This is a genomic window from Nocardia sp. NPDC058518 (genome assembly GCF_042719655.1).
Taxonomy (GTDB): domain Bacteria; phylum Actinomycetota; class Actinomycetes; order Mycobacteriales; family Mycobacteriaceae; genus Nocardia.
In genome coordinates, this window is sequence record NZ_JBHXNJ010000018.1 from 57,672 (window position 1) to 113,475 (window position 55,804).

The 55,804-nt window shown below is 68.3% G+C and carries 54 protein-coding genes and 1 riboswitch (2 of these 55 only partly in view); of the genes, 40 read left to right on the forward strand and 14 right to left on the reverse strand.

Features of this window, described 5'->3' with window-relative positions; all coding sequences use genetic code 11:
- The 5 genes in view from ACFWPX_RS26920 to car are tightly spaced (at most 27 nt apart) and all read left to right on the forward strand, a layout consistent with a single transcriptional unit that may run on beyond the window.
- Positions 1-339, forward strand: the end of a protein-coding gene (locus ACFWPX_RS26920) for an AMP-binding protein (protein WP_378930104.1). It extends 3,807 nt beyond the left edge of the window; the window shows 339 of its 4,146 coding nt (coding positions 3,808-4,146); the start codon falls outside the window, past its left edge; its stop codon occupies positions 337-339.
- A 27-nt stretch (positions 340-366) separates the two neighbouring features.
- Positions 367-1,665 (forward strand): aspartate aminotransferase family protein, encoded by a 1,299-nt coding sequence (locus ACFWPX_RS26925; protein WP_378930106.1) that lies wholly within the window; start codon positions 367-369, stop codon positions 1,663-1,665.
- A complete protein-coding gene (locus ACFWPX_RS26930) occupies positions 1,649-2,485 on the forward strand; it encodes a TauD/TfdA family dioxygenase (RefSeq protein WP_378930108.1) in 837 nt (278 codons plus the stop codon). Before ACFWPX_RS26925 ends, ACFWPX_RS26930 begins: the two co-directional genes overlap by 17 nt.
- Positions 2,482-3,237 carry an SDR family oxidoreductase gene (locus ACFWPX_RS26935; RefSeq protein ID WP_378930110.1) on the forward strand — a complete coding sequence of 252 codons (756 nt, stop codon included), beginning with the start codon at positions 2,482-2,484 and terminating at the stop codon, positions 3,235-3,237. Before ACFWPX_RS26930 ends, ACFWPX_RS26935 begins: the two co-directional genes overlap by 4 nt.
- Before the next feature lie 4 nt (positions 3,238-3,241).
- Entirely contained in the window at positions 3,242-6,685 is a 3,444-nt protein-coding gene (gene car, locus ACFWPX_RS26940) for a carboxylic acid reductase (RefSeq protein ID WP_378930112.1), read from the forward strand.
- A 1-nt stretch (position 6,686) separates the two neighbouring features.
- Here car and ACFWPX_RS26945 read toward each other — a convergent pair whose 3' ends face one another.
- Together ACFWPX_RS26945 and ACFWPX_RS26950 are read right to left on the reverse strand one after the other, a co-directional pair.
- The gene (locus ACFWPX_RS26945; RefSeq protein WP_378930114.1) at positions 6,687-7,358 is read right to left on the reverse strand and encodes a histidine phosphatase family protein; all 672 of its coding nucleotides are present in this window, start codon (positions 7,356-7,358) and stop codon (positions 6,687-6,689) included.
- 52 nt (positions 7,359-7,410) lie between these two features.
- A complete protein-coding gene (locus tag ACFWPX_RS26950; protein ID WP_378930116.1) occupies positions 7,411-8,289 on the reverse strand; it encodes a sulfurtransferase in 879 nt (292 codons plus the stop codon).
- 610 nt (positions 8,290-8,899) lie between these two features.
- Here ACFWPX_RS26950 and ACFWPX_RS26955 point away from each other — a divergent pair.
- The 17 genes from ACFWPX_RS26955 to ACFWPX_RS27035 all read left to right on the forward strand — a co-directional run bounded on the left by ACFWPX_RS26955 (position 8,900) and on the right by ACFWPX_RS27035 (position 27,218).
- Entirely contained in the window at positions 8,900-10,252 is a 1,353-nt protein-coding gene (locus ACFWPX_RS26955; protein WP_378930118.1) for a LuxR C-terminal-related transcriptional regulator, read from the forward strand.
- 279 nt (positions 10,253-10,531) lie between these two features.
- Positions 10,532-11,707 (forward strand): acyl-CoA dehydrogenase family protein, encoded by a 1,176-nt coding sequence (locus tag ACFWPX_RS26960; RefSeq protein WP_378930121.1) that lies wholly within the window; start codon positions 10,532-10,534, stop codon positions 11,705-11,707.
- A 29-nt stretch (positions 11,708-11,736) separates the two neighbouring features.
- Complete coding sequence (locus tag ACFWPX_RS26965; protein WP_378930123.1) at positions 11,737-13,491, forward strand: acetyl/propionyl/methylcrotonyl-CoA carboxylase subunit alpha; 1,755 nt, start codon at positions 11,737-11,739, stop codon at positions 13,489-13,491.
- A 20-nt stretch (positions 13,492-13,511) separates the two neighbouring features.
- Positions 13,512-14,966 (forward strand): FAD-dependent monooxygenase, encoded by a 1,455-nt coding sequence (locus ACFWPX_RS26970; RefSeq protein ID WP_378930125.1) that lies wholly within the window; start codon positions 13,512-13,514, stop codon positions 14,964-14,966.
- Between the two features lie 23 nt (positions 14,967-14,989).
- Positions 14,990-15,316, forward strand: a complete 327-nt coding sequence (locus tag ACFWPX_RS26975; RefSeq protein WP_378930127.1) for a TcmI family type II polyketide cyclase — start codon at positions 14,990-14,992, stop codon at positions 15,314-15,316.
- Positions 15,313-16,590, forward strand: a complete 1,278-nt coding sequence (locus ACFWPX_RS26980; RefSeq protein WP_378930129.1) for a beta-ketoacyl-[acyl-carrier-protein] synthase family protein — start codon at positions 15,313-15,315, stop codon at positions 16,588-16,590. The genes ACFWPX_RS26975 and ACFWPX_RS26980 overlap by 4 nt, the downstream gene beginning before the upstream one ends.
- A complete protein-coding gene (locus tag ACFWPX_RS26985; protein ID WP_378930131.1) occupies positions 16,587-17,810 on the forward strand; it encodes a ketosynthase chain-length factor in 1,224 nt (407 codons plus the stop codon). The genes ACFWPX_RS26980 and ACFWPX_RS26985 overlap by 4 nt, the downstream gene beginning before the upstream one ends.
- A 14-nt stretch (positions 17,811-17,824) precedes the next feature.
- The gene (locus tag ACFWPX_RS26990) at positions 17,825-18,088 is read left to right on the forward strand and encodes an acyl carrier protein (protein ID WP_101469008.1); all 264 of its coding nucleotides are present in this window, start codon (positions 17,825-17,827) and stop codon (positions 18,086-18,088) included.
- 33 nt (positions 18,089-18,121) lie between these two features.
- On the forward strand, positions 18,122-18,904 hold the full coding sequence (gene fabG, locus ACFWPX_RS26995; RefSeq protein WP_378930133.1) for a 3-oxoacyl-ACP reductase FabG: 783 nt from the start codon (positions 18,122-18,124) through the stop codon (positions 18,902-18,904).
- A gap of 28 nt (positions 18,905-18,932) precedes the next feature.
- Entirely contained in the window at positions 18,933-19,877 is a 945-nt protein-coding gene (locus ACFWPX_RS27000) for an aromatase/cyclase (protein WP_378930135.1), read from the forward strand.
- Positions 19,858-21,807, forward strand: a complete 1,950-nt coding sequence (locus ACFWPX_RS27005; protein WP_378930137.1) for an SDR family oxidoreductase — start codon at positions 19,858-19,860, stop codon at positions 21,805-21,807. Before ACFWPX_RS27000 ends, ACFWPX_RS27005 begins: the two co-directional genes overlap by 20 nt.
- Positions 21,808-21,842: 35 nt before the next feature.
- On the forward strand, positions 21,843-23,414 hold the full coding sequence (locus tag ACFWPX_RS27010; RefSeq protein WP_378930139.1) for an acyl-CoA carboxylase subunit beta: 1,572 nt from the start codon (positions 21,843-21,845) through the stop codon (positions 23,412-23,414).
- Positions 23,411-23,620, forward strand: coding sequence for an acyl-CoA carboxylase epsilon subunit (locus ACFWPX_RS27015; protein WP_378930141.1), 210 nt, complete (start codon positions 23,411-23,413; stop codon positions 23,618-23,620). The genes ACFWPX_RS27010 and ACFWPX_RS27015 overlap by 4 nt, the downstream gene beginning before the upstream one ends.
- 14 nt (positions 23,621-23,634) lie before the next feature.
- Entirely contained in the window at positions 23,635-24,666 is a 1,032-nt protein-coding gene (locus ACFWPX_RS27020) for an LLM class flavin-dependent oxidoreductase (protein WP_378930143.1), read from the forward strand.
- The gene (locus ACFWPX_RS27025) at positions 24,659-25,918 is read left to right on the forward strand and encodes an MFS transporter (RefSeq protein WP_378930145.1); all 1,260 of its coding nucleotides are present in this window, start codon (positions 24,659-24,661) and stop codon (positions 25,916-25,918) included. The genes ACFWPX_RS27020 and ACFWPX_RS27025 overlap by 8 nt, the downstream gene beginning before the upstream one ends.
- Entirely contained in the window at positions 25,915-26,868 is a 954-nt protein-coding gene (gene fabD / locus ACFWPX_RS27030) for an ACP S-malonyltransferase (RefSeq protein ID WP_378930147.1), read from the forward strand. Before ACFWPX_RS27025 ends, fabD begins: the two co-directional genes overlap by 4 nt.
- 35 nt (positions 26,869-26,903) lie before the next feature.
- Complete coding sequence (locus tag ACFWPX_RS27035; protein WP_378930149.1) at positions 26,904-27,218, forward strand: hypothetical protein; 315 nt, start codon at positions 26,904-26,906, stop codon at positions 27,216-27,218.
- A gap of 43 nt (positions 27,219-27,261) precedes the next feature.
- Here the strand turns inward: ACFWPX_RS27035 and ACFWPX_RS27040 are convergent, their stop codons facing one another.
- The 6 genes from ACFWPX_RS27040 to ACFWPX_RS27065 all read right to left on the reverse strand — a co-directional run bounded on the left by ACFWPX_RS27040 (position 27,262) and on the right by ACFWPX_RS27065 (position 32,270).
- Positions 27,262-28,200, reverse strand: coding sequence for a PDR/VanB family oxidoreductase (locus ACFWPX_RS27040; protein WP_378930151.1), 939 nt, complete (start codon positions 28,198-28,200; stop codon positions 27,262-27,264).
- Between the two features lie 12 nt (positions 28,201-28,212).
- Complete coding sequence (locus tag ACFWPX_RS27045; RefSeq protein WP_378930153.1) at positions 28,213-29,505, reverse strand: Rieske 2Fe-2S domain-containing protein; 1,293 nt, start codon at positions 29,503-29,505, stop codon at positions 28,213-28,215.
- A 40-nt stretch (positions 29,506-29,545) separates the two neighbouring features.
- Positions 29,546-30,433, reverse strand: coding sequence for a TIGR03621 family F420-dependent LLM class oxidoreductase (locus ACFWPX_RS27050; protein WP_378930155.1), 888 nt, complete (start codon positions 30,431-30,433; stop codon positions 29,546-29,548).
- A 16-nt stretch (positions 30,434-30,449) separates the two neighbouring features.
- On the reverse strand, positions 30,450-30,875 hold the full coding sequence (locus tag ACFWPX_RS27055) for a MarR family winged helix-turn-helix transcriptional regulator (RefSeq protein ID WP_378930157.1): 426 nt from the start codon (positions 30,873-30,875) through the stop codon (positions 30,450-30,452).
- Positions 30,876-30,903: 28 nt separating this feature from the next.
- Positions 30,904-31,395, reverse strand: coding sequence for a nuclear transport factor 2 family protein (locus tag ACFWPX_RS27060; RefSeq protein WP_378930159.1), 492 nt, complete (start codon positions 31,393-31,395; stop codon positions 30,904-30,906).
- 392 nt (positions 31,396-31,787) lie between these two features.
- The gene (locus ACFWPX_RS27065; protein ID WP_378930162.1) at positions 31,788-32,270 is read right to left on the reverse strand and encodes a nuclear transport factor 2 family protein; all 483 of its coding nucleotides are present in this window, start codon (positions 32,268-32,270) and stop codon (positions 31,788-31,790) included.
- Between the two features lie 243 nt (positions 32,271-32,513).
- On the opposite strand from ACFWPX_RS27065, the gene ACFWPX_RS27070 reads away from it, so the two are divergent.
- The 4 genes from ACFWPX_RS27070 to ACFWPX_RS27085 all read left to right on the forward strand — a co-directional run bounded on the left by ACFWPX_RS27070 (position 32,514) and on the right by ACFWPX_RS27085 (position 37,617).
- Positions 32,514-34,130, forward strand: coding sequence for an ABC transporter substrate-binding protein (locus ACFWPX_RS27070; RefSeq protein WP_378930164.1), 1,617 nt, complete (start codon positions 32,514-32,516; stop codon positions 34,128-34,130).
- Positions 34,131-34,136: 6 nt separating this feature from the next.
- Positions 34,137-35,090, forward strand: coding sequence for an ABC transporter permease (locus ACFWPX_RS27075; RefSeq protein WP_378930166.1), 954 nt, complete (start codon positions 34,137-34,139; stop codon positions 35,088-35,090).
- Between the two features lie 89 nt (positions 35,091-35,179).
- Positions 35,180-35,995, forward strand: a complete 816-nt coding sequence (locus ACFWPX_RS27080; RefSeq protein ID WP_378930323.1) for an ABC transporter permease — start codon at positions 35,180-35,182, stop codon at positions 35,993-35,995.
- Positions 35,992-37,617, forward strand: a complete 1,626-nt coding sequence (locus ACFWPX_RS27085; protein WP_378930168.1) for a dipeptide ABC transporter ATP-binding protein — start codon at positions 35,992-35,994, stop codon at positions 37,615-37,617. The genes ACFWPX_RS27080 and ACFWPX_RS27085 overlap by 4 nt, the downstream gene beginning before the upstream one ends.
- Here the strand turns inward: ACFWPX_RS27085 and ACFWPX_RS27090 are convergent.
- Together ACFWPX_RS27090 and ACFWPX_RS27095 are read right to left on the reverse strand one after the other, a co-directional pair.
- Positions 37,606-38,448, reverse strand: coding sequence for an LLM class flavin-dependent oxidoreductase (locus ACFWPX_RS27090; protein ID WP_378930170.1), 843 nt, complete (start codon positions 38,446-38,448; stop codon positions 37,606-37,608). The two genes, ACFWPX_RS27085 and ACFWPX_RS27090, sit on opposite strands and share 12 nt — an antisense overlap.
- The gene (locus ACFWPX_RS27095) at positions 38,445-39,104 is read right to left on the reverse strand and encodes a TetR/AcrR family transcriptional regulator (protein WP_378930172.1); all 660 of its coding nucleotides are present in this window, start codon (positions 39,102-39,104) and stop codon (positions 38,445-38,447) included. Before ACFWPX_RS27095 ends, ACFWPX_RS27090 begins: the two co-directional genes overlap by 4 nt.
- Before the next feature lie 137 nt (positions 39,105-39,241).
- Here ACFWPX_RS27095 and ACFWPX_RS27100 point away from each other — a divergent pair, with 137 nt between their 5' ends.
- Together ACFWPX_RS27100 and ACFWPX_RS27105 are read left to right on the forward strand one after the other, a co-directional pair.
- Positions 39,242-39,763, forward strand: a complete 522-nt coding sequence (locus ACFWPX_RS27100; protein WP_378930174.1) for a helix-turn-helix domain-containing protein — start codon at positions 39,242-39,244, stop codon at positions 39,761-39,763.
- Positions 39,763-41,205, forward strand: a complete 1,443-nt coding sequence (locus ACFWPX_RS27105) for an MFS transporter (RefSeq protein WP_378930176.1) — start codon at positions 39,763-39,765, stop codon at positions 41,203-41,205. The genes ACFWPX_RS27100 and ACFWPX_RS27105 overlap by 1 nt, the downstream gene beginning before the upstream one ends.
- A gap of 15 nt (positions 41,206-41,220) precedes the next feature.
- Here the strand turns inward: ACFWPX_RS27105 and ACFWPX_RS27110 are convergent, their stop codons facing one another.
- On the reverse strand, positions 41,221-42,195 hold the full coding sequence (locus ACFWPX_RS27110) for a LysR family transcriptional regulator (protein WP_378930178.1): 975 nt from the start codon (positions 42,193-42,195) through the stop codon (positions 41,221-41,223).
- A gap of 99 nt (positions 42,196-42,294) precedes the next feature.
- Between ACFWPX_RS27110 and ACFWPX_RS27115 the strand changes: the two genes are divergently transcribed.
- The 5 genes from ACFWPX_RS27115 to ACFWPX_RS27135 all read left to right on the forward strand — a co-directional run bounded on the left by ACFWPX_RS27115 (position 42,295) and on the right by ACFWPX_RS27135 (position 47,308).
- On the forward strand, positions 42,295-43,668 hold the full coding sequence (locus tag ACFWPX_RS27115; RefSeq protein ID WP_378930180.1) for an MFS transporter: 1,374 nt from the start codon (positions 42,295-42,297) through the stop codon (positions 43,666-43,668).
- Positions 43,665-44,411, forward strand: a complete 747-nt coding sequence (locus ACFWPX_RS27120; RefSeq protein WP_378930182.1) for a 3-hydroxybutyrate dehydrogenase — start codon at positions 43,665-43,667, stop codon at positions 44,409-44,411. The genes ACFWPX_RS27115 and ACFWPX_RS27120 overlap by 4 nt, the downstream gene beginning before the upstream one ends.
- Entirely contained in the window at positions 44,408-46,372 is a 1,965-nt protein-coding gene (locus ACFWPX_RS27125; RefSeq protein ID WP_378930184.1) for an acetoacetate--CoA ligase, read from the forward strand. The genes ACFWPX_RS27120 and ACFWPX_RS27125 overlap by 4 nt, the downstream gene beginning before the upstream one ends.
- Positions 46,373-46,472: 100 nt before the next feature.
- Complete coding sequence (locus ACFWPX_RS27130) at positions 46,473-46,637, forward strand: DUF5993 family protein (protein WP_378930186.1); 165 nt, start codon at positions 46,473-46,475, stop codon at positions 46,635-46,637.
- A gap of 5 nt (positions 46,638-46,642) precedes the next feature.
- On the forward strand, positions 46,643-47,308 hold the full coding sequence (locus ACFWPX_RS27135; protein WP_378930326.1) for a disulfide bond formation protein B: 666 nt from the start codon (positions 46,643-46,645) through the stop codon (positions 47,306-47,308).
- Positions 47,309-47,342: 34 nt separating this feature from the next.
- On the opposite strand, the gene ACFWPX_RS27140 is transcribed toward ACFWPX_RS27135, so the two are convergent.
- Positions 47,343-48,473: a GDSL-type esterase/lipase family protein gene (locus ACFWPX_RS27140; protein WP_378930188.1), complete on the reverse strand. Its 1,131-nt coding sequence runs from the start codon at positions 48,471-48,473 to the stop codon at positions 47,343-47,345.
- A gap of 106 nt (positions 48,474-48,579) precedes the next feature.
- Between ACFWPX_RS27140 and ACFWPX_RS27145 the strand changes: the two genes are divergently transcribed.
- On the forward strand, positions 48,580-49,059 hold the full coding sequence (locus ACFWPX_RS27145) for a MarR family winged helix-turn-helix transcriptional regulator (protein WP_378930190.1): 480 nt from the start codon (positions 48,580-48,582) through the stop codon (positions 49,057-49,059).
- 42 nt (positions 49,060-49,101) lie between these two features.
- Here ACFWPX_RS27145 and ACFWPX_RS27150 read toward each other — a convergent pair whose 3' ends face one another.
- Positions 49,102-49,869, reverse strand: coding sequence for a helix-turn-helix domain-containing protein (locus ACFWPX_RS27150; RefSeq protein WP_378930192.1), 768 nt, complete (start codon positions 49,867-49,869; stop codon positions 49,102-49,104).
- 278 nt (positions 49,870-50,147) lie between these two features.
- A complete protein-coding gene (locus ACFWPX_RS27155; RefSeq protein WP_378930194.1) occupies positions 50,148-50,378 on the reverse strand; it encodes a hypothetical protein in 231 nt (76 codons plus the stop codon).
- A 190-nt stretch (positions 50,379-50,568) separates the two neighbouring features.
- Positions 50,569-50,762, forward strand: a riboswitch (cobalamin riboswitch).
- Positions 50,763-50,790: 28 nt separating this feature from the next.
- Between ACFWPX_RS27155 and ACFWPX_RS27160 the strand changes: the two genes are divergently transcribed.
- The 6 genes in view from ACFWPX_RS27160 to ACFWPX_RS27185 are tightly spaced (at most 58 nt apart) and all read left to right on the forward strand, a layout consistent with a single transcriptional unit that may run on beyond the window.
- Entirely contained in the window at positions 50,791-51,828 is a 1,038-nt protein-coding gene (locus tag ACFWPX_RS27160; RefSeq protein WP_378930196.1) for an ABC transporter substrate-binding protein, read from the forward strand.
- Complete coding sequence (locus ACFWPX_RS27165) at positions 51,825-52,823, forward strand: FecCD family ABC transporter permease (protein ID WP_378930198.1); 999 nt, start codon at positions 51,825-51,827, stop codon at positions 52,821-52,823. Before ACFWPX_RS27160 ends, ACFWPX_RS27165 begins: the two co-directional genes overlap by 4 nt.
- Entirely contained in the window at positions 52,820-53,887 is a 1,068-nt protein-coding gene (locus tag ACFWPX_RS27170; RefSeq protein WP_378930200.1) for a FecCD family ABC transporter permease, read from the forward strand. Before ACFWPX_RS27165 ends, ACFWPX_RS27170 begins: the two co-directional genes overlap by 4 nt.
- Positions 53,884-54,672: an ABC transporter ATP-binding protein gene (locus ACFWPX_RS27175; protein WP_378930202.1), complete on the forward strand. Its 789-nt coding sequence runs from the start codon at positions 53,884-53,886 to the stop codon at positions 54,670-54,672. The genes ACFWPX_RS27170 and ACFWPX_RS27175 overlap by 4 nt, the downstream gene beginning before the upstream one ends.
- Entirely contained in the window at positions 54,669-55,304 is a 636-nt protein-coding gene (locus ACFWPX_RS27180) for a hypothetical protein (protein WP_378930204.1), read from the forward strand. The genes ACFWPX_RS27175 and ACFWPX_RS27180 overlap by 4 nt, the downstream gene beginning before the upstream one ends.
- A 58-nt stretch (positions 55,305-55,362) precedes the next feature.
- Positions 55,363-55,804, forward strand: the 5' portion of a protein-coding gene (locus tag ACFWPX_RS27185) for a hypothetical protein (protein ID WP_378930206.1). It continues 152 nt past the right edge of the window; 442 of the gene's 594 nt are visible here — the first part of the coding sequence; its start codon is at positions 55,363-55,365; the stop codon falls past the right edge of the window.

Consider the following 55,804-nt stretch of genomic DNA (forward strand, 5'->3'; position numbering starts at 1 on the left):
TATCACATCGAAACCCCACACCTGGTGGCCCACGACGAGCTCGTCGCCTGGAGTGCCGCGGCCGGCTATCCGGTCGCCCTCACCGACGACGCCACGTTCACGGCCGCGCTCACCCGGGTCGAACGGTCGCATTCGGCGGCGGTCCGCCAGGCCATGGCGTGGTCGCACCACGACGCCGACCGCAATGTCCGCATCGACAGTGCCCGGACCGTCGCCGCGCTGAACCGGCTCGGGATCCAGTTCGCCGCACCGACCCCGCGGTGGTGGTCGACCGCGCTCGCGTGGGGGACCGGGGCCGGATACTTCCCCGCCGTCGCGACCGCCGACCGAACCGCCTGACCCACAGCCACATCGATAGGAGGTCCTATGTCCGAGCTTTCACCGGTACTCGCCCAGGCCACCCCCGTCACCGCCTGCCGCGGCGAGGGAATGTACCTGTTCGACGCCGCAGGCGAGCAGTACCTCGATTTCACCGCGGGTGTCGGGGTGACCAGCACCGGTCACTGCCATCCACGCGTCGTGGAGGCCGCCCAACAGCAGGTCGCTCGCCTGATCCACGGCCAGTACACGACGGTTCTGCACGAGCCGCTGCTCGAACTGACCGATCAGCTCGGGTCGGTGCTGCCGCCCGGCCTCAACTCGCTGTTCTACAGCAACTCCGGCAGCGAGGCGATCGAGGCCGCGGTGCGGCTGGCCAGGCACGCCACCGGCAGACCCAACATCGTGGTCTTCGACGGGTCCTTCCACGGCCGCACGATGGGTGCCGCGGCGCTGACCACCGCCTCGACCCGATACCGGGCCGGTATCGGGCCGCTGATGCCCGGTGTCGCGGTGGCACCGTTCCCGGCGGCCTTCCGCCTCGGCCTGAGTGAGGAAGCGGCCGTCGACTACGCGTTGCGTGGTCTCGATCATGTCCTGGCCACCGTGACCGCTCCCGCCGAGACCGCCGCGTTGCTCGTCGAGCCCGTGCTGGGCGAGGGCGGCTATGTGCCCGCGCCGCCGGGATTCCTTGCGGGACTGCGTGAACGGGCCGACCGCCACGGCATGCTCCTGATCCTCGATGAGGTGCAGACCGGGTTCGGCCGGACCGGGAAGTTCTGGGCGCACCAGCACGAACCGGATGTACGCGCCGACATCCTGGTCACCGCCAAGGGTTTGGCGAGCGGGTTTCCGCTGTCGGCGATCGCCGCGTCCACCGAGTTGATGCGCCGGGCCTGGCCTTCCTCACAGGGCGGAACCTACGGCGGCAATGCTGTCGCCTGCGCGGCGGCGCTGGCGACTCTGGCGGTGATCCGTGACGAGCGGTTGGTCGAGAACGCCGCGGTCCAGGGCGAACGTCTGCTCGCCGCGCTGCGCGCCGACGCGCTGGCCGTTCCCGGTATCGCGGATGTGCGCGGGCTCGGTCTGATGGTCGGCATCGAATTCTGCACGCCCGAGGGCACACCGGACCCGGACACCGCCAAGCGTGCGCAGCAGGCCGCGGCAGCGCTCGGACTGTTGTTGCTGACCTGCGGGCCCTACGGAAATGTCGTCCGCATGATTCCGGCGCTGGTGGTGACGGCCGACCAGATCGACACCGCGGTCGCGCTGTGGTCGAAGGCAGTCGGCCTCGCGACCGGTGCCGCCGCAGAGAGGAACGGGACCAACCATGGCCGACTCGGTTGAGATCAGCTGGGACGCAGCCCGGCTCGCCCGCGACCCCGAGGCGTGGTCACTGCGCCTGTCCGGCGACGACCAGCGCACCCTCGCCGCCGCCGATGACGACGCGGGCAAGGTGCGCGCCACCGTGCACGCCTTCGTCGACGCGGCCATCGAACGAGTGGGGTTCGCCCATGTCGCCGATTTCGTCGACCCCACCGTGCCGGAAGACGACGTCGTGCGCACGCTGCTGTTCGTGCTCGACGGGATCGGTGTGGTCGTCCCACAGAACGGCGCGGGCGACCTCCGCCAGGTCCTGCGCGATCGCGACGGTGACGGCGCCACCGCGCTCGGATTCCATTGCGACACCTGTGATCTGCTGGTTCTGGTGTGTCTGCAACCGGCCACGGCGGGACAGGGATTCACCCGGCTCGCCGGCGCACGGCGGGTCAACGACATCCTGGAATCCGAAGACCGCGAGACCCTTGCACTGCTGCGCGGCGACTGGACCTACGACCGCACCGGCCGCGCCGGACCGCAGGTCGTGGTGTCGCCCATTCTGTTCACCCAGCCCGACGGCACCATCGGCTGCTACTACCAGACCCGAACCGTGCGGGCATCTCTGAATCCGGACGACCCCGCCGACGCTCCCCGGCTCGCCGCGCTCGATGTGCTCGACGAGGTACTGCATCGTCCCGGCGTCGGCTTCGACCTGATGATGGCCGCGGGCGATCTGCTGATCATCCGCAACAGCCGGGCACTGCACGGTCGATCGCCCTACATCGACCAGCCGGGACCGAAAGCGCGCCGCATCCTGCGGCTCTGGGTGGACAAGGAGACCCGATGACCGCCGACGATCGCATCGCCCTTGTCACCGGCGCGGGCAGTGGGCTGGGCAGGGCGGCTGCCCTCGCGCTGCTGGAACAGGGCTGGTCGGTGGCCCTGACAGGCCGCCGCGAGGCGCTGCTGAAGGAAACCGCCGACATCGCGAACGTCCCCGCGAACCGAGTGCTGGTGGCGCCCACCGACATCACCGATCCCGCCGCGGTCGCCGACCTGTTCGCCGGAGTAGAGCGGCATTTCGGCCGACTGGACCTGCTGTTCAACAACGCCGGGGCGGCGGTCCCGCGCTGTCCCATCGAGGACATCCGCGTCGAGGACTGGAGCCGAGCCCTCGACACCCTCGTCACCGGCGCGTTCCTGTGCGCGCAGCAGGCCTTTCGCCTCATGCGCGCCCAATCGCCCGGCGGCGGCCGGATCATCAATATGGGCGCGCCGTCCGCGCACGCGCCCAGACCCAACGCCATCGCCTACACCACCGCCAAACACGCGCTGCTCGGCTTGACCAGGGCGCTGTCGCTGGACGGACGGGCACACGGAATCGCCTGCGGGCAGATTGATGTCGGCAATGTGACACCGCCCGACGGCAGTGGGCAACCGGCGGCGCGGCAGGCCGACGGCACGCTGTCGGTCGAACAGACCATCCCGGTCGAGCGGTTCACCGAGGCGCTGGTGCTGATGGCCTCGATGCCGCTGGATACGAATATCCAGTTTCTCGGCGTCTTCCCGACGACGATGCCGTTCGTGGGGAGGGGCTGAGACCATGGGCAGTGCGGGTGTTCCGCTGCAACGTCGAATCGAGATCCTGTGCGAGGGCGACGCGCAGGCCAGGGCCGCAATCCGCGACGCGGGCCTCTCGGCGGCGGTTCGGGAACCCGCACTGCCGCTGGCACATCTCGTCGACATGGTGATGACCGGCTACGGCGGTCGACCGGCCTTCGGGCGGCGGGTCACCGAACTCGCCGTCGACAGTGAAACCGGATGCCGGACAACGCGATTGACGTCACGATTCGACACCATCAGCTATCGGGAGCTGTGGCATCGTGTCGGCGCTGTCGCGGCGTCTTGGCATGGTGGCGACTTCGGGCTGCGCCCCGGCGATTTCGTCGCGATCGTCGGGGTCACCGGTGGTGACTACGCCACGCTCGACCTGGCGTGCGTGCATCTGGGTGTGGTGGCAGTTCCGTTGCAGGCGAACGCGTCCGTGCACGAACTGACCGCGATTCTGGCCGAGACCTCGCCGCGGATCCTCGCGGTCGGCGTGGAGTTTCTTGAGCGCATTGTGAAAAGTGTTCCAGCAGAGTGCATTCCGTGCGAGCTGATCGTCTTCGACGTGAACCCCGGCGACGACGAGCACGCCCGGATCCTCGACGACGCCCGGCGTCGGCTGCCCACCGTCGCCGTGAACACCCTCGACGCGATCGTCACCGCGGGGCACGCTGAGCCGCCGGCCCCGCTGTTCGCCGGTGACGGTGATTCGATGAGCCTGCTCATCTACACCTCGGGCAGCACCGGAACCCCCAAGGGCGCGATCTACCCGCAGCGGCTTGTCACCCGGATGTGGCTCAACGCCAGCCCGGTGCCCGCCCTCACCCTCGCCTACATGCCGATGAGCCATGTGGCGGCACGTCTTTCGCTCTACGGCACGCTCGGCCGTGGCGGCACCACCTACTTCACCGGACGCCCCGACCGGTCGACTCTGCTCGACGACCTCGCGCTGGTGCGACCCACCGAAATCGCCTTCGCACCGAGAGTCTGCGAGCTGCTGCTGCACCAGTTCCGCGACGACGTGGACCGTCGCTGCGCAGCGGGCGCGGCCCTGGACGCCGCGCGGAAGGCGGCCCTCGACACCATGCGCCGCGAGGTACTCGGCGGGCGCGCCGTGTACGCCATCTTCGGCAGCGCGCCTTTGGCCGCCGAGGCGAAACAGTTCGCCCAGGAGCTGCTCGGCTTCGAACTGCACGACGGGTACGGCGCCACCGAAGCACTCGACATCCTCCTCGACCACCGCATCCAGCGTCCACCGGTGACCGGCTACAAACTCCTCGACGTGCCAGAGCTCGGCTACTTCACCACTGATCAGCCGCATCCGCGCGGCGAACTGCTGGTACGCACGTCCACCGCCATCCCCGGCTACTACCGTCAGCCGGAGCTGTCCGCGGCGATCTTCGACGCCGAGGGTTACTACCGCACCGGCGATGTCATGACCGAGATCGCGCCCGACCACCTCGTGTATCTCGACCGGCGCAACAACGTGCTCAAGCTGTCCAACGGCGAGTTCGTGACAGTGGCCCGGCTGGAAGCCGTCTACGGGACGAGCCCGCTGATCCGGCAGATCTTCGTCTACGGCTCCAGCGAACGCGCCTACCTGCTCGCGGTGATCGTGCCGACCGACGAAGCACTCGCCGCCGGATCCGTCGACTCGGCGCTCGCGGCGTCCCTGCGCGCCGTCGCGTCGGCGACCGGGCTCGCGGCCTACGAGGTCCCGCGTGACTTCCTGGTCGAACCGCGGCCCTTCACCGCCGACAACGGTCTGCTGTCGGGTTTGGGCAAGCTCCTGCGCCCGAAGGTGCGGGCGCGCTACGAGGCGCGGTTGGAGCGGATCTATCGTGACCACGCCGACGAACAGGCGGCCGAGCTGCGTGAGCTGCGCGAGCACGCAGCCGAGCTTCCGGTGCTCGATGTCGTTGTGCGGGCCGCACGGGCGGTCGTCGGCAGTATCGAGGAGGATCTGCCCGCCGGGGCGAGCTTCACTGATCTGGGCGGTGATTCGCTGGCAGTCGTGTCGTACTCGAGCCTGCTGAGCGAACTGCTCGATGTGGAGTTGCCCGCCGGTTTGCTCATCGGACCGGGGGCGGAGTTCGGCAGGATTGCCGAATATATTCGGCACCAACGGCATTCGGCGCCGATGCCCAGCTTCGACTCTGTGCACGGGGCAGGCAGTGTCGAGGTACAGGCCGAAGACCTGACGCTGGAAGCATTTCTCGATCCAGCGACGGTGTCGGGAGTCGGCGCCCTCCCTCCGGCCGCCGGGATTGCCCGCACGGTCCTGTTGACCGGCGCGACAGGCTATATCGGGCGCTTCCTGTGCCTGGAATGGCTGCGCCGGGTGGCCGATACCGGCGGCACGGTGATCTGTCTGGTGCGCGGTGCGAACCCGGCGGCGGCACGGCAGCGGCTCGAGGAGGTCTTCGACACCGATCCCGCCCTGCGTGAAGAGTTCCGGGCGCTGGCGGCGCGACACCTCGAGATCGTCACCGGCGATGTCGCCGAACCCGTTCTCGGCGTGGGCCATTCGACCTGGGACAGGCTCGCCTCGAGGGTCGATCATGTCGTGCATGCCGCCGCGCACGTGAATCATGTTCTCCCGTACCGGCATCTGTTCGGCGTGAATGTCGTGGGGACCGCCGAGATCATCCGGCTGGCCCTGACCACCCGCGTCAAGCCGGTCGACTTCCTGTCGACGATCGCGGTCGCCGAGGCCTCGGTACTCGATGAGGACGCCGATATCAGGGTCGCCAGCCCCCGTCGCCGTATCGATGACAGCTACGCCAACGGCTACGAGGCGGGAAAATGGGCTGGGGAGGTGCTGTTGCGCACGGCACATGACCGCTGTGGGCTCCCGGTGACGGTGTTCCGCTCGAACATGGCCCTGGCACACCGCCACTACAGCGGGCAGCTCAATGTCGCGGATACCTTCACCCGACTGCTGGTGAGCCTGGGCGCCACCGGGGTCGCGCCGCCGTCGTTCACGCACGGCGGACCCGCGCGCGACCACTACGACGGGCTTCCGGTGGACTTCACCGCGACCGCCATCACGGCACTCGGCGGTGATCCGCGACCCGACCACCGGATCTTCCATGTCACCAACCCCCACGACGACGGCGTCTCGCTCGACCGGCTGGTGGACTGGCTGATCGAGGAAGGCCTACCCGTACAGCGGATCGGCAGCTATGCGGAGTGGCTCAACCGGTTCGAAGCGGCACTGACCCGCCTGCCCGAACCGCGACGCCGCCGGTCGCTGCTGCCGCTGCTGAGTGCATACCGGCAACCCGCCGAACCCCGAGGTATTCTGCCCGCCAAACGATTTCAGGACGCCCTGCGCGCTGTCGAACTGCCCATCCCGCATCTCGATCGTGCGCTGATCGGCAAGTACGTCGCCGACTTCCGGGCGCTGAACCTGCTGCGGGAGGGCGACGGGGCCTGAGCTACGTCACGATGTCAGCGAACGGCGGGATGTGGTGTCCCCACCGCGTGCATGACCAGCCGAGGAACCGCGCTGCTCGACCGTAGCGTGGCGTCAGTTCGATCGTCTGGGTGAAGTCGAGGCGAGTCCTCGCGGCGAACGCGGTGGGCACACCACCGATCGCACCGGCCGCCAGGCGCATCGCCATACCGTGACTGACCAGCACCACATCGGTCCGGGCGTCCGGCGTCAGGTACCGCACGCGCAGGTCCTCGAGCACCGGCAGGAATCGATCGAGCACGTCGCTGCCCGCTTCACCGCCGGGAACCGCGACGTCGAGCTCCCCGCGATGCCACCGTTGATAGGTCTGGTGGAATGCCCGGTGCGCGGCATCGGATTCGAGCCACTCGAAGTCCCCGGCCTGCACCTCGTGCACACCCGCCAGCACGGTTACCGGACCGCCGACTACCCGCTCGATCTGCTCGGCGGTCTGACGCGCTCGCAATGCGGCCGAGCAGAACAGCCGCGGTGACCCGGCTACCGAGGCACCGAACCGCGCGGCCTGTGCTGTACCGCGCTCGGTGAGATGTGGTCCCGGAACCCGTGTTTCGAGCCGCTTCCCGACATTGCCGTGCGACTCGCCGTGGCGCACCAGAACCAGCTTCCCCGGCAATCCCTGCCCACCGTTGTCCATGCCTCTATGTTCCGGCATGCACGGCCGGCGCGGATCGACTCGAGCTGATGGGTCAACCGGGCTGCTCGCCCACCACCAGCGGTAGCGCAGGGTCGGCGGTCCACGCGGTCAGAGATCCGTCGTAGACGGACACATCATCGCGCCCGGCGAGGGCCAACGCATGCGCTAGTGCCGTTGCCGCGACGCCGCCGCCGCAGTAAGTGACGGGTGTGATCGCTGGATCGAGCAGACCTGCGGCAGTGAACAGTGCTCGCAGTTCCTCGACGGGGCGTAGCGCGCCGGTCTGCGGGTCGCGGATCTGGTCGATGGGCAGGTTGATGCTTCCGGGGATGTGGCCGGGTCGAGCGAAGACAGCTGTCTCGCCGCGGTACGTGGCGGCGTCGAGGACGCCGACGATGAGCGACTTGTTGTCGGCGATCGCGGCCTTCACCTCGTCGGTGGACCGGATGAGGTCGGGCCGACGGTGGGCGGTGAAGGTCGCCGGTGTGGGCGTCACCGGCGAATTCGAAACCTCGGCGCCCGCCGCTCGCCATGCGGGCAGGCCGCCGTCGAGGACCGCGACGTCATCGAAACCTTCCAGGCGCAAGTGCCACCAGAAGCGGGTAGCCCAGATTCCGTCGTGCTGGTCGTAGACGACGACGCGCACCCCGTCGCCGATGCCGATCGCGCCCGCGGCTGCGGCGAAGCGCTCCGATTCCGGTGCGGTACAGGGCTGATCGGACGCGGGATCGGCGAAGTCGGCGAGCAAGTCCGCGAACACCGCGCCAGGGACATGCGCTGCCGCGTACGCGGTACGCCCCGACTCGAGCGTGAACGTTCCGTCTTCGAGCACTGTGAAATCGGTGCTCGCGTCCACGACGAGTAGATCGGGCTCGCCGTGCTGGTCGCGAAGCCAGGAGACGGACACTGTGTGGGGGATAGCCTGCCCCATGTGGACCTCCGATCATGCTGGTGGACAACGAATTCCAAATCTAGCTAGCACCGTCGGGTCATCGCCAGACCACCGATCGGCGTGATCGAAATCAGTCCCTTCGAGGCCATCGACTTGAACTCAGGGATACAGTTAGCTTGCCTTCCGAGATGACATCGATGAACTGTCGCGTTACCGTTGATCCCGAGACCGGTTGATCCCGAGACTGTTCGACGAGACGAGGAGGCTACTCGCCCGGCTCCAGTCGCGCCGGGCCGCAGACGAGCCCCGGACCCGAGGTCGGTGCCCAGGCCCCCGCCGGCGTCCTTCCCGTTGCGCGCACGGTTACCATCGCATTCCGGGCGCCGGCAATGGTCAATTCTGTTCCGGTAATGGACTGTGCGAGCGTGTAATTCAGTTGTGATCTGCAAGATATAAGATCATGGGATTCATATGTTGAACATCACTCTGAATTGCGCTGTGTCGCTGGTACTTTGACAACCGGAGGGGAATTTCGCGGCCCTCGACGGCGTGGTCGTGGAAGCTTGGCTTGCTGCACCAGGGAGACTTCATGACCAATCGTCCTGTGTTCGGTTCGGAAGGCGCGTCGCCACCGAGCGTAATGAATGTTATGTCGGAACGTCAGAAAGTGGTGTCGATCAAAACCTCCCGAATCTCGGGATGCGTCGATCTGGCGAGATGTGGTCGTGCGGAATCGGCTTGGTGTGAACGTCGGGACGCGCGGCTGACCGACAGAATCGACTATCTGTCCGGCGTCGGTCGCGCCGAGGCACGCCTGCGTTTCGGCGATGCCGACACGCTGTGCGGCGGCGTGCAGAATATGCTTTTCGTGCACTGCGGAATCCTGGACCGCGAGATCATCGTCCGGCGATCGGAACTCGTGCTCGACACCGAATCCGACGAGCCCGACCCAGGGTGTCTGTGGCTGGCTCTGCTGGCCCTGGTCTACGCGGACCGATGTGCGGAGGCCGCCGCGTACTGCACCCGGCTGCTGTCCGCCGAGCGTGGCGAGATCCCGTTTCGGCTCTTCGAAGCGCTGACGCTCATCCGCGCCAGGATCGACGCGCAGTCCGGCCGCCCCGCGGCGGCGATCGCGGCGATGGAACCGCTGCTGCGTCGCGGTGTGTCACCCGCACTGCGCGGTATCGCGCTGGCCTGGCTCGTCGAGGCGCTGGTTCAGGTCGGCGACCTCGGCAGCGCGCGGTGTCTGTTCGAGGACCGGATGAGCGCGGTGGAAGCGATGCCCGACCACGCCCACGTGCTTGCCGCCCGCGGCGCGCTGCACCGTGCCGAAGGGGACCTCGAGCGCAGCCTGGCGGACTACCTGGCCTGCGGAAAGGTGCTGACCGCACTGAATGTCGCCAACCCGGCGATCATTCCGTGGCGCTCGCGCGCCGCGCTGGTGGCGGCCGTGCTCGGCCGCTGCGACCTCGCGGCGGCACTGGCCGACGACGAGCTCGCGGCTGCCCGGCGCTGGGGCTCACCGGGGGCGGTGGGGCGGGCCTTGCACGCGGTCGGCATGGCGCGGCGCAACAGTCGGTCGGTGGCCACGCTCGAACGTGCCGTGGAGCTGCTCGAACTCGCAGAAGCGCGCTACGAGCTGATGGGCGCACTGTGTGATCTGGGGCATCTGCACGCGGTCGAGGGCGACGCGGAGCGGTCGCGGTGGGCGGTCGCGGCGGCCACCGAGCTAGCGGCCGCCGCAGGCAGCAGACCGGTACTGCAGCGTGCGGGCTCGGTGCTCGGCACGCTGGACAACCAGCATCGGGAGACCGGCTTGACCAGGCAGGAGCGCAAGATCGCCGGTCTCGCGGTGCGCGGGCTCAGCAACAAGGAAATTGCCGAGGAGCTGTTCCTGACGGTGCGTACGGTCGAGTTCCACCTGTCCAATGTGTACCGGAAACTCGGAATCGCGGGCCGGCGTCAACTGGCCGGGGTGATGAATGCGCAGGAGTGCGCGTGAAGTAGTTTCCGTTTGTCGAATTACCCGGACGGCAGTCGTGCTCCGCGCGGCTGCCGTCCTTTTGTGCATCGGTCCCGAACCCGTTGTCCCCGTGCTGATCCTGTGGTTTCCCCGGGGAGAACCTACGGGTCGACCGTAGAGTCGTTCCGCAGCTCTTGAATCATCACCGAATCCTGTGCGAGATTTTCGGTGATCGGTGAGCAGCGTTGTCGCCGAATAATTCTCGAACTTCTCCGATACCGCTTCGGTATTCACGATATTCGGCGAGAGGAATAGACCATGTCTGCCAACCCGTCCCGTGAGGAACTCGTCGAGCGTGCCACGAAGCTGGCGCCGTTGTTGCGTTCACGGGCTCGGTGGATCGACGAGAACCGTCGCCTGCCCGACGATGTCATCGAAGCGATCGAGGAATCCGGACTGCTGAACATGCAGGTCCCCGCGCAGTACGGCGGATACGAATCCAGCACCCGCGATTTCGTGGACGTGCTCGCCGAGGTCGCCCGCGGCAACACCTCGGTGGCCTTCTGCCTGTCGATCTACGCCTCGCTGACCTGGATGTCGGCGCTGTGGCCCGATGCGGCGCTCGACGAGGTCTTCGCGACACCGAACGTGCGGATCTCGGGCACGACCGCGCCCACCGGTACCGCGACGAAGGTCGATGGCGGCTGGGTACTGAACGGCACCTGGCGCTTCAACTCCGGTGTGCTGCACGCGCACTGGAAGGTCACCGTGGCGCTGCCGACCGAGCCTGGTGCCGCGCCGGTGCCGATCTTCGCGCTGGTGCCGACGGCTGATCTGCGGATCGTCGATGACTGGTACACCTCGGGGCTGGAGGGCTCCGGCAGCGTCTCGACGGTGGCTGAGAACGTTTTCGTGCCCGAGCACCGCGTGATCACCGGTGAGGACTTCTACCTGAACCGGGCCAAGTCGGCGGTGAACGTGCTCAAGCCGAAGTACTCGGCGCCGGTGCTGGTACCGGTCACCGCGATCCAGACCGGTCAGCTGGTCGGCGCGGCGCGGGCGGCGCTGGCGGCGTTCGTCGAACGGCTGCCCGGCCGGCCGATCACCTACACCGACTACCCCAGTCAGCTCGACGCCCCGGTCACCCATCTGCAGGTCGGTGAGGCGGCCTTGCTGATCGAGGACGCCGAGGCGCGGGCGCGCACGTTCGCCGACGTGATCGATGCGAAGGCCGCGGCGAACGAGGCGTGGACCGAACAGGAACGGGTCTGGTCGCGGGTGCAGATCGGCTGGGTGGCACACCAGGCCAAGCAGGCGGTGGAGATCCTGGCGCAGGCCAGTGGTGGCTCCTCGATCCAGCGCGACGTGCCGATCGCGCGGTTGCAGCGCGATGTCCACGCGACCTCGCTGCACGCGATGATCACGCCCAGCGTGAACATCGAGCTCTACGGCCGTTCGCTGGTCGGCCTGCCGCCCAACACCGTCTACCTGTGACCGTGACGAAGCGACAGGGAGCCGGAACCATGCGCAAGGTACTCATCGCCAATCGGGGCGAGATCGCGGTCCGCGTCGTGCGCGCGTGCCGCGACGAAGGATTGGCCGCGGTCGCGGTCTACGCCGAACCCGACCGGGACGCACCCCACGTGCGGCTGGCCGACGAAGCGTACGCGCTCGGCGGTGACACGCCGGCGACCAGCTATCTCGATGCCGCGAAACTGCTTCGCGCCGCGGCCGCCGCCGGGGCCGACGCGGTGCACCCCGGCTACGGATTCCTTTCCGAGGACGCTGATTTCGCCCAGGCCGTGCTCGACGCCGGGCTCACCTGGATCGGCCCGCCGCCCGCGGCGATCCGTGCGCTCGGCGACAAGGTGTCGGCCCGCCGCATCGCCGACGCGGTCGGCGCGCCGCTCGTACCGGGCACACCGGACCCGATCGGTGGCGCGGCGGAAGCGGTGGCTTTCGCCGACCGGCACGGTCTGCCGATCGCGATCAAAGCCGCCCACGGCGGCGGGGGACGCGGGCTGCGGGTGGTGCGCGACCGCGCGGATATCGCAGAATTGTTCGACGCCGCGGTGCGCGAAGCCACCGCCGCCTTCGGGCGCGGGGAGTGCTTCGTGGAGCGCTACCTCGAGCAGCCGCGTCACGTCGAAACCCAGTGTCTCGCCGATGCGTTCGGGCACGTGGTGGTCGTGTCGACGCGCGACTGCTCGCTGCAGCGCCGCCATCAGAAGCTCGTGGAGGAGGCGCCTGCGCCTTTCCTCACCGATGCGCAACGCGACGAGCTGTACCGGGCGTCGAAGGCGATCCTGTCCCGTGCGGGCTATGTGGGCGCGGGCACCTGCGAGTTCCTGATCGGACGTGACGGCACGCTGTCATTCCTCGAGGTGAACACCCGGCTGCAGGTCGAACATCCCGTGAGCGAGGAAGTGACCGGAATCGACCTGGTGCGGGAGATGTTCCGGATCGCCCGCGGTGAACCCCTCGGCTACGACGACCCGCCGGTGCGCGGGCACGCGCTGGAGTTCCGGATCAACGCCGAGGACCCGGGCCGCGGATTCCTGCCCGCGCCGGGCACGGTGACGAAATTCGCCGCGCCCTCGGGGCCGGGGGTGCGGGTCGACACCGGCGTGGAGCAAGGATCGGTGATCGGCCCGGCCTGGGACTCGTTGCTGGCCAAGGTGATCGTCACCGGCGCCGACCGCGATCAAGCGCTCGCGCGCTCGCGCCGGGTCCTCGCCGAACTCGCCGTGGACGGGGTCGCGACGACACTGCCGTTCCACCAGGCGGCGCTCGATGACCCCGCCTTCACCGGCGCGCCGTTCACCGTGCACACCCGCTGGATCGAGACCGACTTCGACAACCGCATCGCCGCGCAGGACATCGCGGGGGAGGCGACATCGGAACCCGAACGGGAGACGGTGGTCGTGGAGATCAGCGGACGACGGGTCGTGGTGTCGCTACCGGCGCCGGACCGGGTCGGCGCCGGTCTCGCGGCACCGCGCCGGAGTGCTCGCACACGGCGCGATGGACGCGGCGGCGTCACCTCCGACGCACTCGTCGCGCCGATGCAGGGCACCGTCGTGAAAATCGCTGTGGCAGAAGGTCAATGGGTCGATTCCGGTGATCTCGTCGCTGTGATCGAGGCCATGAAGATGGAGCAGCCGCTCACCGCGCACCGCGCGGGCATCGTGCGCGAACTGACCGCCACCGTCGGCACGACGGTGAGCTCCGGCACCACCGTGTGCCGACTCGACGACTCCGGAAGTCATGCGGCATGAACGGAATTCAGGAGGTAACCATGGACACTGCCGTCATCGTGGCAGGCGCGGGACCGACCGGGCTGACACTGGCCGGGGAACTGCGGCTGGCGGGCGTCGACGTGATCGTCGTCGACCGGCTGCCCGCCCGCACCGGGGAATCGCGCGGTATCGGGTTGACCGTGCGCACCACCGAAGTGCTCGACCAGCGCGGACTGCTCGGCCGCTTCGGCGCGCTCGAGACCGGCTCGGCGGGCCACTTCGGTGGGATCCCGCTCGACCTCACCGTTCTCGGCGCACCACTGGAAGCGCCGCGCACCGTGCCGCAGTCGACGACGGAAGCGGTGCTGGAGGGCTGGGCGCGGGAACTGGGCGCCGACATCCGGCGCGGACACGAGGTCGTCGGGCTCGACAGCGACGACGACGGCGTCACCGTGCACTTCGCCGAGCACGCGCCGTTGCGCGCCGGCTACCTCGTCGGCGCCGACGGCGGCCGCAGTGTGGTGCGCAAGGCCGCCGGGTTCGACTTTCCCGGAACGCCGGCTACCACCGAGCTGCTGCTCGCCGATGTGCGCGGGGTGGAGATCGCCCCGCGCATGATCGGGCAGCAGGTGCCCGGCGGCATGGTGATGAGTGCCCGGCTGCCCGACGGCGCCTACCGGATCATCGTCGGCGAACGTGGCGCCGCGCCCCGGCGGCGCAGTGGCCCACCGGAATTCGCGGAGATCGCCGATGTCTGGAAGCGGCTGACCGATGTCGACATCTCGCACGCGGAACCGGTCTGGGTGAGCGCCTTCGGTGACGCCGCGCGCCTGGTCACCGAGTATCGGCGGGGACGGGTGTTGCTCGCGGGCGACGCGGCCCACGTCCATCTGCCCGCGGGTGGGCAGGGCATGAACACCGGCATCCAGGACGCGGTGAACCTCGGCTGGAAGCTCGCCGCGGTGGTCCGCGGCACAGCACCGACCACTCTGCTCGACACCTACCACGGGGAACGGCACGCGGTCGGGCAGCGGCTGCTCGCCAACACCAAGGCCCAGAGCCTGTTCATCCTCGGCGGCGAGGAGGTCGGGCCACTGCGTGAGGTGCTGCGCGAACTCGTCGCCTATCCGGAGGTGGAACGCCACCTCGCCGCCCGGGTGACCGGCCTCGACATCCGCTACGACGTGGGCGGCGGGTCCCATCCGCTGCGGGGTGCGCGGCTGCCGCGCCGCACGCTCGCGCGCGGCGCGCACACCACCGACACCGCAGCACTGCTGCGGCCCGGCCGGGGTGTGCTGCTCGACCTCACCGACAATCCGGCGCTGCGCCGCCGAGCCGAGCCGTGGACCGACCGCATCGACGTGGTCACCGCGACCCCCACCGAACCCATCCACGCCGGCACGCGCACCACCGCGCTGCTGGTACGCCCCGACGGTCATGTGGCCTGGGTCGCCCCGGGTACCCACAACGACCTGCCGACCGCCCTGGACCGCTGGTTCGGGCCTGCCCGATGAACATCCGAGAGAAGGGGAAGTCAATGTTCAGCACACTGATCGTGGCCCGCATGGACCTCGCGTCCGCGGGCGATGTCGCCGGACTGTTCCGGGAATTCGACACCACCGAGCTGCCGCATCGGATGGGCACGCGCCGCCGCCAGCTCTTCCACTACCGCGGCCTGTACTTCCACCTGCAGGACTTCGACGCCGACAACGGCGGCGAACGGATCGAGGACGCCAAGACCGACGACCGCTTCGTGCGGATCAGCCAGGACCTGAAGCCGTTCATCGAGGCGTACGACCCGAAGACCTGGCGCTCACCGGCGGACGCGATGGCGCACCGCTTCTACGACTGGAACGCGCGATGAGCGCGCCGGAACGCCGCGTGGTGATCACCGGTGTCGGCGTCTGCGCCCCCGGCGGGGTGGGTACCAAGAGCTTCTGGGACCTGATCTCCAACGGCCGCACCGCGACCGGACGGATCACGCTGTTCGATCCGGCGCCGTTCCGGTCGCAGGTGGCCGCCGAGATCGACTTCGACCCCGAATTGCACGGACTGACCCCGCAGGAGATCCGGCGGATGGACCGGGCGGCGCAGCTGGCGGTGGTCAGTGCCCGGGAGGCGGTTGCCGACAGCGGGCTCGAGTTCGACGACATCGATCCGTTCCGGACCGGTGTCACCATCGGCAGCGCGGTCGGCGCCACGATGGGCCTCGACGAGGAATACCGCACCGTCAGTGACGGCGGGCGGCTGGAACTGGTCGATCACACCTACGCGGTGCCGCACCTCTACAACTACTTCGTCCCGAGTTCGTTCGCGACCGAAGTTGCCTGGGCCGTCGGCGCGCAGGGACCGTCGACCGTTGTCTCCACCGGGTGCACTTCCGGGCTGGACGCGGTCGGCTATGCCGCGGAGGTGCTGCGCGAAGGCGGCGCGGACGTGATGATCGCGGGTGCCACGGACGCGCCGATCAGCCCGATCACCGTGGCCTGCTTCGACGCGATCAAGGCGACGACCCCGCGCAACGACGACCCCGAACACGCCTCGCGCCCGTTCGACGCCAGCCGTAACGGGTTCGTCCTCGGCGAGGGGGCGGCGGTGTTCGTGCTCGAGGAACTGGAGAGCGCGCGCAAGCGTGGTGCGAAGATCTACGCCGAACTGGCCGGACACGCCACCCGGTCCAATGCCTTCCATATGACGGGTCTGCGCCCGGACGGCAAGGAGATGGCCGAGGCGATCCGCACCGCCCTCGGTCAGGCCCGGATCGACGGCACCGAGATCGACTACATCAACGCGCACGGCTCCGGCACCAAGCAGAACGACCGGCACGAAACCGCCGCGGTCAAGCGCAGTCTCGGCGAGCACGCCTATCGCACGCCGATGAGCTCGATCAAGTCGATGGTGGGGCACTCGCTCGGCGCGATCGGGTCGATCGAGATCGCCGCCTCGGTGCTGGCATTGGTGAACGACGTGGTGCCGCCGACGGCGAACCTGCACAATCCCGATCCCGAATGCGATCTGGACTATGTGCCGCTGACCGCGCGCGATCACAAGGTCGACGTGGTGCTGTCGGTGGGCAGCGGGTTCGGCGGGTTCCAGAGCGCGGTCGTGCTCGCCGATCCGTTCCGGAGCCGACGATGACCGCCGCGGTGGTGACCGGGCTCGGCGTCGCCTCGCCGACCGGTCTGGGGTTGGAAGAGTATTGGCGCACCACGCTGGCCGGGCGCACCGGGATCCGCCGGGTCACCCGGTTCGACCCCGAGTCCTATCCCGCGCAATTGGCCGGGGAGATCACCGGATTCGAGGCCGAGGAGCACCTGCCGGGCAGGCTGCTGCCGCAGACCGACCGGATGACGCGACTGGCCCTGGTGAGCGCGGACTGGGCCTTCGCCGACGCCGGTGTGCGACCCGGCGAACTGCCCGACTACGCCGCGGGCGTGATCACCGCCAGCAGTTCGGGCGGCTTCGAGTTCGGGCAGAACGAACTGCGCGCACTGTGGAGCAAGGGCGGCGAGTACGTGAGCGCCTACCAGTCCTTCGCCTGGTTCTACGCGGTCAACAGCGGACAGATCTCCATCCGCAACGGACTGCGCGGGCCGAGCAGCGTGGTGGTCAGCGACCAGGCCGGTGGGCTGGACGCGGTTGCCCAGGCGCGCAGGCAGATCCGGCGCGGTACCGCACTGGTGGTGACCGGCGCGGTCGACGCGTCGATCTGCCCGTGGGGCTGGGTGGCACAGCTGGCCGGCGGTGGGCTGAGCACCGTCACCGATCCGGACCGGGCCTACCTGCCGTTCGACGCGCAGGCGAGTGGCTACGTGCCCGGCGAGGGTGGCGCGCTGCTGGTACTCGAGGACGCCGAGCATGCCAGGCGACGCGATGCGCCCCAGATCTACGGTGAGATCGCCGGACACGCGGCGACCGTCGACCCGCGTCCCGACGGTCCGGGCGAGCCCGGACTGCGCAGGGCGATCGAACTCGCCCTGGTCGACGCGGGGGTCACACCCGCCGAGATCGACGTCGTCTTCGCCGATGCCGCGGGCATCGCCGAACTCGACCGGATCGAGGCCGATGCCCTCGTCGCGGTGTTCGGTGCGCGTGGCGTACCGGTGACGGCACCGAAAACCATGACGGGACGGCTCTATTCGGGCGCGGCGCCGCTCGACCTGGCTGCCGCCTTCCTGTCCTTCCGCGACGGCGTGATCCCGCCGACCATCGGCACCGATCTCGCCGCCGGGTACCAGCTCGACCTGGTCACCGAGGCCAGGCCCGCGCCCGTGCGGACCGCGCTCGTGCTCGCCCGCGGTGCGGGCGGGTTCAACTCCGCCATGGTCGTGCGCGGCCCCGAACATCTTCGCCCCTGAGGAAAGGAAAGCCCGTGTCGACACCGTTCACTCTCGACGATCTGCGCCGCATCCTGCGAGAAGGCAGCGGCGACAGCCCCGGCCTCGACGGCGAATTCGCCGACATCGAGTTCGAAGACCTCGGCTACGAGTCGCTGGCGTTGCTCGAGACCACCGGCCGGATCAAGCGCGAATTCGGCGTGACCCTCGACGACGACGCCGTTGTCGCCGTGACCACGCCACGCGCCCTGGTCGACCTGGTCAACGAGCAACTGCTCGAAGCGCCACAGCCCAGCTGAGCGCGAAACCGATTGCCCGACAGGAGTACAGACATGACCAACGACGACAAGGTGGCTCTGGTCACCGGCGCCACCAGCGGCATCGGCCTGGCCTCGGCCCGTCAGCTGGCCGGGCAAGGACACCGGGTGTTCCTGTGCGCACGGAACAAGGAAGCCGTCGCCGACACCGTCGCGCAATTGCGCGGCGAGGGCTTCGATGTGGACGGAACCACCGCCGATGTCCGTGCGGCCGAAGATATCTCGGCTTTCGTGCGAGCCGCGGTCGACCGGTACGGCCCGGTGGACGTGCTGGTCAACAATGCCGGGCGCTCCGGGGGCGGCGTCACCGCCGACCTCACCGAGGAACTGTGGTCCGACGTGATCGCGACCAACCTCAACAGCGTGTTCCTGGCGAGCCGCGAGGTGCTCACCACCGGCGGCATGCGAGAAAAGCAGCGCGGCCGCATCATCAACATCGCCTCGACGGCGGGCAAGCAGGGCGTGGTGCTCGGGGCACCGTACTCGGCGTCCAAGCACGGCGTCGTCGGGTTCACCAAGGCCCTCGGCAACGAACTGGCCCCGACCGGCATCACCGTCAATGCGGTGTGCCCGGGCTACGTGGAAACCCCGATGGCGCAACGGGTTCGGTCCGGCTACGCCGCGGCCTACGACACCACCGAGGACGCCATCCTCACCAAGTTCCAGGCCAAGATCCCGCTCGGCCGCTACTCCACCCCCGAAGAGGTGGCCGGCCTGGTCGGCTACCTGGCGTCCGATCTGGCCGCCTCCATCACCGCGCAGGCGCTCAACGTCTGCGGCGGACTCGGCAACTTCTGATCCGGCCGACGAGCACCAGGAGACTTCCATGACGACGCAGACCACCCGTGAGGTCGAACACACGATCACCGTGGCGGCCCCGCCGACCGAGGTGTACCGCCTTTTGGCCGAGGTGGAGAACTGGCCCCGACTGTTCCCGCCCTCGGTGTATGTGACCCGGCTCGAACACGAGGGCAACGAGGAACGCATCCAGATCTGGGCCACCGCCAACGGCGAACCCAAGACCTGGATCTCGCGCCGCGTGCTCGATCCCGAGCACCTGCGGATCACCTTCTGGCAGGAGGTGTCCGCGCCCCCGGTGGCGCAGATGAGCGGCACCTGGATCATCGAGCCGCGCGACGAGGGGACCGAGCTGCGGCTGCTGCACTCCTACCGGGCCATCGACGACGATCCCGACGGGCTGGCGTGGATCGAGAAGGCGGTCGACGACAACAGCCGCGCCGAACTGCCCGGTCTCAAGGCCGCGGTGGAATCGGCGGTGCGCACCGCCGACCTGACCCTGTCGTTCGTCGACTCGGTCGAGATCGCCGGTGCGGCAACCGATGTCTACGACTTCGTCTATGAGGCGAACCTGTGGACCGAGCGTCTGCCACACGTGGCCTCGGTGCAGCTCACCGAGAACACCCCCGGTGTGCAGGTGCTGCGGATGGACACCCTGACCAAGGACGGATCCAGCCACACCACCGAATCGGTCCGGGTCTGCTTCCCGCAGCACCGGATCGCCTACAAGCAGACCACCCTGCCCGCCCTGATGGCCCTGCACACCGGCTACTGGGAGTTCCGGACCAACGCCGACGGCACGACCACCGCGTCCTCGCAGCACACGGTGATCATCGAGGCTGCCCGGATCACCGAGATCCTCGGACCCGGCGCCGGAGTACCCGAGGCGCGGACCTTCCTGCGCGAGGCGCTCGGGGGCAACAGCCGGGCCACGCTGAACCACGCCAAGAACTATGCCGAAGCCCGTCGATGACACCGACGTCCTGATCGTCGGCGCGGGGCCGGTCGGGTTGCTGCTCGCGGGCGACCTGGCCGGCGCGGGCGTCCGCGTGACGGTGGTGGAACAGCGGCGCACCCCCACCACCGAATCGCGGGCCTCCACCCTGCACGCCCGCACCATGGACGTGCTCGTCGAGCGGGGCGTACTGGACCGGCTCGGTCCGCTGCCCGACGGCGGACCGGGACACTTCGGCGGGCTGCGCCTGGATCTGACCGAAGCCGATCCGGCCCACCGGTTCTCGGGCCAGTGGAAGTGCCCGCAGGTCAGGCTGGAAGCGGTGCTGCAGGATCGGGCGCGCGAGGCGGGCGCGGTGCTGCGGCGTGGGCATCGGGTCACCGCCCTGACCGCCCGGGTGGGCGAGGTGCTGATCGAGACCGTCACCCCCGACGGCGAACGACACTCGCACCAGGGCGCCTACCTGGTCGGGTGCGACGGGGAACGCAGCACCGTGCGTGAACTGGCCGGGTTCGAGCTGGCGGGCGCCGGTGCCACGCGGGAGATGTTGCGAGCCGACGTGGCCGGGATCGATATCCCGGCCCGCCGTTTCGAACGACACCCGCACGGGCTGGCGGTGTCCTCGCGCTGGCCCGACGGCAGTACCAGGGTGATGGTGCACGTCTACGGCGCCGCACCCCGTGCCGCGGGTGGGGAACCGGAGTTCGCCGAGATCGCCGACGCCTGGGAACAGGTGACCGGCGAGTCGATCGAACACGGAACACCGCTGTGGCGCAATGCGTTCGACGACACCAGCAGGCAGGTCACCCGGTACCGGCGCGGTCGGGTCCTGCTCGCTGGTGACGCGGCCCATCGGCAGATGCCGGTGGGTGGCCAAGCCCTCAACCTCGGCTTGCAGGACGCCGCCGATCTGTCCGGCCGGTTGATCGCAGGGATTGCCGGTGGCGAGGCCGCACTGGACGGCTACCACCGTGCCCGGCACGCCGTCGGTGCCCGCACCCTGACCAACATCCGCGCCCAAACCCTCCTGCTGCTCGGCGGACCGGAGGTCGAACCCGCCCGGCAGCTGTTCGCCGAACTCCTGCACCTCGGCGACGTCCGATCCCATCTCGCCCGCATGATCAGCGGCCTGCCCGGTCCCGGCGACCCGGCGCCCGCACCACCCGATTCGAAGGAGACACCGATGAGCCTGACGAACAAGACCGCCCTGGTCACCGGATCCAGCCGCGGCATCGGCCGTGCGACCGCCCGGCAGCTCGCTGCCAAGGGCGCGCTCGTGGCCGTGCACTACGCGGACAACGAGGCCGCCGCCCGCGAGACCGTCGAGGTCATCGAGAACGACGGCGGCCGTGCGTTTCCCGTCCGTGCCGAGCTCGGCGCGACAGGCGGCGTGCACGAATTGTTCCTCGGTCTCGAACAGGGGCTCAAGGAACGGACGGGGGAGACCACGCTCGACATCCTGGTCAACAACGCCGGTGTCACCACACCGGCCGGCGTGGCCCCCGAGGACGTGACACCCGAGGATTTCGACCGCCTCTTCGCGGTCAATGTCCGGGCGCCGTTCTTCATCGTGCAGCGCGCGCTCGGCCTGCTGCCAGAGGGCGGGCGCATCGTCAACATCTCCTCCGGGCTCACCCGATTCGCCAGCCCCGACCAGGTGGCGTACTCGATGACCAAGGGTGCGGTGGAACAGATCACGCTGCATTTCGCCCGGCACCTGGCACCGCGCGGAATCACGGTCAACAGCGTCGCACCCGGCATCACCAACAACGGCAGCGCCGTGTTCGACATCCCGGAGGCGGTCGAGCAGATGGCGCAGTTCTCGGCTTTCAAACGCGTCGGCGAGGCGGTCGACGTCGCCGATGTCGTCACCTTCCTCGCCACGGACGAAGCCCGCTGGATCACCGGCGCGTTCATCGACGCCACCGGCGGGACGCTACTCGGCTGACAGCACGGCCGCGGCCGACGACACCAGGAGATCCGATGACGACAGTGCATGAACCCACCGGGTACACCGAACGGCTCGACGAACTCGACGCGCTCAAACGCGCCGCACGCCTCGGCCCCGACCCGGCGGCCACCGAACGCCAGCACGCCAAGGGCAAACTCACCGCCCGCGAACGCATCGACCTGCTCCTCGACCCCGGTTCGTTCGTCGAGGTGGAGCCGCTGCGCAGACACCGGGCCACCGGCTTCGGGCTGGAAGCGCGCAGACCCCACACCGACGGCGTGATCACCGGGTGGGGGACCGTCGACGCGCGCACGGTCTTCGTCTACGCCAGCGACTTCCGCATCTTCGGCGGTGCTCTCGGCGAGGCGCACGCCCAGAAGATCCACAAGGTCATGGACATGGCCGTCACCGCGGGTGCGCCGCTGGTCTCGCTCAACGACGGTGCGGGCGCCCGCATCCAGGAGGGGGTGACGGCACTGGCGGGCTACGGCGGGATCTTCCGCCGCAACACCAGGGCCTCGGGGGTCATCCCGCAGATCAGCGTCATGCTCGGACCCTGCGCGGGCGGCGCGGCGTACTCGCCGGCGCTCACCGACTTCGTCTTCGTGGTGCGCGATATCGCGCAGATGTTCATCACCGGTCCCGATGTGGTGCGCACCGTGACCGGCGAGCAGGTGACCCACGACGAACTCGGTGGCGCCGACATCCACGCCTCGGTCTCGGGGGTGGCGCATTTCGTCTACGACGACGAGCAGTCCTGCCTGTCCGATGTCCGCGCGCTGCTGTCGATGCTGCCCGCCAACAACCGGGAGCTGCCGCCGGTGGCCTTCACCGCCGACCCCGCCGATCGGCAGACCACGGCGCTGACCGACCTGGTCCCGCTGGACGGCAACCGCCCCTATGACATTCGCGAGGTACTGGCCGAAATCGTCGACGACGGCGACTATTTCGAAGTGCAGGCCACCTGGGCGACGAACCTGGTGTGCGCGCTGGCCCGGCTCGACGGCCACGTGGTCGGGGTGGCGGCCAGCCAGCCGATGAGCCTGGCCGGGGTACTCGACATCGACGCCAGCGAGAAGGGTGCGCGGTTCGTCCAGTTCTGCGACGCCTTCAACATTCCGCTGCTGACCCTGGTGGACGTGCCGGGATTCCTGCCCGGCGTCGGCCAGGAGCACGCGGGCATCATCCGCCGCGGCGCGAAACTGCTCTACGCCTACTGCAATGCGACGGTGCCGCGAATCTCGTTGGTACTGCGCAAGTCCTACGGCGGCGCCTACATCGTGATGGACTCGCTGTCGATCGGCACCGACCTCGCGCTGGCCTGGCCGACCAACGAGATCGCCGTCATGGGCGCGGAAGCCGCCGCCGACGTGGTGTTCCGGCGCGAGATCGCGGCATCCGAGGATCCCGTGGCCACCAGGGACCGCAAGATCGCCGAGTACCGCGACGAACTCGTCCATCCCTACTACGCGGCCGAGCGCGGACTGATCGACGACGTGATCGACCCGCGCGACACCCGTGGCGTGCTGATCCGCGCCTTCGCCATGCTGGCGGGCAAGGACACCGATCTGCCCCGCCGCAAGCACGGGAACCCGCCGCAATGAGCGCCGCGGACCCGGCGCCCTTCCTGCGCGTCGAGAAGGGCAGCGCCGACCCGGATGAGCTCGGCGCGCTGCTCCTGCTGCTGCTCGCCCGGCGCCGGGCAGGCGCCGCGCCGCCGACCCGGATCAGGCCCGTCGCTCGCTGGCGGCGTCTGGAACGCCGACCTGCCTTCACCGACCCCCGCGCGTGGACCGGATCCACCCGCTGACGAACGGAGCCACCATGGACGTCGGACTGCTCTTCGACCTGCGCAACCCCGCACAGTGGCAGCGCCCGTGGGCCGACCATTACGCCCGCACTCTCGAGTTCTGTGAGGAGGCCGACCGGCGCGGCGCCGGTGGGGTCTGGTTCACCGAACACCACCTGTTCGAGGACGGCTACCTGCCGCAGCCGCTCACCTTCGCCGCCGCGGCGGCGGCCAGGACCAAGCGGGTACGCATCGGCACCGCCGTAGTGCTGCCCGCCCTGCGCAAGCCGGCTCAGCTCGCCGAAGAGGCCGCACTGGTCGATCTGATCAGCGGCGGCCGTCTCGAACTCGGTCTCGGCGCCGGCTACCGCCTGCCCGAATACCAGCTCTTCGACACCGATTTCGGCCGCCGGTTCGCCCGCACCGGCGACAATATCGCCGAGATCCAGCGGCTGTGGGCCACCGGCGGGATCACGCCAGGGCCGATCCAGGACCCCGTGCCGCTGTGGGGCGGGTTCTACGGTCCGCGCGGCGCCCGCCTCGCCGGGCGCCTCGGCATCGGATTCCTGCACATCTCGCACCAGCTGTTCCCGCTGTACCGCGAGGGGCTCATCGAGGGCGGACACGATCCCGAGTCCGCGCGGGTCTCCGATCTGCTGCCCATCCTGCTGGCCGACGATCCCGAGGCCGCGTGGGAGCGAGTGGCCCCGCATCTCGCCCACCAGATGAACTCCTACCGGCAACTGTCGGTGGAGGGCACCGACGCGCCGGTACCGCCCGCCCTCGAACTCGATCAACTGCGGCACCGACCCGAGGACGGATCCTTCGGGCTGCTCGAGATCCTCACGCCCGAACAGGCCGCCGCGCGAATCCACGAACGGGTGGCCGGGCTGCCGGTACAGCACCTGATCTTCTGGGCCAGCATCGCCGGCATGCCCGACGACCTGGTCACCCGCCATATCGAGCTGGTGAGCGAACAGCTGCCGCCGTTGCTGGACAAGCAGTTCCAGCTGGCCGGCGGGGCGACCACCGGCGGCCCGATTTCGGCGCGCAACGGCCATGGCTGACACCCGACCAGCGGCGCCGACCTGGGATCGGCGCCGCTGGGTGCTGCTGCTGGTGCTGTCGGGCAACATGATCCTCGACGCCATCGAGGGTTCGATCCTGGTGCCCGCGCTGGGTGTGCTCACCACCGAACTGAACCGGTCGATAGCGGAAACCCAGTGGCTGCTCAGTGGTTTCGCGGCGGGGTTCGCCGCGCTGCTCCTCGCCGGGCCCGCGCTGGCCGCCCGGTTCGGGCGCAGGCGTGTCTATCTCGTCGCCATGGCCCTGTTCGCTGTTGCCTCAGTTATCGGGGGGCTCACCGACGACCTGGCCCTCCTCGTCGCGACCCGCGTGGTGAAGGGCGCAGCCGCCGCGCTGACCGCACCCGCCGGGCTGGCGGTGATCGCCGCGCAGTTCCCGGCCGGTGCCCAGCAGCGCCGCGCGATCTCGGTGTACGCGGTCTTCGGCGCGGCCGGATTCACAACCGGGCTACTACTGTCGGGTTGGCTCACCGCGCTGAACTGGCACCTGCTGTTCGTGTTCCCCGCACCGATCGCGCTCGGCCTGCTCGTCGCCGCATGGCGGGTGATCCCCGACCCGCCGGTATCCACACCACCGCGGCTGTCGAAACCGTTGTTGCGCAATGGTTCCCTGGTGCGGTCCGCGCTCGGGGCAGGGGCGCTCAACGGCGGCTACCTCGCGCTGCTGGTGGTGATCGCGGTGCAACTGCACCAGGCGCTCGGTTGGGCGCCGTGGCAGATCGCCGTCGGTCTGCTGCCCGCGAGTCTGCCGCTGGCACTGTCGGTTCCGCTCGCGGGACGGTTCGTGGAGCGGTACGGCACCGCGCGGCTGATCCTCGCCGGTGCGGTGGCGACATCGACCGGGCATCTGCTGATGTTCGCCCGACCCGAGATTCGCGACTACGGGACCGACGTGCTGCCGGTGCTGCTCCTGATCGAAGCCGGGTTCGTCCTGTCGTTCGCAGCGCTGAACATGCAGTCGACCGCCACCGTGCCCGCCGAACTCCGCCCGATCGCGCTGCCGCTGTATCAAACCGGCGTCCAGTTCGGTGCGGCATTCGTGCTACCGATCACCGTCGGGGCGGCGGTCGCGTTCGATGCCTACCGTCCCGCGGCGGCGGTGATCGCGGTCGCTGGTCTGCTCGCGGTGCTCGCGGCGAGCAGCGAACTCCGCGCCACCCGCCGTTCCACCGCAAACCACAGCGAAAGCCGTTCCCTGACAACCACAGTCGAACCCGATAGGTCCCCGTCATGACCGCAGACGTTTTCCTCCGAGCACAACCCGACGAACTGATCACGCGTAAGCGGACCCTGGCGCTGTTCCCCGGCCAGGGCTCCCAGCGGCCCGGCATGGCCGCCTGGATCACCGAATACCCGGCCGCCGCGAAGGTTTTCCGTCGCGCCGACGACATCCTCGGCATCCCGCTGACCCAGCTGTGCATCGACGGCACCGCCGACCAGTTGCGGGCCACCGATGTCGCCCAGCCCGCGATCGTCGCCACCAGCCTCGCCCTCAGCGCGGTCCGCGCACAGCAGGGTTTGCCGCCCGCGGCGGTCGCCGGCCACAGCCTCGGCGAATTCACCGCCCTTGCCGTCGCCGGGGTCCTCGACGAGGACACGGTCCTGCGTCTGGTGCGCCGCCGCGGCGAACTCATGGCCGAGGTCTCGCGCCGCTACGACGGCGCGATGAGCGCCGTCATCGGCCTGCCCGCCGAGCAGGTCGACGAACTGTGCGCCCGCGTCACCTCGGGCGTCGTCGGCGTGGCCAACTACAACCAGCCGACCCAGACCGTGGTCTCCGGCGCCGCCACCGCCGTAGCCGACCTCGAGGACCTCGCCCGGTCCGCCGGCGCGGCAAAGGTGGTGCGTCTCAAAGTCGCCGGAGCCTTCCATTCACCTCTGATGGCCGACATCGCCGCCGAATTCGGCGCCGAACTCGACTTCTACCCCCTCCACCCACCCCACACCCCGGTCCTGAGCGCCGTCACCGCCGACTACGTCACCGAACCCACCGAAATCCGCGCCCTCCTGCGCGACCAACTCCTGGCCCCGGTCCGCTGGGTCGAGACCGTCCAGCGCGCCGCCGCGGACGGCTACGACGAACTGGTCGAACTGGGACCGGGCCAGGTACTGACCGGATTCTCCCGCCGCATCGCCCCCGACCTCAGCTCGACGGCGATATCAAAACCCGAACACCACGGCTAGGGGAGACTGCCGGGCCCATGGCAGGATCTCTCCCTATGGCTCGCTCGACAACGATCACGATCAATGGCAATCACGTTCAGATCAGTGACGAACAGATCTTCCTCGCCACCCGTGACCAGACGCCGGGGACGCCGCAGACCTACGTGGCCCTTGTCAACGACGTCCTCTGGCCGCCGACTCAACTCATCCGATCGGCCACGGGAGTGCCGGCAAGCTCCGGTGAGACCACCAACTACAACTCGCACGCCGCGCTGAAAGCATTGAACGAGTTGGGCTTTGCCACGTTCGAGCGGGTGGAGTACGACGCGCGGGGAGCGGTAGTGGTGCGCGAAAGCCGCAAGCGCAGCTAGGCCTGCCTTCGCGGCATCCCACACATCGCTGCTCACTCTGCTCTCAGAGGTCTACCTCGAGGACAGGGGAGTGGGAGCGTGACGAGCAGGTGGTGAACATGCCGTCGGCGCGTTCGCCGTCGGTGAGGACATCGTCGCGATGGTCGGGGTCGCCTGCGAGCACTCGGACGACGCATTCGCCGCAGATGCCCTGCTGGCACGAGAAGGGCGCGTCGACACCGTTGTCCAAGAGGACGTCGAGGACGCTCTGGTCCTCGGCGACCCGGTATTCGGTGCCGGTGGAGGCCACTCGGACGACGAATCCGGCCGGTGCCGGTCCGGTCGGTGCGGTGAGATCGGTTCCGAATCGTTCGGTGTGCAGGGCTCGGCGCGGCCAAGCGAGCGCCTCGGCCTTGCCCAGCACGTAATCCATGAACCCGTCCGGCCCGCAGACGTAGACCGCCGTCTCCGGTTGCGGATCGCCCAGATCGCGGGCCACATCGAGCCCGGTGTGCTCGTCGTCGAAATGGAAGCTGACCCGGGGGTGCGCCGTCAGCTCGTCCAGAAAGGCGGCGCGAGAACGGCTCCGGGCGCTGTAGTGCAGTACGTAGTCGGCGCCCGCCCGGTCGAGCTCGGTCAGCATGGCGAGCAAGGGCGTGATCCCGATCCCACCCGCGACCAGCACATGACGGCGTGCCGCAGCCAGCGGAAAGTGGTTGCGCGGGGCGGAGATCCGCACCCGGTCGCCCACCGCGAGTGCGTGCATCGCCCGGGATCCGCCGCGCGAGTTCGCTACGTTCAGCACGGCCAGCCGATACCGGCCCGGCCCAGGTGTTCCGCACAGCGAGTACTGGCGGACAACCCCGGAGCCGAGCTGGACGTCGATATGGGATCCGGCGGTGTACGAAGGGAATTCGGAGCGGTCGACCGGGGCGAGGTCGAGCACCACGATGTCGGAAGCCACCACGGTGCGGGTGCGGACTTCGGCGTCGGTCCAGGTCACGATGTATCCCGGTCAGACACCGGCCGCCGGTGCCGCCGCCGCGGTCTGGTCCGCCGTGGCCCCGGCGAGGGTGAACAGACCGGCCTGGGTGTGCCGCACCGGTTCCTCGACCAGGCTCACACCCTGCGGATCGCGGCCCGCTTCCACGTCGTCGATCATGGTTCGCAGCAATCGGCGCAGTAGCACCACACCGCGATCCGTCGTCGCCAGGGTTTCCTCGGAGTGCAGCGCGACCGGACCCTGCGAGGTCATCACCTCGCCGTCACCGGGGAAGCGCTGACGTTCCTGGTCGGTCAGCTCCCAGGAGTTCTTGCCGTCCTGGGTGATGCCGAACAGGAAGCGTTGCACGCGTGCGGGATCGCTTGCGCGGATGGAGAAGAACGCGCGATGGCGGGTGTCGTCGATCGGGACAGCCCAGATCACCATGTCGGCCTTGGTGTCCGGGGTCAGCTCGACCCAGTCCGGCAGGACCGTGGCGTTGGGCAGATGCAATTCGGCGCCCCAGATCCGTTCGGTCCGTACGCCGTCGCGCTCCTTGTCCAGGAACCGGACGCTGTACTTCGCCCCGAAATCGGTGCGGTCGTAGCTGACCCGGCCCGGCAGGGTGTACGGATCGAAGAAGTCCTCGGGGAAGCCGGTGGTGCCGGTGCCGAGGAACTGGTAGCCGCTGTGCTGGGAGTGCAGCCAGTTGATGTGCACCGGGTCGATGGTGTTCTCGTAGATCAGCAGCCAGTGGAAATCCTGCTCGGCGCCGGTCACCGACAGCCCGGGAAACGGCCATTCAGCGAAGTACTGCTCGCCCTCGGCGAGATCTTCGAGGACGTCGTAGCGCGGCAGCACCGGCTTGCGGTCGGGCGGGCCCATGTAGACGAACACCAGCCCGTAGCGCTCCTCGACGGGATACCACGGCTGCCGTGCGGCATCGCGGCGCCGACCGCGATCGGGCTCGCACGCCTGCTCGAGGCATCGCCCCTGCACATCGAACTTCCAGCCGTGATAGCCGCAGCGCAGCCCATCGTCCTCGATCCGGCCGAAGAACAGACTGGCACCGCGATGCGCGCACCGTTCGAAAACCACACCCGCGCGGCCGCTTCCGTCTCGGAAGACGACCAGATCCTCGCCGAGGATGCGGGTCCGGTGCGGTGCCTCGGCGGTGAGGGTGGCCGAGGTGGCGATCGGGTGCCAGTACCGCCGCAGCGCTTCGCCCATCGGGGTGCCTGGCCCGACTTCGGTCAGACGCGCGTCGTACGACGGCGCCTTGCGGCCGTATCCGGTGCCGGTGTCCACAGTGGATTGTTCGGTCATGACGGTCTCCTCCGCATGCGAAAGACGGTGTGCTGCCCGGCTACCGGAGCGCCTGGATGATCGGGGCGAAGGCCTCCATCTCGGGTTCGAGCACGGTGTAGTAGGTCAGACCGAGGGTCTTGCGCCGTTCGCGCAGGGTGTCGGCGTTCTCCTCTGGTGTGCCGAACAGCAGCGACGGCAGCTCGGCGAGTTCGTCAGGTGTGAGGTCGAGCCGGTTCTGCCAGACATCGGTCACGCCGTCGGTCGCGCCCTTCGGCAGCACCTTGTGGATGGGAATGTTGAACTCCACCTGGTCGATCCGGTCGCCGAGCAGCCCCCGCACGTAGTCGATCCGGTCGGTGACCTCGGTGATTCCACCCAGCTTCAACCCGTCGCCGTCGCGGACCTCGGTGGTACCGGTGAAGGCGATGATGTCGGCGTGGGCGGCCGCCAGTCGCAGGACCCGTGCGCCGCGACCGGCGATCAGGATCGGCGGACCGCCGGGCTGTTCGAACCGGGCGTACTGGTCGAGCTCGGACTTCGGCTTACGGAACTCGGCGACCGTGCGCTCGAGCTGGGAAACCCGCTCGCCCGCAGCGGGAAACGGGATTCCGGCCGCGTCGAACTGCGCCCGGTCGTAGCCGGCCCCGAGCCCGAGCTCCACCCGGCCACCGGAGTATCGGTCGACGGTGGCGAGGTCACGGGCCAGCACCGTCGGGTGGTAGAAGGCGGTGTTGAAAACGAGCGTGCCGATCCGGATCCGCTCGGTCGCCTCGGCGGCAAGCAACAGGGTCGGGATCGGCGCCGGCATGCCGAGGTGGTCCGACACCGAGATGACGTCGTAGCCCAGTTCCTCGGCCGCGCGCACCTTGGCGATCCACTCCGCCCGCGTAGACGGGGTGAAGACACAGAGGCCGAAGCGGAACGGCCGGTCGTGCAGGGAAGTCATGACGCTCCTAGCGAACTCACTCGGTGCCGATGTTGTCGGCGATCTTGGCCAGGACCGCGTTCGCGGCGAGGAATTCCTCCTCGGTGATGCCACTCAGCGATTCCTCGGCGTGGGCGTTCACCAGCGCCTCGGCGCGCTCGTGCGCCCCCTCGCCCGCGGCGGTGAGCCGCAGCGCCGCATCGGCGACCTCGACCCAGCCGCGCCCGGTGAAGTCGTCGACGATCGGCTGATAGGTCCGCGCGCCGTCTGCGACCAGGAACGGCGCGAACGCCGCATCGATTTCCGCGACGCTGCCCAAACCGATCTGCAGAGCGTGCAGGACCTGCCAGTCCCGGCGGGTGAGCTTCTGCTCGTGCAGCAGCGCACCGGTGGCGATGTCGAACTGCTGGTGCAGGTGCAGCAGCCAGTACCCGATGCGCTTGGTCGTGTTCTTCTGGAGCATGACGAGCCTCTCTGTTGTCGAACGCCGGCTACTGCTGCCAACCGCGCGAGTACGGGATGACCCAGTACAGGTCGAGGGCGATCCGCGCGAACCGCCACCGGCCGCCCTCGCGGACGTACTCGTCGGTGAACTTGCCTGCCACGAACGAGCTTTCGGTGTCGAAGACGACCTTCTCCTCGAAGAACGACACTCCGGTGGCCCGATCGCCGAGGACTTCCACGTCGTGCCCGTGCAGGAACTGCTTGACCAGCACCTGCCCCGCCGGGCTGTTGTCCTCGATGAGCTGTGGCAGCCCGGCGAAGTACGCCTGAATCGCAGCCCGCCCATCGGCCTGGCCGAGATGGCGGTAGTCGAGATAGGCATCAGCACTGAATAGTTCGCCGACCTGATCCCACCTGCCCTCGTTGATGTAGCGCGGTAGGTCGTGGCGCAAGGTGTTCAGCGCACGGACGGCCTCGAGCGTCTCGAGTCGTTCGGTGAGCTGCTCGACCTGCTCGACCAGGTCAAGGACTTCTGACATCGCTGTGGCACCTCTCGTTCCGTACACGTACCGGAGTGGATTCCGGGAAACCGCGGCCACCGTGTTTCTCCGGCCGGGCTGAAATCACCTTTGCACGCGATATTCAGAGGTCACAAGATCGCGTCGGAAACCCTGCGGTTCGACCGTAGGTTTCGGCAGTCGTGCCCGCAGAGTTTCGATATCACGCAGGCGGCCGGATAAGCGTTGCGGGAACATAGGTGACAGTTCGATCGTGAAGTCGGTAGTTCACTCGGTGAATTGTTTCCGAAGTAGTCGGAACATATTGTCACCGATGTCTCCGAACAATTCGTCGACCAATTGTGGCGAACTCCCGCGCACGCAAGATCGGGCCGGACTCGGCGACGAGTCCGGCCCGATCGCCGTAGAGGTGTTCAGCCCGGTCCGTGACCCGCGGCGACCCGACCTGCGACATGGCGCACATCGCGATGCGAGATGAGCCACTCGCCCTCGTACTGCTCGAACTCGTCCTGGACCAGCCCGATGACGACCCAGTCGGCCGGTCGGCCCACGTCGGTGGCGGCGGTGCTGGAGAACCAGTGCCACACGGTCGCATAGGCTGTGAGCAGGGGTTTGTCGCCGTTCCACTCGATGGTGGCCTGCCCGATGACGTGGGCCACCAGGGAGCGTTGCGACTTGGGCACCCGGCTCATGTGCTCGGTGAACTCGTCACGACCGTGGAACAGCACCGGCGGGCCCGGCATGATCCGGTACTCGATCAGCGCGTCGGGGGTGAAGCACTCGCTGAACCGCTCGCTCTCCTGGGTGTCGGCGATCCGGAAGAATTTGTAGAACGTTCGGAAGATCGCCCGCTCCGCTTCTATCGTGGCGAGCAGATTGTCATGTACAGCGGTCACGTCGGTCCTTTCTCTGCCGGGCGACAACACATCGCGCGGCGCGTCGTTCGATTATCGACACGGTGCGAAGCTAGCACGGTGCCCGACACCGTCCGATGGTGTACCGCGCCATTCGGTGCGACGATGTATTCCGAGCGAGGTGATCCGAATTGTTGACCGGGTATTTCGAGGTGTGAAATGTTTCGTCGTGTCGCCCGCCGTGAGTCCCACGTGAATCCGGGCAGTAGACAGAGGAATTCTGGCGTGAGCAGTGTTGTTCGTTCGAAGTCGATTCGCCGTGCCGTGGTATCGGCGGCGGTGGTAACCCTGTTCACCGGTGCCTGCGGGGCCGGTGGCGAGCACGGCGGCGATGCCGGACCGCCAAGATCCGGTGGCACGCTGAGGTTCTCGGTCGCCTCCGACGCGGGCTGTGTCGATCCCCAGCAGGTCGGCAGCAGCGACACCCTGTATTCGCTGCGCGAGACGGTCGATTCGCTGACCGACCAGGACCCCGTCACCGGCAAGCCGGTGCCGTGGCTGGCGCAGAGCTGGGAGGTGAGCCCCGACGCCAGGACGTTCACCTTCCGGCTGCGGCCCGACGCAACCTTCAGCGACGGAACCCCGCTGAACGCGCAGGTGGTGAAGGCGAACTTCGACGCGATCCCCAAGCTGGGCGCACTCGCCATCCTCTCCAAGGGCTATGTCACCGGGTATGTCGGCACCGAGGTCGTCGACGAGCACACCGCCAAGATCACCTTCGAACAGCCCAACGCGCAGTTCCTGCAGGCGACCTCGACCGCCGCACTCGGCCTGATCTCGACGGCCGACACCGCGAAGACGCCCCAGCAGCGCTGCAGCGACGGTGTGCTCGGCACCGGCCCCTTCGTGCTGTCGAAATACGTTCCCAACCAGTCGATCACGATCACCAAACGGATCGGCTACGGGTGGGGCTCGCCGTTGTGGACCAAGCCGGGCGAGGCCTACCTCGACTCCATCGAATTCACCGTCATCCCCGAATCCGGGGTGCGTGCGGGCAGTGTGCAGTCCGGTCAGCTCGACGTGGCCACCGGCCTCGGCCGTGCCGACGAAGCCGGGTTGAAGGCATCGGGCATCTCCCTGCTCACACGATCGCACCCGGGCGCGGTGTTCAACCTCGGCCTGAACAATTCCCGTCCGATCCTGCGGGATCTCCAGGTGCGCAAGGCGATTCAGGCCGCGGTCGACCGGCGTCAGGTCGTGGAGGCGGTCTTCGCCAGCGGAACCGTGCCCGCCACGGGCATCCTCTCGCACACGACCCCCGGCTACACCGATCTGTCGACGGATCTCGCCCTGGATGTCGCCCGGTCCAAATCGCTGCTGGACGCGGCGGGCTGGCAGGTGGGCGGTGACGGCATCCGGCAGAAGGACGGCACGCGGCTGAGCCTGACCGTGGTGTGGTTCAACAACTCCCAGAACACCAGGGCGGCGCTGGAACTGGTCCAGCAGCAGCTCAAGGTGGTCGGCGTGGAGTTGCGGCTCCAGGAGCTCCAGGTCACCCAGTTCCCGCAGCTGATCGGTTCCGGTGACTTCGATGGACTGTGGGGCGGCGACCTGAGCCGGGCCGACCCCGACTGCCTGCGCACGCTGTACTCGACTCAGCAGGTCAATGCCTACCGGCTGCCGCCGAGCGAGCTGGACGGACTGCTCATCGCCCAGGCGGCAGAGGCCGATCCGGCCAAGCGCGCGCCGCTGGTGGAAAAGGCGCAGCAGCTGGTCGTGCGCAATGCGTATGTGATCCCGGTGGTGGAACTCGAGACTGTGCTCGCGGCGGCGCCGACCGTGCACGGCCTGACCTTCGAGTCGTCGAGCCGGACCCGGCTGCACGACACCTGGCGGAGCTGAACCGGCATGCGACGGTACGTGTTACGCCGCCTCGCCCAGGCGGCCGGAGTGCTGTGGGCGGCGTACACGGTGTCGTTCTTCGTGCTGGAATTCCTGCCGGGCGACCCGGTGTCGGCGATGGCGGGCGGCGGACTGAACTCCTCGCCGGTGGATCCGGCCGAGCTCGCCGCACTGCGGGCGCAGTACGGCTTCGACAAGCCGATCGTGGTGCAGTACCTCGACTATCTGAGCCGGGCGCTGGTCGGTGACTTCGGTGATTCGGTGGCCACAGGCCGGTCGGTGACCGGCACGATCGCCGCGGCGCTACCGCCCACCCTGCAGCTCACGGCGGCGGCGCTGGTGCTCGCCGTGCTGTTCGGCGGCGGGCTCGCCGTGGCGGCGACCTACACCTCGCGGCGCTGGCTACGGCAGGTGCTGCTGTCGCTGCCGCCGCTGGCGATCTCGATCCCGTCCTTCTGGGCGGGCCTGATGCTGGTGCAGCTGCTGTCGTTCCGGATCCGGCTGTTCCCCGCGTTCGGCAATGCCGGATTGGCCGGGTTGGTGCTGCCCGCGGTCACGCTGGCCATCCCGACCGGCGCGCTGATCGCCCAGGTACTGGCGAAGAGCCTGCTGTCCACCCTGGACGCGCCGTTCGTGCAAACCGCCCGGGCCAAGGGCGGCAGCCGGATCCGGGTCCATCTGCGGCACGCGCTGCGCAGTGCGTCGCTGCCCGCGCTCACCATCGTCGGACTGCTCGTCGGACAGCTGGTGGCCAGCGCGGTGGTGATCGAGACGGTGTTCTCGCGCAACGGACTCGGACGGGTCATGGCGGGCGCGGTGAGCGTGCAGGATATTCCGCTCGTGCAGGGCGTGGTGGTGTTCGGCGCGTTCGTCTTCGTCGTGGTGAACCTGATCGTTGACCTGATCTACCCGGTGCTCGACCCACGGATCGTGGTCGCGCACCCGAGGAGTTACGCGTGACCGACACCGTGCTGACCGAGGCGGCCGTCCTCCGAACCGTCGTCGACGAGTCCGACGACGAGCACCGCACGGGATTCGACTGGCGCAGACTGCCGCGGTTCCTGCTGTACCGGCCGGGTCTGGTGCTCTCTGTGGTCACACTCGTGCTGGTAGTGCTGGCCGCGGCGTGGCCGACGCTGTTCACCGCACGGGATCCGCTCTTCGGCGTCCCGTCGGAGATCTTCGCGCCGCCCAGCTCGCAGCACTGGTTCGGCACCGACGAACTCGGCCGCGACCTGTTCACCCGCGTCGTGCACGGCACCGCGCTGTCGTTGCAGGCGACGGTGATCGCCGTGTCTGTCGCGTTCGTCGTCGGGGGCGCGATGGGCCTGATCGCCGGGTTCGTCGGCCGCTGGGTCGACGACGTGCTGATGCGCTTCGCTGATGTGCTGCTGTCGATTCCGTCGCTGTTCCTGTCATTGGCCCTGGTGACCGCGCTCGGCTACGGCACCGTGAAGGTGGCGATCGCGGTGGGTGTCGCCAGCGTGGCGGGTTTCGCCAGGGTGATGCGGGCCGAGGTGCTGCGTTTGCGGCAAGCGGTATTCGTCGAGGCGGCGTGGTCGTCGGGAGCGCGCTGGTACACGGTGCTCGGCCGGCACGTCCTGCCGAACGCGATCGGCCCGGTGGTCGTGCTGGCCACCCTCGATCTCGGTACCGCCGTCTTGGCGGTGTCGTCGCTGAGCTTCCTCGGCTACGGCGCGGTGCCACCGGCGCCGGAGTGGGGCTCGCTCATCTCGAGTGGCAGGAACTATCTCGCCAACGCGTGGTGGATCTCGACGATGTCGGGCCTCATGGTGGCGTTCGTCGTGCTCGCGACCAACCGGATCGCGCGGGCACTCGATGGAGAGTGGGCGAATCGGCGATGACCGGGAATCTGCTGGAGGTGCGTGGCCTGTCGATCTCCTACCGCACCAGCACCGGCCGGGTGCGCGCGGTGGGGGCGGTCGATCTGGACATCGCGCCGGGCGAGATCGTCGCGCTGGTCGGTGAATCCGGCTCGGGGAAGAGCTCGACCGCGCATGCCATCACCGGGTTGCTGCCTGCCGCGGGACACATCGATGCGGGCCGGATCCAGTTCGGCCGCAGGGACCTCGCGAGGGCAGGCGACCGGGAGCTGCGCGCGATTCGTGGGGCCCAGATCGGCTTGATACCGCAAGACCCCGGTGTCTCGCTGAATCCGGTGCAGCGCATCGGCACCCAGGTCGCCGAGGTCCTGCTCATCCACGGCCTGGCGACCCGGCGATCGGCGCCCGAGGCAGTGGTGGAACTGCTAGAGCGGGCCGGGATGCCCGACCCGAAGACCCGCGCCGACCAGTATCCGCACGAACTCTCGGGTGGCATGCGCCAGCGGGCGCTCATCGCGATCGCCATCGCCGCGAACCCGGCGCTGATCATCGCCGACGAGCCGACCAGCGCACTGGATGTCACCGTCCAACGGCTCATTCTCGACCACATCACCAGCCTGACCGAAACCCTCGGCACCGCAGTCCTTCTCGTCACCCACGATCTCGGAGTCGCCGCCGACCGCGCCCACCGGATCGCGGTGATGTCGCGGGGCCGGATCGTGGAGAGCGGGCCGACCCGCGAGATACTCGGCAATCCGCGCGACCCGTACACCCAGCAGTTGTTGCGCAGCGTGCCCGGACGTGCCGGTGTCCGGGCCCGGCCGCGTCAGCCGGGCACCGAGCCGTTGCTCGCGGTCGAGAACCTGGTGAAGGAGTTCCCGCTGCCGCGCGCGAACGGCCGGGCGAAGATCGTTCGCGCCGTCGACGACGTGAGCTTCTCGCTGCATCGAGGGGAGACGCTGGCGCTGGTGGGGGAGTCGGGGTCGGGCAAGTCCACCACGGCCAGAATGATTCTGCGCCTGGTCCCGCCGACCTCCGGGCGCATCGTGTTCGACGACGACGATGTGACATCCAGCAAAGGTGCGCGATTGCGGGCGCTGCGGCGACGCGCCCAGGTGATCTACCAGAATCCGTACGAGTCGCTGGACCCGCGGTTCTCGATCCAGGACGTGATCAGCGAGCCACTGCGGGTCTACGGCGTCGGTGACCGCGCGTCGCGGGCGGCGCGGGCGCGCGAACTGCTCGACCGGGTCGCTCTCCCGGCGTCGACGCTGGGGCGCAGACCCGCGGAGCTCTCCGGTGGGCAGCGTCAGCGGGTCGCGATCGCCAGGGCGCTGGCCCTGTCGCCGGAGCTGGTGGTCTGCGACGAACCGGTCTCGGCGCTCGACGTCTCGGTGCAGGCACAGATCCTCGACCTGTTCGCCGAGCTACAGGCCGACACCGGCGTGGCCTACCTGTTCATCTCGCACGACCTGGCGGTGGTGCGCCAGATCGCCCATCGGGTCGCGGTCATGCGGCAGGGCCGCATCGTCGAGATCGACACCACCGAAAAGCTTTTCGGCGATCCCGTCCACGAGTACACCCGTCAGCTGCTGGCCGCCATTCCCGGCGCCGACCTCGTCGATGGCAGCTCAGGTGCCTGACAGCAGGCTCACCACGGGCGCCAGCTCGCGCGCCGCGTCGTCATCGAGAACGACGTAGGAGATGCCGAACTCGTCGCGGATCCGGCGCAGCTGATCGGCCGCCCGCGCGGGCGATCCGGTGAGCAGTGTCGGGGCATCATCAGGCATCGGCGGACCGATGGTGCTCGTCGGTGTACTGAAGCGCAGCGCCCGCTCGATGCCGGAAAGTCGTGCGCCCGCGGCACTTTCGAGCCAGGTGACCTGACGGGTGAGCTGGTCGCGGGAGAAGGTGCTGAACGCGACGGTGTCGGCTTGGGCCGCGGCGAGTTCGGTCGCCCGCCGTCCGCCCGCGGCGATCAGCAGCGGCACCTTCCGTGGCGGTGGGGGAACCAGGGTCGTTCCGGTGTTCGCGTAGTGGCCACCGGTCGCCTCCACCCGCTCACCGCGGAACAGCGCGTTGACGATGCCCACCGACTCGGCAAGGCGCTCGAACCGAATCCGGTCGGACTCGACCGCGATCCCGAGTTCGCCGTAGCCGATGGCGGTCTGCCCGGCGCCGAGGCCGAGCTCGAAGCGACCGCCGGACACCAGGTCCAGCGTCGCGGCCTCCCGCGCGAGGACGAACGGATTGCGGAAGTCGTTGGCCAGCACCCAGGTTCCGACCTGGAGCGTGGTCGTCGCCGCGGCGGCATAGGCGAGCGCGGTCAGTGGCGCGGGCACGGGTGCGGGCAGGTCGGGCAGCAGCAACGCGGAGATTCCGGTGTCCTCTGCCCAGCGCGCGGTCGACGTCCATGCCTTCGCGTCCGCGGGGGAAACCGTGACAAGGCCGAAGCGAAAAGGGTGGTGGCTCAAGGGTTCTCCGGTGTCCCGTAGGCGCGTAGGAAGGTGTCGACGGCAGCGGCGGCGACCGTGTGCATCTCGGCGGTGGAGACCTTGCGGGTGCCCAGCCGGGTGCGGCCCTCCATCGGGCCGGTGATCAGCACGAGGAACTGTTCGGCGGCGGTCGCCGGGTCGCTCGCGCGCAGGTGGCCCGACAGCGACAAGCGCGCCAGTCGATCCGCGAGCGCGTCGCCGAGTTGATCGGAGGTCCGGCTCACCACGACATCCATCAGGTCGGGGAACTGCGCGACCTGGCCGTAGGTGAGCCAGCGCAGCGACCGGGACTGCTCGGTACAGCAGGACCGGATCAGGCGGTATGCCACGTCTTCCAGGGTGGCGCGCAGATCCTCACCGGGGTTGCGTAACCGCTCGACCACCGCCAGATTCTCGGCAAGCACCGCGTCGCTGACGGCGGCCAGCGTGTGCCGGAACAGCGTTTCCTTGTCGTTGAGGTGGTTGTAGATGGTCGGTTTGGCGACACCGGCGACCTCGGCGATCTCCTGTACGCCCGCCTGCGCGTAACCACGGCGAGCGAAGACGACGAACGCCGCATCCAGAATCGCTTGCCGCTTGTCGATCCGTCCCCGCGAGGCCGACTGCCCGGTCGGCGTTGTTGCTGCTGCTGCCATCCATGAACCATAGCGCAATCGCCCAACAAATTGACTCGCGGGTTCATTTCTATATACCGAGTTGCGATGCCCATAGGGGGACATTAAAGTGAACCAGCAAGTTCAATCGATCTGTTCCACATCGGGAGAAATCTATGATGCAACCCTCAGGAGACAGGCTCGATCCGCTTGCGTGCCAGGGTGTTCGGCCGAGCGGAAGCCGTCCGAGCGATCGAGAGGGTCTCCAGGCCGAGCCGTGGCTGGAGATCTTGCAGGCGCCCGAGCGAAACGGGTTGACGGTGACCGAGGTGTGCCGTCGATACAACATCTCGCGCAAGAGCTACTACACCTATCTCGCGCGCTACCGGGCACACGGAGTGGCGGGATTGGCACCGCGGTCGCGACGCCCGAAAAGTTTCCCCGCCCGTACATCGGCCGATATCGAGGCCGTCGTGGTGCGAGTACGGCTGGACCGACCGCAGTGGGGAGCTCGCAGAATCCGGACGCACCTGCTGCGAGCCGGTTCCGGTCGTGTTCCGGCGGTATCGACAGTGCACGCGATTCTGCGCCGCCACGGTCTGGTCGGTCCGGGGTCGGACGACACCGCGGTACCGCCGCCGGCGAAGGAGCAATTGATGACCACACACCGGACACCCAGCCGCGCAGGGAGCTACACCTGATGACTACATCGACTTCCACGCAAGACGACGCGACCGAAGCGTTGTTCCCGCGGCGCTGGGCCGCGATGGTCGTGCTCGTCCTGGGATTCACCCTGGACCTGCTGAATGTCACGATCGTCAACGTCGGCCTACCGGCGATCCAGGCCGACCTCGGGGGGACTCCGTCACAGGTCGGCTGGATCGCCACGGCCTATCTGCTGGCCTTCGCGGCCGCCCTGATCACCGCCGCCCGGTTGGGCGACCTGTGGGGGCGCAAACGGGTGTTCCTCGTCGGCTTGGCCCTTTTCGCGCTTTCCGGGGCCTGGTCCGCGCTCGCGAACAGCCCGGGCGAACTGATCGCCAGTCGCGCCGCTCAAGGCGCGGCCGCGGCGATCCTGGCGCCACAGGTTCTCTCCAGCCTGTTCGTCCTCTTCCGCGGGCCCGAGCGGGCCACTGTCCTCGGCATTTTCGGTGTGGTCGCGGGACTCGCGCAAGCCGGGGGGCTGCTGCTGGGCGGTGTCCTCGTCACCGCCGACATCGCCGGTCTGGGCTGGCGGGCGATCTTCTGGATCAGCGTCCCGGCCGCCCTGATCCTGGTCGGACTCGGCGCGTGGCTGATCCCGGAGAGCCGCGCCGAAGGTGCGCTGCGGCCACGATGGCTCGCGGCGATCGGCCTGACCGCCGGTCTGGTGGCAATCGTGTTCCCGCTGCTGGAAGGTCGCACCTACGACTGGGCGCCCTGGATCTGGCTTCTGCTGGCCGCGGGTGTCGCCGTTGTGGCACTGGTCGCCATCGGTGAGAACCGTGACGCCGTCGGTCGCGCCGGCGCGCTGTTGCCGTTGGACCTGCTGCGTGCGCGCATCAGCAGCGTCGCACTCGTCGTTCAGCTGGTCGCGTTCGCCGCCTTCAGCGGATTCCTGCTCGTCTTCGTCCTCTGGCTCCAAGAAGGCCAGGGCTACACGGCTCTGCGCGCCGGTGTGGTGACCGTGGCGTTCTCGGTCGGCGGACTGGCGGTCGCCCCGCTGGTGGGACGACTCACCGTGCAGTTCGGCCGCTCCACTGTCATCGCGGGGACCCTTTTCGGCGCCGTTGGCACCTTGGCGGTGCTGGGAGCAGCCCTGACCGCGACCACGGACGTGAATCCGTGGCTGCTCGCGCCCGGTCTGTTCGTCGTCGGCATCGGCATCAACCTCGTCCAGCCGCCGTTGACGACCTTGTTCCTGTCGACGGTGCCGACACGATACGCGGGGTCGGCGTCAGGGATCTGGACTACCGGCCAGCAGTTCGGTGGCGCAGTGGGTGTCGCCTCGCTGAGCGCCATCTTCTTCGGCGTCGCCGCCAGCGACGACTATCGCGGCGCTCTGACGGCGTGCGCGCTGACGATCAGCGCAGCGCTGGTGGTCAGTGCGGCGCTCTGCCTTGCTCTGCCTTCCCCGGCTTCCCAGTCGGAAGGAAACGGATAGCGGGGCGAGGGTCCGTCAGCCGATCGGTTTCACGTGGTCGCCGAGAAGTTCCTCGCGACGTTCGCGGACCGTAGCGCGCAGTGCCTCGACGACCGCGGCCACTTCGGGCCGCCGCAGGGTTTCGGAGCGGATGACGAGCCAGTAGGTGAGTTGGACGCGCACCTCGTCGGGCAGGACCCGGATCAGGTCGGGGTGGCGGTCGGCCATGAAGCAGGGGAGCAGGCCGATGCCCGCGGCGGCTCGAGTGGCTTCCACGTGGACGAAGACGTTGGTGGAGGAGACGGATCGGGGCATGGCGGGGGCGAAGGCGAGGGCTAGATCGAGGTCGTCGACCTGGAGGATGGACTCGATGAAGTAGACCAGGGGATAGCGGGCGAGTTCGGCGATGGTGGTCGGGGCGCCGTGTTCGGCGAGGTAGTCGCGGGAGGCGTAGAGGCGTAGGCAGTAGTCGCCGAGCTCGATCGCCTCGGCGCGATGGACCTGCGGTTTGCCGACCACCACTTCGATGTCGAGACCGGTTCGCTGGGTGGATGCTCGCCGGGTCGTGGCGATGATGTCGACGGCGACGCCCGGATGTCTGCGCTGCACGCGCGCGGCGGACGGTGTCGCCAGGTAGGCGCTGAAACCGTCGGTGGCCGAAATCCGCACCACGCCCTCCAGCGTGCGTTCGCCCGCGCTCGAACCGAGTGACCGGACGGCCGCCTCGACGGCCTCGGCCGCGGTCAATGCCTCGCGGCCCAGGTCGGTGAGCTCCCAGCCGCCGGTGACCCGGGTCAGTACCCGCCCACCCATGGCGTGTTCGAGCGCCGCGATGCGCCGCGAGATCGTCGTGTGGTTGATGCCGAGTTCCTCGGCCGCGGTGATGTAGCGCCCTGACCGGCCCACGGCCAGCAGCACCAGCAAATCATCAGCACTCGGCCTGCGTCCCGAGGTGGAAGCGGAATGGCTCACGTGTGCAGTTTCGCAGATTGCTGCTGCGAAACTGGCCATTGTCACCGAGATGGATCTGCACGAATACTCTCCTCACGGCTTGTGGGCCGCATCACAGTTCTCTGGTGATGTGACCTGGAACATCGAAGGAGTAGTGCGATGAGCGTGCGGAACGCGATACGACCGACCGGCGACGACCCGGACGAGGCCCCCACCGGACTACGGCGGGTAGTGGCCGCCTCGATGGCGGGCACCGTCGTCGAATGGTACGAATTCTTCCTCTACGGCACCGCCGCGACCCTGGTGTTCAGCAAGGTGTTCTTCTCCAAGGACACCAGCGACCTCGACGCGATCCTGGCCGCCTTCGTCACCTACGCCGTCGGCTTCGCGGCCCGCCCGCTCGGCGGCATCGTCTTCGGCTACTTCGGCGACCGCTACGGCCGCAAGCAACTCCTGCAGGTGAGTCTGGTGCTCGTCGGGGCGGCGACCTTCCTGATGGGCTGTCTGCCGACCTTCGCCCAGATCGGTTACTGGGCACCGGCGATGCTGGTGATCCTGCGCTTCATCCAGGGCTTCGCGATCGGCGGCGAATGGGGCGGTGCGGTGCTGCTGGTCGCCGAACACAGCCCGAGCCGCAGTCGCGGCTTCTGGTCGAGCTGGCCGCAGGCCGGTGTGCCCGCGGGCAACCTGCTCGCCACGATCGTGCTGCTGGTGCTGACCTCGACCCTGTCGGACGAGGCGTTCCTGAGCTGGGGCTGGCGCGTGGCGTTCTGGCTGTCGGCGGTGGTCGTGCTCGTCGGCTACTACGTGCGCACCAAGGTCACCGACGCCCCGATCTTCGTGGCCGCGCAGCAGACGATGGATCAGGCCAAGGCTGCCTCGTTCAGCCCGTTCGAGGTGCTGCGCAAGTACCCGCGTGGTGTCTTCACCGCGATGGGTCTGCGGTTCGGCGAGAACATCATGTACTACCTGGTCGTCACGTTCTCGATCACCTATCTCAAGGTCCACGTGCATGCCGACACCAAGACCATCCTGTGGTGGCTGCTCATCGCCCATGCCGTGCACATTGTGGTGATTCCGCTGGCGGGCAGGCTCGGTGACCGCGTCGGCCGCCGCCCGGTCTACCTGGCCGGCGCCGTCGCCGCGGCCACCTGGGGCTTCTTCGCCTTCCCGATGATGGACAGCGGCAACAGCGTGATCATCCTGTCCGCCATCATCATCGGGCTGGTGTTCCACGGGTTCATGTATGCCGGTCAGCCGGCGATCATGGCCGAGATGTTCCCGACCCGGATGCGCTACTCCGGTGTGTCGCTGGGCTATCAGGTCACCTCGATCGTGGCGGGCTCGCTGGCGCCGATCATCGCGGTCAAGCTGCTCGACGAGTTCGGTTCGTCGGTGCCGATCGCCTGGTACCTGGCCTTCGCGGCGGCCGTCACGGTGATCGCGGTGGTGTGTGCGAAGGAGACCCGGGGCATCGACCTGGAATCTGTCGACCTCGCCGACGCCTCCGCCGAGAAAGGTGTTGCCGCATGACCGATCTCACGGGACGTAAGGCGCTGGTCACCGGAGGCGCGAGCGGCATCGGCGCCGCGTGCGCGCGCGAGCTGGCCGCGCGGGGCGCCGAGGTCACCGTCGCCGATATCGACGGCGTCGGCGCGAAAGCGGTCGCGCACGAGATCAGCGGGTACGCCTGGTGTGTCGATCTGCTCGATGTCGACGCGCTGGCCGAGTTGCGGCTCGAGACCGACATCCTCGTCAACAACGCGGGCGTGCAGAGCGTGAGCCCCATCGAGGATTTCGCGCCGCACCGGTTCCGCACCATGCAGACGCTGATGGTCGAGGCGCCGTTCCTGCTGATCCGCGCCGCTCTTCCGTATATGTACGCGCGGGGTTTCGGGCGGATCATGAATATCTCCTCGGTGCACGGGATCCGCGCCTCCCATTTCAAGGTCGCCTATGTGACGGCCAAGCATGGGCTGGAGGGACTGTCGAAGGTGACCGCGCTCGAAGGTGGGCCGCACGGGGTCACCAGCAACTGTGTGAGCCCCGGATATGTGCGAACTCCCTTGGTGGACAAGCAGATCGCCGAGCAGTCGGCCGCGCACGGGATCCCGGAGCAAGAGGTGCTCGAGAAGGTATTGCTCACCGAGAGCGCGATCAAGCGGTTGATCGAGCCGGAAGAGGTTGCGGCACTGGTCGGTTGGCTCGCCTCCGACGCCGCGGGCATGGTCACCGGCTCCTCCTACGTCATGGACGGAGGGTGGAGCGCCCGATGACCGCAGTGGTAGGGGCACCGCAGTGGGTGCCCGACGATCAGGACATCGCCTCTGCTCGGATCACCGACTTCGCGCGGTTCGTGGCCGAGCGGCACACTGTCGCGGTGCCTGACTACCACGCGTTGTGGCAGTGGTCGGTCGACGATCTGGACGGGTTCTGGGGTTCGCTGTGGGACTACTTCGAGCTCGGCGACCGACCCGGTCAGGTGCTGGTGTCCTCGGAAATGCCGGGGGCGCGCTGGTTTCCCGAGGTTCGGCTGAACTATGTCGACCAGGTGATCCGGCAGGCGCGTCCTGATCGGCGCGCGATCGTGTCGGTGGACGAGGACGGGTCGGTCAGCGAGCTGTCCTGGGACGACATGCTGAACCAGGTGGCGGCGTTCGCGCAGACATTGCGCGATCTCGGCGTTCGGGCTGGAGATCGCGTCGCCGGTTACCTGCCGAACATCCCCGAGGCCGTGATCGCCTTCCTGGCGACCGCGAGTATCGGGGCAGTGTGGAGTGCGTGCGGGCAGGACTACTCGGCCAGGGCGGCGCTGGACCGGCTCGGCCAGCTCGAGCCGGTGGTCCTGGTGACTTGCACCGGATACCGCTATGGAGGGAAAGCCCATAGTCGATCCGACGAGATCGCCGAGCTGCGTGCCGGTCTGCCTACGCTGGTGGCGACCGTGGTGGTGTCGGACGAGAACCTTTCCGGCACGTTGAACTGGGCGGATGTGACCGCTGGTGGCGATCGATCCACGATCTCGACGGCCCGGGTCGATTTCGATCACCCGCTGTGGGTGCTGTACTCGTCGGGCACGACCGGTCTGCCTAAGGGCATCGTCCACGGTCACGGCGGCGTGCTCCTCGAACATCTGAAAGCGATGGCGCTGCAATCGGATATCGGTCCCGACGACACGTTCCTCTGGTACACCAGCCCGAGCTGGATGATGTGGAACTTCCAGGTCGCGGGGCTGCTGGTCGGCGCGACCATCGTCTGCTATGCGGGTAGTCCGAGCAATCCGGCCCCGGATGCCTTGTGGCACATCGCTGCTCGGCTCCGTGCGACAGTGCTCGGCACCAGCCCCGGCTATGTGCTGGCCTGCGCGAAGGCGGGCGTTGTGCCACGGGACGAGCACGACCTGACGGCCTTGCGGCTGGTCGGCGTCACCGGATCGGCGCTACCCCCAGCGTCGTCGATCTGGTTGCGTGACAACATCGGTGCGCACATTCCGGTCGCTTCGATCAGCGGGGGCACCGATGTGGTCTCGGCCTTCGCGGGCGGCGCGCGAACCGTCCCGGTCCGTCCCGGTGAACTCTCTGCCCCCTACCTGGGCGTTGCCCTCGAAGCCTGGGACGAGCAGGGCAATCCGGTTCACGGCGAAGTCGGCGAACTCGTCATCACCGAGCCGATGCCCTCCATGCCCGTCGGATTCTGGAACGACCCCGACGGAACCCGCTACCGCGCAGCCTATTTCGATACCTACCCCGGCGTGTGGCGCCACGGCGACTGGATCACCCGGACCGAACACGGCAGCATCGTCGTGCACGGCCGCTCCGATTCCACCCTCAACCGCCACGGCATCCGCATGGGCAGCGCCGACATCTACCAAGCGGTGGAACAACTCCCGGAAATCGCCGACGCCCTGATCATCGGCGCGGAGCAACCGGACGGTGGCTACTGGATGCCACTGTTCATCGTTCCCGCCGAGGGCATCGCTCTCACCGACGACCTGGCCACCCGAATCCGAACAACCATCCGCACCAGAACCTCTCCGCGCCACGTCCCCGACGACATCATCGCCGCACCCGGCATCCCGCGAACCCGCACGGGCAAAAAGCTGGAAGTCCCCATCAAGAAGCTTCTCCAGGGCGCCGATCCCGCAACTGTCGTGGACCCCAGCGCCGTCGACGACCCCTCTCTACTCGCCTGGTACGCACAATTCGCCCGAACGAAGCCTCAGGACGACCAGCGCTGAACGGGTAACCGGCCGTCCGTCCACAGTCGCACAGCCTGGTCGGCGTGTTTCCGATGCAGCGCACCGTCGGACTCGCTCGACATGCGTAGCGTGCGTAGCCATGGACACGCTGATCTTCGGTGGTCTGCTGATCACCCTGGTGTTGATCTACCGCGACAGTGTTCGCCGCGCCGTGCTGGCCGCATGGTTCATCACCTTCGCGCTGTGCCTGCTGCTGCTGAAGCTGCACATCACGAGCGGTCTCGGCCTCGGATTGACCTGGTGAGCACCATGACCGAGACGGTGGCCGAGGAGAAGTCCGGCCCGCTCGGTTCGCTGCAATATCTGCTGGCCGTGATCTTCGTAGTCGGCTGGTCGGCGGTGATCTGTGGCGGGTTCGCCGTGCAGTTCCTCGACTGGGAGTACCCGTGCCCGCTGTGCATGCTCCAGCGGATGTTCATGGTGCTGGCCGCGCTCGGCGGTGCGTTCATCGTGCGCAAGGGTATGAACGGCGTCATCGTGGCGCGCGACTACGCGGTCGGCTGGGGTCTGGCGGTAATCGGCTGCGTCGGTGGCGGTTTCACCGCGTGGCGGCAGACGATGTTGCATATTCTGCCGGGCGATCCGGGTTACGGCGGCGCCGTCCTCGGCCTGCATCTGTATGTGTGGGCGCTGGTTCTCTACATCGCCGCGATCGCCACCATCGGTGTGGTGACGACCTTTTCGTACCCGACCGCGGCCACGGTCATCCCGCCGTCACTCGCCTCGGTCGGCAAATTGGCGCTGTGGTTCTGCGGTCTGGTGATCGCGGCGAACCTGGTGGTCGTCTTCGGCCTCGAGGGTTTGCACTGGAAGCTGCCCGACGATCCCGCGTGCTACCGATTGTTCTACGACCTCGGCATCCTCGACGGCGGGTGCGTACTACCGCCGGCCGAACAGCACGCTCCCACCGAATAGAAACGGTGGGAGCGTGGTGATCTCGATCGATGTCTCAGCGGAAGAGGGCGGTGAGGTCGACGGTGGCTGCCATGGCGGCGGCGCCCGCGTCGTTGAGGTGCATGCCGTCGCCGCTGTCGAACTCGGGCTTGATGTAGTCGGGGCGCTGGGGGTCGGCCACGGCACGATCGACGTCGAAGATCGAGTCGAAAACATCAGTGGTGCGCAGCCATTCGTTGACGGCGTGGCGGGTCGGCTGGGTTTCCAGCAGCGGCATGCCGGGGAAGACGCAACCGGCGTACGGGCCGATGGTGGCCGCGTGGATACGCAGTCCGGCGGAGTGGGCGCGTTCGGCGAGGTCGAGGAAACCGGCGATCAATTCTTCGGTGGTCGCGGAGGGCTGTCCCCCCATCGCGCCGAGGATGAGGTCGTTGATGCCGAAATTGATCAGGATGTCGGTGACACCGGGGACCTGCAACGCGTCGGAATCGAAACGGCGCAGACCGGATTCGCCGATTTCCTCCGCGGTGAGGCGATTGCCGGCGATGCCGTTGTTCACCACCCACCCCTTGGTGAGGCGGGCGTTGAGCACGTCGACCGAGCGGCGATTGGCGCTCAGTGTGGTACCGACGCCCTCGAACCACGAGTCGCCGAACGCGACGGCGACCGGCGTCTGATCGGTGACCAGCACGTCGATTCCGGTGAAGAAGAATCGGAACGGAACCTCTTGCGCACCACTGAGTTCCACGTCGGAGGTGTGGTCGCCGGAGACGATGTAGGCGATCTCGCCGGGTTGGTGGGAGTAGGTGGCCAGGCCGGTCGAAGTCGCGACGTACAGGCTGAGCAGCAGGTCTTCGCCCGCCGCGACCGGCAGGTCGATCGGATCGCTCACGAGGTCGGCGCCCGCGGCGATGGTGACCTCCGCCGCACCGCCGAAGGTGATCTCTCGATCCGCGATGATCGCCGATCCGGTCTTGCGTTGTGCGATGCGTGCGGCCCCGATCCGCAGTGGTGCGAGACCGTAGCGGTTGGTCAACCGCACGCGTATCGCGTCGCCGCCACCGGTCATGTGCACGACGTGGCGCACGGTTTCGTCACCGAACTCCCGTGATTCGGCGAGCTTGATCTGCTCGGTCGCGTCGATGACGCCGGTCCGGAAGCCCGCGATCCACGTGTTGCGCTGCATGATCTCTCCAATATTTGCTGTGCGGAATAATGCCTACGCATAGGTTTACTCGTAGGTATTCCTCGTGTCAACTATCCGCATGGCAGGTATCGGCTAAGCTGGTGTTATGTCCGTGCACGAACTCTTCGACGACCCCCGCTTCACCATCTCCGGCTTGCTCTTCGAGGCGCACAACGGCCTGATCGCCAAGCTCGAGCCGACCTGGAAAGCGCACGGTCTCTCCGGCCTCGACCTCAATGCCCTGCTGAGACTGAGTCGCTCTCCGGGTTGCCGCCTGCGGATGTCAGATCTCGCCGCCCAAACCGAGCTCTCGACCAGCGGCGTCACCCGTCTGGTCGACCGATTGGCCACCGCGGGACTGGTCGAACGTCAACTCGACCCGACCGACCGCCGCAGCGCCTACGCGGCCTTGACCGATGCGGGCATCCGCCGCCTGGAGGAGGTTCTTCCCGATTACCTCGACGCCCTCGAACAATGGCTCACCGGTCAGCTGACGCCCACGCAACTCGACGGCTTGATCACCGGCCTGCGCGTGATCCGGGATGCCACGAACCCGGCGGCCACCGCCGTGTCCGACCGGTCTTGAGGCTGGTCACGCGGTGAGCAGGATCGCTGACCGGAGTAGCCGTCAACGCGCGGAAGTGGTTTCGAGGTCGAATCGGATTCCCGAGCGCAGGGCCGCTGTGGCGGACATCCCGAACATGCGGTGGAAGGTTTCGCTGAAGTGGGAGGGTGTGGCGAACCCCGCGTCCGTCGCGGATCGGGTCAGATCGTGGCCGCCGGCGACAGCGCTCATCGCGTGGATGACGCGGGCCCACTGCTGGTAGCGGCGGAAAGTCGTCCCGTACTGCTGGACGAACAAGCGAAGAAAGTGTGATGTGGACAGGCCCAGGTTCGCGGCGATCGGTTCGGCCCGGAACGCGTGATCCGGGTGCTGTCGGATCGCGGCCGCCACGCGCTCGATGCGGGGATCGATGTCGCAGGGGGGACCGGCGACAGCAAGCGCTGAGATTCGCCCGGGGTCGGGGTCCGGTAGGCGGCATTGTTCGACCAGCTCGCGCTCGCGAAGATGGTCGAGTCCGTACGGCCCTTCGGTGGTCGCCATCTGTCCTTCGATGGCTGAGGCAGGCGACCACAGGAGCAAGATCCACTTGCCGAGGGTGTTCACCCGATGCACCGCGCGAGCAGGGGCGTACGCGCTTCGCGTGCGAATCTCACCGTGAGTGGCGGTCTCGAGGACGAACGGCCCGTCGAGCCCGACACTGAGTACCGCGACCGACGTGGAATGCAGGTCGACGCCGAGTTCGGGCCCGATATACCCGGCATGGCCAGGCCGGATCCAGACCACCGGCGACCGCGCCGGACCACACGATTTCGAAAGCGCACCGTCCGTCACCCCTGCCAGAGTATCGGCGCGCCCGCACCGGATGGGCGCCGGTGAAAGCAGGCGGGTCGGCTTCAGGGGAGTGAATGGTATCGGTGGTGATACGGTGCCGACCCGCCTGCAAACCATTCGTTGTCGGCGTCGGGATGGATTGGCACCTGCGCTCTGGATAGCGAAGTCCCGCACCGTAACTCGCAGGGAGCGTCGCCTCAGGCTCGTATGTCGCTCCGATCGAGTGAGCTCGGCACACCACGGGCCCGGTGAGTACCGGACCCGCGGTGAGAGGTAGGTCAGGGTAGGGGAACCCAGGCGCCGAAGAACCAGAAGCCGTGTTGCGGCGCGTCGTTCTCGTGATGCTCGGGCTGTTGCTGCGGTCGGTGCTCTCGGCCCTGGCCCTGCTCGGGCCGCTGCTGATCATGGCCCCCCGGATCCGCGCTCGCCATTCCCGCAGTAGCGCCGATCACCCCGAGAGCGAGAGTGCCCGCCATCGCGGTCTTGGCCAGTGTCGATTTCATCCTCATGCGCGTTCCTCCTGATCTTCGATCTCACTGCCGAGATCATCGGCCGGCCGAAGTGCTCGGCCGATAGCTGAATCTTCGCGGCGCAAGTGTCGAGCACGGTGGGACGCAGCTGGGAGTCCGCTGTGTATCGGATCCGGAGTCCGCGCTCGAGCACAGACCCCGGCGCCGACCCTCGATGGAGCCGACGTTGTTACAGTGCACCAGCCGTGGTGTTCGGGAAACCGGTGTAGAACCGGTGCGGCCCTCGCCACTGTGATCGGGAGTTGTGAATCGATCCGGACGACGTATGTCGTCCGGAGCCACTGGGGCACCTGCCCTGGGAAGGTGGATTCACCGCGCACTATCCCGTCAGCCAGGAGACCGGCCACGGCTACGCAGTACCCCATTCCACGAGGACCTGGAAGGCCGTCTCTTGACCCGCTCTGTTTTCGCGCGCCTACGTTCCGGCGCGTTGCTCGCCTGCACGATCGTTGTCACCGGTTGCGGTGTGCAACCCATCTCCGACGCGGGCGGTGCAGCTGTTGTCACCCGCGTGAACTGTGGGATCGACATCGCCGTCGATGGCCCACCGCAGCGGATCTACGCGGCATATCAGCCGTCGATCGAGATCGCGCACGCGCTCGGTGTCACCGATCGGCTGGTGGGGACCGCATTCCTGGACTCCGCCGTGCTTCCGGAATACGCCGACGCGCAGGCGCGCGCACCGTACGTCGAGAAGCTGCCGAGCCGCGACGAACTGCTCGCCCAGCGACCCGACTTCGTCATGTCGGGTTTCAACGGGGTGTTCGCCTCGTCGGCGCAGAACAGCGTCGGCACCAGGGCGAGCCTGCACGAGTTGGGGGTGCGCACCTGGGTGCTGAGTCCACTGTGCCCGAGCGCCGACGGACTCGCCGATGAAGCGATCGACCCCGACACCGTGCGCTTCGATAACGTATACGCCGACCTGCGCGACCTCGGTGCCCTGTGGGGCACCCCCGAGCGCGCCGAAGAGGTTGTCACGCAGCTGAGTTCGCGCATCGACGCGGTCCGCGCGAAGGTCGGTAACGCCGTGAAGCCGCGGGTCGCGGTCGTCACCCCCAAAGACGACGGCTCCTACACTGTGGCGGGCGGCATCGACTTCGTCACCCAGATCATCGAGGCCGCCGGTGGAGTGAACGCCTTCGCCGATCTCACCGTGAAGCGCAACGTGCCCGTCGGCGCGGAAGAGCTCATCGCCCGTGACCCCGACATCATCCTGACCAGCCTGTGCTGCAAGGCGACCTACACGCGCGCCGACGGTCAGCCCCAGGTCGACAAGATCGTCGGAAACCCGGCGTTCGCGAATCTGGCGGCCGTACGGAACGCGACCGTGCACCCGTTCCTGTTCGCCGACCGTGCGGCAGGCGTGCGGATCGCGCACGCGACCGAACTGGTCGCGGCATTGATCCATCCCGAGCTGTTCCGGCGGTGACACGCACCGCTCGCGGCACCGGCCTGATCCTGGCCGGCGCCGCGCTGGCGGCTGCCTGCGTCGCGTCCGTCCTGATCGGTTCACACCCGCTCACCCTCGACCAGGCAGTGGTGGCGTTCACCGATTTCCAGGGGACCGACACCGACCGGGTCGTGCGCTACATCAGGCTGCCGAGAACTGTCGCGGGCCTGCTCGCGGGTGTTGCGTTGGCGCTGGCGGGCGCGGTGATGCAGGGGCTCACCCGCAACCCACTGGCCGGGCCGGGCCTGCTCGGCATCAACGCGGGTGCGTCGCTGGCGATCGTGATCGCGATGGGTACGTTCGGCCTCACGGCGACTGGCGGATTCATCTGGTTCGGCTTCCTCGGCGCCGCGGTCGCCGCCGCGTTCGTCTACACGCTGGGATCGTTGGGGTTCGGTGGCGCGACCCCGGTGAAACTGGCGCTCGCGGGCGCCGCCTGCACCGCACTGTGTGGGTCGATCACCACGGCGATCACCCTGCTCGACCGGACCCTGTTCGACAACTTCCGATTCTGGGTGGTCGGCTCGTTGGCTCGCGCGGACATCGAATCCGTGTGGGGTACAGCACCGTTCATCGCAGTCGGGTTGTTGCTGGCGGTAGTGGTGGCACGGCCGTTGAACGCCGTCGCCATCGGTGACGACATGGCGCGCACGCTCGGCACCCGACTCGCCGCGACGCGCGCGACCGGTGCGTTGAGCGTGGTGCTGCTCGCAGGCTCGGCGGTGGCCATCGCCGGGCCGATCGCCTTCATCGGCTTGGTGATCCCGCACATCGCCCGATTCTTCGCCGGACACGACTACCGGTGGATTCTGCTCTGGTGTGCGCTGCTGGGTCCGACGTTGCTGTTGGTGGCCGACATTCTCGGACGGATGCTGGTGCGGCCACAGGAAATCCAGGTCGGCATCATCACCGCCTTCGCAGGTTCGCCGTTCTTTCTCTATCTCGTGCGCAATCGAAAGGTGGCCACACTGTGACGCTCACCGAGCGCGGCATGCTGCCCAGCGGCACGCTGTTGCTGCGAACACCCGCCCGGCGCATCGTCTTTCGCGTCGGGAAACGGTCCGCGGTCCTGACCGTGCTGATCACGGCGGGCGCGTTGACGGTGGCGGCGTGGTCACTCACGATCGGCTATTACCCGCTCACGGTCGCTGACGTGATGCGGGTCCTCGGTGGAGGTGGCACGCTCATCGAGTACGACGTGGTGGTGGCCGACCGGTTGCCGCGTGTGCTCACCGGGCTGTGTGTCGGCGCGGCCTTCGCGATATCGGGGGCGATCCTGCAACGGATCGCGACCAATCCACTGGTGAGCCCCGAGATCATCGGGATCAACGCGGGCGCCTCACTTGGCGCGTTGGTGGTGAGCGTGTTGCTCGGTGGCGCCGGGCTCGGGCTGGTCGGCGGGGCGGTGATCGGCGCCGGAGTGGCCATGGCGCTGATCGTGGCCGTGGCCACCAAGGACGGACTCGACGGCTATCGACTCGTGCTCGTCGGTATCGGCGTCACGGCGATGCTGTCCTCGGCCATCGCGTTCATTCTGACCATCGCCGACAACTACCAGGCGCATACGGCCGCGATGTGGCTCACCGGCAGCTTGGCCAACCGCGATTGGAGCCACGTCGGGTTCGCCGCGGCGGCGCTGGTGGTGGTCGTGCCGCCGCTGCTCGTTCTCGCTCGCTCGTTGCCGCTGCTGGAAATGGGTGACGAGCTGGCGAATTCGCTGGCTGGGCGGCGCGGCCCGCATCGCATCACGCTCATCGTCGTCGCGGCCGCCGCCGCGACCCTCGCGACGGCCGCGGCCGGGCCGATCAGTTTCGTCGCCTTGGTGGCGCCGCAGATCGCGCGACGGCTGCTGGCCGAACGCGGTGCCGGGCTCGCGCCCGCGGCTGCCACCGGGGCGTTGCTGGTGGTCGCCGCCGACCTGGCCGCCCGGCGGCTGTTCCCGGCGGAACTACCTGTCGGGGTGGTGACCGCCGTCCTCGGCGCTCCCGTTCTCGTCTACCTCCTCGCTCGTGCAACCCGGATCGGACACGCTGGATGACCGCACACCTGACCACCGAGGGACTCACGCTCGGCTACGGCGACACCGCGATCGTCACCGACGCCACCGTCAACTTCCCGACCGGTGCGATCACTGTCATCGTCGGCCGCAACGGCTGCGGCAAATCGACTCTGCTGCGTGGCCTGGCCCGGCTGATCGCGCCGACGGCGGGCGCGGTCCTGCTCGACGGCGCCGATATCGCACCGCAGCCCGCGCGCGCTGTCGCCCGTCGGCTCGGCATGTTGCCGCAACAACCCGTCGCCCCCGACAGCATCACCGTGGGTGAGCTCGTCGGCCGTGGCCGTCATCCGCACCAACGCTGGTTTCGTCAGTGGTCGGCGCAGGACGGCGAGGCCGTGCGAAAAGCGCTGGTGGCCACCGACACTCTCGAGCTGATCGACCGATCGGTGGATCAACTCTCGGGCGGTCAGAAGCAACGGGTGTGGATCGCGCTCGCGTTGGCGCAGGACCCCGAGGTGATGCTGCTCGACGAACCGACGACCTTTCTCGACCTGGCACACCAACTCGACGTGCTCGACGTCCTGCGAAATCTGTTGCCGCGCACAATCATCGTTGTCCTGCACGACCTCAACCTCGCCGCCCGCTACGCCGACCATCTCGTCGCCGTGCAGGACGGCCGCGTGGTCGCGCAAGGTTCGCCCGCCGAGATCGTGCGTCCCGAGCTGGTGTCGGAAGTATTCGGCATCGACTGCACGGTGATCGAGGACCCGATGACGGGCACACCGCTGGTGATTCCGGCCCCGCGAACGGTGCGCACCACATGACCCGCCGGTACATCCTCATCGCCCGGCCGACTCCGTCGGGCATCGATCTCCCGTCCGTCGAGGCTCTGGCCGAGGCCTGCGGAGTCGGCTACGCGCTACTCGACCAAGAAGAGCCGACCATCCACACCGCACTGGATACCGCCGCCCGCGACGAATCGCCGGTGACGCTGATCCCGCTCGCCGTGCCACGCGACCGCTATCTCGAGACCTGGATCGCGCGGGCGGTGGCGAACTGGAAGGAAACCCGCGCGAGCGAACTCGACGTGCGAATCACCGACGGCATCGACACCGCCGCCGGATTCGCCGATGTGGTGCGTTCCAGGATGTCCGAGGACGGCGCACCGGTGACGGCGAGTCCGCGGGCCTTCCGCAGCCCGGCCTGGTCCGAGATCCCCGACCACACCTCGCACATCCTGGTCTGTCGAGGCCCCCGCTGCACCGTGTACGGCGCGGGCGACCTGCACCGGACTCTGCGCCGCGACCACCCCGACGCCCTGATCACCCCGACCGGCTGCCTAAACCCGTGCAATCTGGGCCCGCTCTACATCACGTACCCGGACGGCGAATGGCACACCAACGGCGTGCGCGGGGGTGACGCCATCAGTGCCGCACGCGATAGCCTGACCGAATGATCGAGGATGAGCCGACCACGATCCACCCCGACCGGGCTGCGCGGCAGCCTGCCCTCGCATGCTGATCGAGAAGCAGCGCTGGGCCGGGATCCGCAGCGGGGCGGTGACGGTGCTCTTTCGCCGGTGGCGTCATCGGCAGGCCACCGAGGGCAAGGTCTACCGCACCGGTGCGGGGCGTATCGCCGTCGACCAGCTGTCGACGGTCACCGCCGATCAGATCAGTATCGAGGACGCGCGCGCCGCCGGATATGACGCACCCGCCGATGTGGTCGCCGATCTCAGAGGTGCCGAGCAGGACCCGATCTATCTGCTCCGGATCCGCTGTCTCACCGACGAAGATCCGCGCGACGCGCTGGCCGCCGACGACCGGATCGACGATGCCGCGGCGTTGGCCGCCCGCCTCGCACGCATGGACCGGACCGATGCCGAGGGCCCGTGGACCCACGACACGCTCCGAATCATCCAGCGGCGCCCCGCGACCCGGGCTCCCGATCTGGCCG

What these genes read in the sequence shown, in the direction of transcription:
- car (WP_378930112.1), top strand. Translation starts at nt 3,242, where the DNA reads ATGGGCAGTGCGGGTGTTCCGCTGCAACGTCGAATCGAGATCCTGTGC.
- ACFWPX_RS27060 (WP_378930159.1), bottom strand. Translation starts at nt 31,395, where the DNA reads ATGTCAGAAGTCCTTGACCTGGTCGAGCAGGTCGAGCAGCTCACCGAA.
- ACFWPX_RS27050 (WP_378930155.1), bottom strand. Translation starts at nt 30,433, where the DNA reads ATGACTTCCCTGCACGACCGGCCGTTCCGCTTCGGCCTCTGTGTCTTC.
- ACFWPX_RS26950 (WP_378930116.1), bottom strand. Translation starts at nt 8,289, where the DNA reads ATGGGGCAGGCTATCCCCCACACAGTGTCCGTCTCCTGGCTTCGCGAC.
- ACFWPX_RS27035 (WP_378930149.1), top strand. Translation starts at nt 26,904, where the DNA reads ATGGCTCGCTCGACAACGATCACGATCAATGGCAATCACGTTCAGATC.
- ACFWPX_RS26960 (WP_378930121.1), top strand. Translation starts at nt 10,532, where the DNA reads ATGTCTGCCAACCCGTCCCGTGAGGAACTCGTCGAGCGTGCCACGAAG.
- ACFWPX_RS27110 (WP_378930178.1), bottom strand. Translation starts at nt 42,195, where the DNA reads ATGGCCAGTTTCGCAGCAGCAATCTGCGAAACTGCACACGTGAGCCAT.
- ACFWPX_RS27095 (WP_378930172.1), bottom strand. Translation starts at nt 39,104, where the DNA reads ATGGCAGCAGCAGCAACAACGCCGACCGGGCAGTCGGCCTCGCGGGGA.
- ACFWPX_RS27085 (WP_378930168.1), top strand. Translation starts at nt 35,992, where the DNA reads ATGACCGGGAATCTGCTGGAGGTGCGTGGCCTGTCGATCTCCTACCGC.
- ACFWPX_RS27145 (WP_378930190.1), top strand. Translation starts at nt 48,580, where the DNA reads ATGTCCGTGCACGAACTCTTCGACGACCCCCGCTTCACCATCTCCGGC.
- ACFWPX_RS26955 (WP_378930118.1), top strand. Translation starts at nt 8,900, where the DNA reads ATGTCGGAACGTCAGAAAGTGGTGTCGATCAAAACCTCCCGAATCTCG.
- ACFWPX_RS27010 (WP_378930139.1), top strand. Translation starts at nt 21,843, where the DNA reads ATGACGACAGTGCATGAACCCACCGGGTACACCGAACGGCTCGACGAA.
- ACFWPX_RS27120 (WP_378930182.1), top strand. Translation starts at nt 43,665, where the DNA reads ATGACCGATCTCACGGGACGTAAGGCGCTGGTCACCGGAGGCGCGAGC.
- ACFWPX_RS27155 (WP_378930194.1), bottom strand. Translation starts at nt 50,378, where the DNA reads ATGAGGATGAAATCGACACTGGCCAAGACCGCGATGGCGGGCACTCTC.
- ACFWPX_RS26970 (WP_378930125.1), top strand. Translation starts at nt 13,512, where the DNA reads ATGGACACTGCCGTCATCGTGGCAGGCGCGGGACCGACCGGGCTGACA.
- ACFWPX_RS27125 (WP_378930184.1), top strand. Translation starts at nt 44,408, where the DNA reads ATGACCGCAGTGGTAGGGGCACCGCAGTGGGTGCCCGACGATCAGGAC.
- ACFWPX_RS27100 (WP_378930174.1), top strand. Translation starts at nt 39,242, where the DNA reads ATGCAACCCTCAGGAGACAGGCTCGATCCGCTTGCGTGCCAGGGTGTT.
- ACFWPX_RS27005 (WP_378930137.1), top strand. Translation starts at nt 19,858, where the DNA reads ATGCCGAAGCCCGTCGATGACACCGACGTCCTGATCGTCGGCGCGGGG.
- ACFWPX_RS27055 (WP_378930157.1), bottom strand. Translation starts at nt 30,875, where the DNA reads ATGCTCCAGAAGAACACGACCAAGCGCATCGGGTACTGGCTGCTGCAC.
- ACFWPX_RS26985 (WP_378930131.1), top strand. Translation starts at nt 16,587, where the DNA reads ATGACCGCCGCGGTGGTGACCGGGCTCGGCGTCGCCTCGCCGACCGGT.
- ACFWPX_RS26975 (WP_378930127.1), top strand. Translation starts at nt 14,990, where the DNA reads ATGTTCAGCACACTGATCGTGGCCCGCATGGACCTCGCGTCCGCGGGC.
- ACFWPX_RS26930 (WP_378930108.1), top strand. Translation starts at nt 1,649, where the DNA reads ATGGCCGACTCGGTTGAGATCAGCTGGGACGCAGCCCGGCTCGCCCGC.
- fabD (WP_378930147.1), top strand. Translation starts at nt 25,915, where the DNA reads ATGACCGCAGACGTTTTCCTCCGAGCACAACCCGACGAACTGATCACG.
- ACFWPX_RS27020 (WP_378930143.1), top strand. Translation starts at nt 23,635, where the DNA reads ATGGACGTCGGACTGCTCTTCGACCTGCGCAACCCCGCACAGTGGCAG.
- ACFWPX_RS26925 (WP_378930106.1), top strand. Translation starts at nt 367, where the DNA reads ATGTCCGAGCTTTCACCGGTACTCGCCCAGGCCACCCCCGTCACCGCC.
- ACFWPX_RS26935 (WP_378930110.1), top strand. Translation starts at nt 2,482, where the DNA reads ATGACCGCCGACGATCGCATCGCCCTTGTCACCGGCGCGGGCAGTGGG.
- ACFWPX_RS27075 (WP_378930166.1), top strand. Translation starts at nt 34,137, where the DNA reads ATGCGACGGTACGTGTTACGCCGCCTCGCCCAGGCGGCCGGAGTGCTG.
- ACFWPX_RS27140 (WP_378930188.1), bottom strand. Translation starts at nt 48,473, where the DNA reads ATGCAGCGCAACACGTGGATCGCGGGCTTCCGGACCGGCGTCATCGAC.
- ACFWPX_RS27045 (WP_378930153.1), bottom strand. Translation starts at nt 29,505, where the DNA reads ATGACCGAACAATCCACTGTGGACACCGGCACCGGATACGGCCGCAAG.
- ACFWPX_RS27000 (WP_378930135.1), top strand. Translation starts at nt 18,933, where the DNA reads ATGACGACGCAGACCACCCGTGAGGTCGAACACACGATCACCGTGGCG.
- ACFWPX_RS26980 (WP_378930129.1), top strand. Translation starts at nt 15,313, where the DNA reads ATGAGCGCGCCGGAACGCCGCGTGGTGATCACCGGTGTCGGCGTCTGC.
- ACFWPX_RS26945 (WP_378930114.1), bottom strand. Translation starts at nt 7,358, where the DNA reads ATGGACAACGGTGGGCAGGGATTGCCGGGGAAGCTGGTTCTGGTGCGC.
- ACFWPX_RS27175 (WP_378930202.1), top strand. Translation starts at nt 53,884, where the DNA reads ATGACCGCACACCTGACCACCGAGGGACTCACGCTCGGCTACGGCGAC.
- ACFWPX_RS27135 (WP_378930326.1), top strand. Translation starts at nt 46,643, where the DNA reads ATGACCGAGACGGTGGCCGAGGAGAAGTCCGGCCCGCTCGGTTCGCTG.
- ACFWPX_RS27015 (WP_378930141.1), top strand. Translation starts at nt 23,411, where the DNA reads ATGAGCGCCGCGGACCCGGCGCCCTTCCTGCGCGTCGAGAAGGGCAGC.
- ACFWPX_RS27025 (WP_378930145.1), top strand. Translation starts at nt 24,659, where the DNA reads ATGGCTGACACCCGACCAGCGGCGCCGACCTGGGATCGGCGCCGCTGG.
- ACFWPX_RS27105 (WP_378930176.1), top strand. Translation starts at nt 39,763, where the DNA reads ATGACTACATCGACTTCCACGCAAGACGACGCGACCGAAGCGTTGTTC.
- ACFWPX_RS26965 (WP_378930123.1), top strand. Translation starts at nt 11,737, where the DNA reads ATGCGCAAGGTACTCATCGCCAATCGGGGCGAGATCGCGGTCCGCGTC.
- ACFWPX_RS27180 (WP_378930204.1), top strand. Translation starts at nt 54,669, where the DNA reads ATGACCCGCCGGTACATCCTCATCGCCCGGCCGACTCCGTCGGGCATC.
- fabG (WP_378930133.1), top strand. Translation starts at nt 18,122, where the DNA reads ATGACCAACGACGACAAGGTGGCTCTGGTCACCGGCGCCACCAGCGGC.
- ACFWPX_RS27130 (WP_378930186.1), top strand. Translation starts at nt 46,473, where the DNA reads ATGGACACGCTGATCTTCGGTGGTCTGCTGATCACCCTGGTGTTGATC.
- ACFWPX_RS27115 (WP_378930180.1), top strand. Translation starts at nt 42,295, where the DNA reads ATGAGCGTGCGGAACGCGATACGACCGACCGGCGACGACCCGGACGAG.